This is a genomic window from Nocardioides sp. TF02-7 (genome assembly GCF_022437945.1).
Taxonomy (GTDB): Bacteria; Actinomycetota; Actinomycetes; order Propionibacteriales; family Nocardioidaceae; genus Nocardioides.
This window is the reverse complement of the sequence record NZ_CP092535.1, coordinates 4,504,920-4,561,069: the sequence shown is the minus strand read 5'-3', so window position 1 is coordinate 4,561,069 and position 56,150 is coordinate 4,504,920. Positions and strand designations below refer to the sequence as shown.

The 56,150-nt window shown below is 74.2% G+C and carries 50 protein-coding genes and 17 pseudogenes (1 of these 67 only partly in view); 38 read left to right on the top strand and 29 right to left on the bottom strand.

Annotation, left to right across the window (positions count from 1 at the left end; genetic code table 11):
- The 3 genes and pseudogenes from MF408_RS23715 to MF408_RS23705 form a co-directional block, all read left to right on the top strand.
- Positions 1-1,111, top strand: the 3' portion of a protein-coding gene (locus MF408_RS23715) for a 5'-nucleotidase C-terminal domain-containing protein (protein ID WP_240249633.1). 1,004 nt of this gene lie to the left of the window's left edge; the window shows 1,111 of its 2,115 coding nt (coding positions 1,005-2,115); its start codon lies beyond the left edge, outside the window; the stop codon is at positions 1,109-1,111.
- A gap of 99 nt (positions 1,112-1,210) precedes the next feature.
- Positions 1,211-1,678, top strand: a pseudogene (locus MF408_RS23710) (CinA family protein); the annotation flags it as partial.
- Positions 1,679-1,810: 132 nt separating this feature from the next.
- Positions 1,811-2,116 (top strand): helix-turn-helix transcriptional regulator, encoded by a 306-nt coding sequence (locus MF408_RS23705; protein WP_240252151.1) that lies wholly within the window; start codon positions 1,811-1,813, stop codon positions 2,114-2,116.
- A gap of 32 nt (positions 2,117-2,148) precedes the next feature.
- Here the strand turns inward: MF408_RS23705 and MF408_RS26280 are convergent, their stop codons facing one another.
- From MF408_RS26280 to MF408_RS27500, 3 genes and pseudogenes are all read right to left on the bottom strand, one after another.
- Positions 2,149-2,433, bottom strand: coding sequence for a M48 family metalloprotease (locus MF408_RS26280; protein WP_345893808.1), 285 nt, complete (start codon positions 2,431-2,433; stop codon positions 2,149-2,151).
- Between the two features lie 164 nt (positions 2,434-2,597).
- Positions 2,598-2,750: pseudogene (locus MF408_RS26275) on the bottom strand (M48 family metalloprotease); the annotation flags it as partial.
- Between the two features lie 329 nt (positions 2,751-3,079).
- Positions 3,080-4,696, bottom strand: coding sequence for a DNA-formamidopyrimidine glycosylase family protein (locus MF408_RS27500; protein ID WP_345893807.1), 1,617 nt, complete (start codon positions 4,694-4,696; stop codon positions 3,080-3,082).
- On the opposite strand from MF408_RS27500, the gene MF408_RS27495 reads away from it, so the two are divergent.
- The gene (locus MF408_RS27495; protein ID WP_345893806.1) at positions 4,662-5,162 is read left to right on the top strand and encodes a hypothetical protein; all 501 of its coding nucleotides are present in this window, start codon (positions 4,662-4,664) and stop codon (positions 5,160-5,162) included. The two genes, MF408_RS27500 and MF408_RS27495, sit on opposite strands and share 35 nt — an antisense overlap.
- A 583-nt stretch (positions 5,163-5,745) precedes the next feature.
- Here the strand turns inward: MF408_RS27495 and MF408_RS27490 are convergent.
- From MF408_RS27490 to MF408_RS27480, 3 genes and pseudogenes are all read right to left on the bottom strand, one after another.
- Positions 5,746-7,443, bottom strand: a complete 1,698-nt coding sequence (locus tag MF408_RS27490) for a helicase-related protein (RefSeq protein WP_345893805.1) — start codon at positions 7,441-7,443, stop codon at positions 5,746-5,748.
- Between the two features lie 430 nt (positions 7,444-7,873).
- Positions 7,874-8,149: pseudogene (locus MF408_RS27485) on the bottom strand (DEAD/DEAH box helicase); the annotation flags it as partial.
- Between the two features lie 49 nt (positions 8,150-8,198).
- Positions 8,199-8,315, bottom strand: a pseudogene (locus MF408_RS27480) (hypothetical protein); the annotation flags it as partial.
- A gap of 200 nt (positions 8,316-8,515) precedes the next feature.
- Between MF408_RS27480 and MF408_RS23685 the strand changes: the two are divergent.
- Positions 8,516-8,962: a VOC family protein gene (locus MF408_RS23685; RefSeq protein ID WP_240249631.1), complete on the top strand. Its 447-nt coding sequence runs from the start codon at positions 8,516-8,518 to the stop codon at positions 8,960-8,962.
- A 134-nt stretch (positions 8,963-9,096) separates the two neighbouring features.
- On the opposite strand, the gene MF408_RS23680 is transcribed toward MF408_RS23685, so the two are convergent.
- The 4 genes and pseudogenes from MF408_RS23680 to MF408_RS23665 form a co-directional block, all read right to left on the bottom strand.
- The gene (locus MF408_RS23680; protein WP_240249630.1) at positions 9,097-9,822 is read right to left on the bottom strand and encodes a TfoX/Sxy family protein; all 726 of its coding nucleotides are present in this window, start codon (positions 9,820-9,822) and stop codon (positions 9,097-9,099) included.
- A gap of 29 nt (positions 9,823-9,851) precedes the next feature.
- A pseudogene (locus MF408_RS23675) lies at positions 9,852-9,977 on the bottom strand (maleylpyruvate isomerase N-terminal domain-containing protein); the annotation flags it as partial.
- 68 nt (positions 9,978-10,045) lie between these two features.
- A complete protein-coding gene (locus MF408_RS23670; RefSeq protein WP_240249629.1) occupies positions 10,046-10,558 on the bottom strand; it encodes an SRPBCC domain-containing protein in 513 nt (170 codons plus the stop codon).
- Complete coding sequence (locus MF408_RS23665) at positions 10,555-10,923, bottom strand: metalloregulator ArsR/SmtB family transcription factor (RefSeq protein ID WP_240249628.1); 369 nt, start codon at positions 10,921-10,923, stop codon at positions 10,555-10,557. Before MF408_RS23665 ends, MF408_RS23670 begins: the two co-directional genes overlap by 4 nt.
- A gap of 66 nt (positions 10,924-10,989) precedes the next feature.
- Between MF408_RS23665 and MF408_RS23660 the strand changes: the two genes are divergently transcribed.
- Both MF408_RS23660 and MF408_RS23655 read left to right on the top strand, forming a co-directional pair.
- On the top strand, positions 10,990-11,493 hold the full coding sequence (locus MF408_RS23660) for a hypothetical protein (RefSeq protein WP_240249627.1): 504 nt from the start codon (positions 10,990-10,992) through the stop codon (positions 11,491-11,493).
- Between the two features lie 287 nt (positions 11,494-11,780).
- Positions 11,781-12,278 carry a lanthionine synthetase LanC family protein gene (locus tag MF408_RS23655; protein WP_240249626.1) on the top strand — a complete coding sequence of 166 codons (498 nt, stop codon included), beginning with the start codon at positions 11,781-11,783 and terminating at the stop codon, positions 12,276-12,278.
- A 199-nt stretch (positions 12,279-12,477) separates the two neighbouring features.
- Here the strand turns inward: MF408_RS23655 and MF408_RS23650 are convergent, their stop codons facing one another.
- From MF408_RS23650 to MF408_RS23640, 3 genes and pseudogenes are all read right to left on the bottom strand, one after another.
- Entirely contained in the window at positions 12,478-13,224 is a 747-nt protein-coding gene (locus tag MF408_RS23650) for an NUDIX domain-containing protein (RefSeq protein ID WP_240249625.1), read from the bottom strand.
- Between the two features lie 24 nt (positions 13,225-13,248).
- Positions 13,249-13,812 (bottom strand): isochorismatase family protein, encoded by a 564-nt coding sequence (locus tag MF408_RS23645; protein ID WP_345893979.1) that lies wholly within the window; start codon positions 13,810-13,812, stop codon positions 13,249-13,251.
- A 43-nt stretch (positions 13,813-13,855) separates the two neighbouring features.
- Positions 13,856-15,116, bottom strand: a pseudogene (locus tag MF408_RS23640) (nicotinate phosphoribosyltransferase); the annotation flags it as partial.
- 104 nt (positions 15,117-15,220) lie between these two features.
- Here MF408_RS23640 and MF408_RS23635 point away from each other — a divergent pair.
- From MF408_RS23635 to MF408_RS23610, 6 genes are all read left to right on the top strand, one after another.
- Positions 15,221-16,645 carry an N-6 DNA methylase gene (locus MF408_RS23635; protein WP_240249624.1) on the top strand — a complete coding sequence of 475 codons (1,425 nt, stop codon included), beginning with the start codon at positions 15,221-15,223 and terminating at the stop codon, positions 16,643-16,645.
- Positions 16,646-17,382: 737 nt separating this feature from the next.
- Positions 17,383-17,760 carry a VOC family protein gene (locus tag MF408_RS23630; protein WP_240249623.1) on the top strand — a complete coding sequence of 126 codons (378 nt, stop codon included), beginning with the start codon at positions 17,383-17,385 and terminating at the stop codon, positions 17,758-17,760.
- Between the two features lie 246 nt (positions 17,761-18,006).
- Positions 18,007-18,924, top strand: coding sequence for an ABC transporter ATP-binding protein (locus MF408_RS23625; RefSeq protein ID WP_240252150.1), 918 nt, complete (start codon positions 18,007-18,009; stop codon positions 18,922-18,924).
- Between the two features lie 306 nt (positions 18,925-19,230).
- The gene (locus MF408_RS23620) at positions 19,231-19,755 is read left to right on the top strand and encodes an ABC transporter permease (RefSeq protein ID WP_240249622.1); all 525 of its coding nucleotides are present in this window, start codon (positions 19,231-19,233) and stop codon (positions 19,753-19,755) included.
- A gap of 234 nt (positions 19,756-19,989) precedes the next feature.
- On the top strand, positions 19,990-20,559 hold the full coding sequence (locus MF408_RS23615; protein ID WP_240249621.1) for an ABC transporter permease: 570 nt from the start codon (positions 19,990-19,992) through the stop codon (positions 20,557-20,559).
- A gap of 10 nt (positions 20,560-20,569) precedes the next feature.
- Positions 20,570-21,133, top strand: coding sequence for a DM13 domain-containing protein (locus MF408_RS23610; protein WP_240249620.1), 564 nt, complete (start codon positions 20,570-20,572; stop codon positions 21,131-21,133).
- A gap of 4 nt (positions 21,134-21,137) precedes the next feature.
- On the opposite strand, the gene MF408_RS26270 is transcribed toward MF408_RS23610, so the two are convergent.
- Together MF408_RS26270 and MF408_RS23605 are read right to left on the bottom strand one after the other, a co-directional pair.
- Positions 21,138-21,299, bottom strand: a complete 162-nt coding sequence (locus MF408_RS26270; protein ID WP_275693529.1) for an HAD hydrolase family protein — start codon at positions 21,297-21,299, stop codon at positions 21,138-21,140.
- A gap of 109 nt (positions 21,300-21,408) precedes the next feature.
- Positions 21,409-21,930: pseudogene (locus MF408_RS23605) on the bottom strand (HAD hydrolase family protein); the annotation flags it as partial.
- Between the two features lie 59 nt (positions 21,931-21,989).
- Here MF408_RS23605 and hutH point away from each other — a divergent pair.
- A pseudogene (hutH, locus tag MF408_RS23600) lies at positions 21,990-23,538 on the top strand (histidine ammonia-lyase).
- Between the two features lie 10 nt (positions 23,539-23,548).
- Here the strand turns inward: hutH and MF408_RS26265 are convergent.
- Positions 23,549-23,731, bottom strand: coding sequence for an MMPL family transporter (locus MF408_RS26265; RefSeq protein WP_275693528.1), 183 nt, complete (start codon positions 23,729-23,731; stop codon positions 23,549-23,551).
- Positions 23,732-23,822: 91 nt separating this feature from the next.
- Positions 23,823-25,649: pseudogene (locus tag MF408_RS23595) on the bottom strand (MMPL family transporter); the annotation flags it as partial.
- 154 nt (positions 25,650-25,803) lie between these two features.
- Between MF408_RS23595 and MF408_RS23590 the strand changes: the two are divergent.
- The 19 genes and pseudogenes from MF408_RS23590 (at position 25,804) to MF408_RS23520 (ending at position 38,777) form a co-directional block, all read left to right on the top strand.
- Positions 25,804-26,124 carry a helix-turn-helix transcriptional regulator gene (locus tag MF408_RS23590; RefSeq protein ID WP_240249619.1) on the top strand — a complete coding sequence of 107 codons (321 nt, stop codon included), beginning with the start codon at positions 25,804-25,806 and terminating at the stop codon, positions 26,122-26,124.
- A 64-nt stretch (positions 26,125-26,188) separates the two neighbouring features.
- Positions 26,189-26,824, top strand: a complete 636-nt coding sequence (locus MF408_RS23585; RefSeq protein WP_240249618.1) for a permease prefix domain 1-containing protein — start codon at positions 26,189-26,191, stop codon at positions 26,822-26,824.
- Positions 26,743-27,108, top strand: a pseudogene (locus MF408_RS26260) (hypothetical protein); the annotation flags it as partial. The gene MF408_RS23585 and the pseudogene MF408_RS26260, both read left to right, overlap by 82 nt.
- Before the next feature lie 16 nt (positions 27,109-27,124).
- Positions 27,125-27,853: pseudogene (locus MF408_RS26255) on the top strand (urocanate hydratase); the annotation flags it as partial.
- Positions 27,771-28,097 (top strand): annotated as a pseudogene (locus tag MF408_RS26250) (hypothetical protein); the annotation flags it as partial. The pseudogenes MF408_RS26255 and MF408_RS26250, both read left to right, overlap by 83 nt.
- A gap of 67 nt (positions 28,098-28,164) precedes the next feature.
- Positions 28,165-28,515 (top strand): hypothetical protein, encoded by a 351-nt coding sequence (locus tag MF408_RS26245; protein WP_275693284.1) that lies wholly within the window; start codon positions 28,165-28,167, stop codon positions 28,513-28,515.
- A 207-nt stretch (positions 28,516-28,722) separates the two neighbouring features.
- Positions 28,723-29,553, top strand: a pseudogene (locus MF408_RS23575) (allantoate amidohydrolase); the annotation flags it as partial.
- A gap of 127 nt (positions 29,554-29,680) precedes the next feature.
- Positions 29,681-30,082 (top strand): annotated as a pseudogene (locus MF408_RS26240) (amidohydrolase family protein); the annotation flags it as partial.
- A gap of 145 nt (positions 30,083-30,227) precedes the next feature.
- A complete protein-coding gene (locus MF408_RS26235) occupies positions 30,228-30,968 on the top strand; it encodes an amidohydrolase family protein (RefSeq protein ID WP_275693283.1) in 741 nt (246 codons plus the stop codon).
- Positions 30,965-32,126: pseudogene (gene hutI, locus MF408_RS23565) on the top strand (imidazolonepropionase). The gene MF408_RS26235 and the pseudogene hutI overlap by 4 nt, the downstream one beginning before the upstream one ends.
- 85 nt (positions 32,127-32,211) lie before the next feature.
- Positions 32,212-32,766: a DinB family protein gene (locus tag MF408_RS23560; protein WP_240249617.1), complete on the top strand. Its 555-nt coding sequence runs from the start codon at positions 32,212-32,214 to the stop codon at positions 32,764-32,766.
- Positions 32,767-32,773: 7 nt separating this feature from the next.
- Positions 32,774-32,968, top strand: coding sequence for a DUF3046 domain-containing protein (locus MF408_RS23555; protein WP_240249616.1), 195 nt, complete (start codon positions 32,774-32,776; stop codon positions 32,966-32,968).
- Positions 32,965-34,260, top strand: coding sequence for an MFS transporter (locus tag MF408_RS23550; RefSeq protein ID WP_240249615.1), 1,296 nt, complete (start codon positions 32,965-32,967; stop codon positions 34,258-34,260). The genes MF408_RS23555 and MF408_RS23550 overlap by 4 nt, the downstream gene beginning before the upstream one ends.
- Positions 34,261-34,430: 170 nt before the next feature.
- Complete coding sequence (gene recA, locus MF408_RS23545; protein ID WP_240249614.1) at positions 34,431-35,474, top strand: recombinase RecA; 1,044 nt, start codon at positions 34,431-34,433, stop codon at positions 35,472-35,474.
- Positions 35,475-35,827: 353 nt separating this feature from the next.
- Positions 35,828-36,217 (top strand): RecX family transcriptional regulator, encoded by a 390-nt coding sequence (locus MF408_RS23540; RefSeq protein ID WP_240249613.1) that lies wholly within the window; start codon positions 35,828-35,830, stop codon positions 36,215-36,217.
- 15 nt (positions 36,218-36,232) lie between these two features.
- A complete protein-coding gene (locus MF408_RS23535) occupies positions 36,233-36,739 on the top strand; it encodes a phosphoribosyltransferase family protein (RefSeq protein WP_240249612.1) in 507 nt (168 codons plus the stop codon).
- A 44-nt stretch (positions 36,740-36,783) separates the two neighbouring features.
- Positions 36,784-37,626: a polyphosphate kinase 2 family protein gene (locus MF408_RS23530; protein ID WP_240249611.1), complete on the top strand. Its 843-nt coding sequence runs from the start codon at positions 36,784-36,786 to the stop codon at positions 37,624-37,626.
- Positions 37,627-37,752: 126 nt separating this feature from the next.
- Positions 37,753-38,391, top strand: coding sequence for a hypothetical protein (locus tag MF408_RS23525; RefSeq protein ID WP_240249610.1), 639 nt, complete (start codon positions 37,753-37,755; stop codon positions 38,389-38,391).
- Positions 38,388-38,777: a DUF3037 domain-containing protein gene (locus MF408_RS23520; protein ID WP_240249609.1), complete on the top strand. Its 390-nt coding sequence runs from the start codon at positions 38,388-38,390 to the stop codon at positions 38,775-38,777. Before MF408_RS23525 ends, MF408_RS23520 begins: the two co-directional genes overlap by 4 nt.
- Positions 38,778-38,820: 43 nt before the next feature.
- On the opposite strand, the gene MF408_RS23515 is transcribed toward MF408_RS23520, so the two are convergent.
- Genes MF408_RS23515 through MF408_RS23500 form a run of 4 tightly spaced genes read right to left on the bottom strand, consistent with a single transcriptional unit; the run spans position 38,821 to position 42,285 of the window.
- Complete coding sequence (locus MF408_RS23515) at positions 38,821-39,564, bottom strand: sirohydrochlorin chelatase (protein WP_240249608.1); 744 nt, start codon at positions 39,562-39,564, stop codon at positions 38,821-38,823.
- A 55-nt stretch (positions 39,565-39,619) separates the two neighbouring features.
- Positions 39,620-40,363 (bottom strand): phosphoadenylyl-sulfate reductase, encoded by a 744-nt coding sequence (locus tag MF408_RS23510; protein WP_240249607.1) that lies wholly within the window; start codon positions 40,361-40,363, stop codon positions 39,620-39,622.
- The gene (locus tag MF408_RS23505; protein WP_240249606.1) at positions 40,360-40,524 is read right to left on the bottom strand and encodes a hypothetical protein; all 165 of its coding nucleotides are present in this window, start codon (positions 40,522-40,524) and stop codon (positions 40,360-40,362) included. The genes MF408_RS23510 and MF408_RS23505 overlap by 4 nt, the downstream gene beginning before the upstream one ends.
- Before the next feature lie 6 nt (positions 40,525-40,530).
- The gene (locus tag MF408_RS23500; protein ID WP_240249605.1) at positions 40,531-42,285 is read right to left on the bottom strand and encodes a nitrite/sulfite reductase; all 1,755 of its coding nucleotides are present in this window, start codon (positions 42,283-42,285) and stop codon (positions 40,531-40,533) included.
- Positions 42,286-42,647: 362 nt separating this feature from the next.
- On the opposite strand from MF408_RS23500, the pseudogene MF408_RS23495 reads away from it, so the two are divergent.
- Positions 42,648-44,098: pseudogene (locus tag MF408_RS23495) on the top strand (glycine hydroxymethyltransferase).
- Positions 44,099-44,101: 3 nt separating this feature from the next.
- Here MF408_RS23495 and MF408_RS23490 read toward each other — a convergent pair.
- The 3 genes from MF408_RS23490 to MF408_RS23475 form a co-directional block, all read right to left on the bottom strand.
- A complete protein-coding gene (locus tag MF408_RS23490; RefSeq protein ID WP_240249604.1) occupies positions 44,102-44,767 on the bottom strand; it encodes a methyltransferase domain-containing protein in 666 nt (221 codons plus the stop codon).
- 43 nt (positions 44,768-44,810) lie between these two features.
- Complete coding sequence (locus tag MF408_RS23485; protein WP_240249603.1) at positions 44,811-45,554, bottom strand: class I SAM-dependent methyltransferase; 744 nt, start codon at positions 45,552-45,554, stop codon at positions 44,811-44,813.
- Positions 45,555-45,771: 217 nt separating this feature from the next.
- On the bottom strand, positions 45,772-47,916 hold the full coding sequence (locus MF408_RS23475) for an acyl-CoA dehydrogenase family protein (protein ID WP_345893804.1): 2,145 nt from the start codon (positions 47,914-47,916) through the stop codon (positions 45,772-45,774).
- An 18-nt stretch (positions 47,917-47,934) separates the two neighbouring features.
- On the opposite strand from MF408_RS23475, the gene MF408_RS23470 reads away from it, so the two are divergent.
- The 3 genes and pseudogenes from MF408_RS23470 (at position 47,935) to MF408_RS23460 (ending at position 50,070) form a co-directional block, all read left to right on the top strand.
- A complete protein-coding gene (locus tag MF408_RS23470) occupies positions 47,935-48,906 on the top strand; it encodes a YihY/virulence factor BrkB family protein (protein WP_240249601.1) in 972 nt (323 codons plus the stop codon).
- 176 nt (positions 48,907-49,082) lie between these two features.
- Positions 49,083-49,628 (top strand): annotated as a pseudogene (locus tag MF408_RS23465) (potassium channel family protein); the annotation flags it as partial.
- Positions 49,629-49,704: 76 nt separating this feature from the next.
- Positions 49,705-50,070, top strand: coding sequence for a hypothetical protein (locus MF408_RS23460; RefSeq protein WP_240252200.1), 366 nt, complete (start codon positions 49,705-49,707; stop codon positions 50,068-50,070).
- A 6-nt stretch (positions 50,071-50,076) separates the two neighbouring features.
- Here MF408_RS23460 and MF408_RS23455 read toward each other — a convergent pair whose 3' ends face one another.
- From MF408_RS23455 to MF408_RS23440, 4 genes are read right to left on the bottom strand one after another with little or no spacing between them, the layout of a single operon-like run.
- Positions 50,077-50,673, bottom strand: a complete 597-nt coding sequence (locus tag MF408_RS23455; RefSeq protein WP_240249600.1) for a TetR/AcrR family transcriptional regulator — start codon at positions 50,671-50,673, stop codon at positions 50,077-50,079.
- A 37-nt stretch (positions 50,674-50,710) separates the two neighbouring features.
- Positions 50,711-51,589 (bottom strand): neutral/alkaline non-lysosomal ceramidase N-terminal domain-containing protein, encoded by an 879-nt coding sequence (locus MF408_RS26230; protein ID WP_275693527.1) that lies wholly within the window; start codon positions 51,587-51,589, stop codon positions 50,711-50,713.
- Complete coding sequence (locus MF408_RS23445; protein WP_240249599.1) at positions 51,544-52,848, bottom strand: neutral/alkaline non-lysosomal ceramidase N-terminal domain-containing protein; 1,305 nt, start codon at positions 52,846-52,848, stop codon at positions 51,544-51,546. Before MF408_RS23445 ends, MF408_RS26230 begins: the two co-directional genes overlap by 46 nt.
- A 54-nt stretch (positions 52,849-52,902) precedes the next feature.
- Entirely contained in the window at positions 52,903-54,447 is a 1,545-nt protein-coding gene (locus MF408_RS23440) for a sulfatase (protein ID WP_240249598.1), read from the bottom strand.
- A gap of 192 nt (positions 54,448-54,639) precedes the next feature.
- Here MF408_RS23440 and MF408_RS23435 point away from each other — a divergent pair, with 192 nt between their 5' ends.
- Complete coding sequence (locus MF408_RS23435; RefSeq protein ID WP_240249597.1) at positions 54,640-55,272, top strand: GyrI-like domain-containing protein; 633 nt, start codon at positions 54,640-54,642, stop codon at positions 55,270-55,272.
- A gap of 9 nt (positions 55,273-55,281) precedes the next feature.
- Here MF408_RS23435 and MF408_RS23430 read toward each other — a convergent pair whose 3' ends face one another.
- On the bottom strand, positions 55,282-55,746 hold the full coding sequence (locus MF408_RS23430; protein WP_240249596.1) for a hypothetical protein: 465 nt from the start codon (positions 55,744-55,746) through the stop codon (positions 55,282-55,284).
- Between the last annotated feature and the right edge of the window lie 404 nt (positions 55,747-56,150).

The window sequence follows — 56,150 nt, the reverse complement described above, 5'->3', positions numbered from 1 at the left end:
CGACGGGGTGCCGATCGACCCGGGCACGACGTACTCGGTGACCGTGAACTCGTTCCTCTCCACCGGTGGCGACAACTTCCACGAGCTCGCCAACGGCGCCGGGACGCGTGACACCGGCAAGATCGACCTGGCGGCGATGGTCGACTACCTGGAGGAGTTCGCGAACCCTGCCGAGGGTGAGGCGCTCGAGGTCGACTACTCCCAGCGAGGCGTCGAGGTGGAGTTCCCCGCCGGCGCGCCGGCGACGTACGCCGCCGGCGACGTGGTGGAGCTCGACGTGGCGTCGCTGGCCATGTCCGGGCGGATCAACCCGACCGACCCGGTCTACGACGTCCAGGACGACACGATCGAGGTGCAGCTCGACGGTGAGGTGCTCGGCACCGCGCCGGTCGACAACACCATCGGCACCGACAAGTACGACCGCTACGGCACGGCCGAGGTGAGCGTCACCCTCCCGGAGGACACCCCCACCGGAGAGGTGGAGCTGCTGCTCGTGGGCGCCGAGACCGGCACCGAGGTGCGGGTCCCGATCACGGTGGCCGGCGACCAGGTCGTCGACAACACGGTCCGACCCACGATCCGGGGCAAGGCGCAGGTCGGCAAGACGCTGACCGGCACCCCCGGTGAGTGGACGCCGGAGGCCGAGGACGTGGCCTTCCAGTGGCTGGCCGACGGTACGCCGATCGCGGGCGCCACCGGGACGAGGCTGAAGCTGGGCGCCGGCCACGTCGGCAAGCGGATCAGCCTCCGGGTCACCGCCTCCGCCGACGGCTACGGCGACGGGGTGGCGACGTCCGCCGCGACCCGCAAGGTCGCCAAGGGCACCGTGAAGATGACCGCGAAGGTGACGCCCAAGAAGGTCAAGGTCAAGAAGACCCGGGCCTGGGTGACCGTCACGGTGACCAACCCCGACGGCATCAAGGCAGGCGGCAAGGTGACCGTCAACGCCACGGGCGTCAAGAAGGTCACCAAGTCGGTCGTGAACGGCAGGGTCAGGCTCCGCCTCCCGGCGTTCGGCACCACGGGCAAGAAGGTCCTGACCATCCGCTACTCCGGCACCGGCGCGCTCGAGGGCGCGACGGTGAAGCGGACGATCCGGGTGCGGCGGTGAGCGGGGCGGCCCGCTGACCAGCACCACCTGAGCGACACGGAGGTCCCCCGCCCGGCCACGGCCGGGTCCGGGGGACCTCCGTGCCTCTACGATCGTGGGATGAGCCGCGACACCACCGAGGAGCCCCAGCAGTGGGAGCCGCTCCTCCACCGCCTCGTCGACGCCGACCACACCGTCGCGACGGCCGAGTCGCTCACCGGCGGGCGGCTGGCCGCCCGCCTCACCGACGTCCCGGGGTCGTCGGGAGCGTTCGTCGGCGGCGTCGTCACCTACGCGACGGAGGCGAAGGTGCGCGTCCTGGAGGTGCCGCAGGAGATCGTCGACGAGCACGGGGTCGTCTCCGGCGAGTGCGCGGAGTCGATGGCGAACGGCGTCCGGGACCTGCTCGGCACGACGTACGGCATCTCGACCACCGGGGTCGCCGGTCCCGACACCCAGGAGGGCAAGCCGGTGGGGACGGTCTACGTCGCCGTGGCGGCGCCGAACGGGACCAAGGTCGTGCCGCTCGAGCTCGACGGCGACCGGGACCGGATCCAGGAGCGCACCATCGACGCGGCGCTGTCGGCGCTGGCGGTCATGATGGGAGGAGTCCGACGCCGCACCGGCCGGGCGGGGAGCGGAAGATCCGACCCTCGGGTAGCGTTGGGACACACGAACGGGTCCACGGCCCGCCTCCGCACGACGAGAAGGGAGAACGAGATGGCGCTGTTCCGCCGGCTGCTCGGCGACGTGCTCCGCGAGCGCCGCTCGGAGCTCGGTCTCACGCTGCGTGAGGTGTCGGGCACCGCCCGGGTCAGCCTCGGCTACATCTCCGAGATCGAGCGCGGGCAGAAGGAGGCCTCCTCCGAGCTGCTCGCGTCCCTGTGCGACGCCCTCGACGTGCCGCTCTCCCGGGTGCTGCGTGACGTCGCCGACGCCGTCGCCGTCGAGGAGGGCGCCGTGCCGCAGCCCACGCCCATCGCCCCGCGGCCGCAGCGCGACGAGGTCGTGGCCTCGGCCGCCTGAGCAGAAGCGGCCCCGGCGGCCGCGCCCGGCGGTCAGTGCCGGCTGCGGCCCGCCATCGCCTCGAGCCGGGCGATCCGGTCGGCCATCGGCGGGTGGGTGGAGAACAGGCGCGACACGTCCTGTGCGCGGAACGGGTTGGCGATCATCAGGTGGCTCGCGTTCTGCAGCTGCGGGGTCGGCGGCAGCGGCGCCCGGCGGGTGCCGAGCTCCAGCTTGTGCAGCGCCGAGGCGAGGGCGAGCGGGTCGCCGGTGAGCCGGGCGCCGTCCTCGTCGGCGTCGTACTCCCGGGTCCTGCTGATCGCGAGCTGGATGACCATCGCTCCGAACGGGGCCAGCAGCGCCGTGGCGAGCATCGCCAGGGGTTGGGCCGCTCCTCGTCGCCGCCGAAGAGCGAGCTGAACGCGAGGAACTGGCCGATCGAGCTGATCACCCCTGCGATCGCGGCGGCGACCGACGAGGTGAGGACGTCGCGGTTGTAGACGTGCATCAGCTCGTGGCCGAGCACACCGCGCAGCTCGCGCTCGTCGAGCAGGCCGAGGATGCCCTCGGTGACGGCGACCGCGGCGTGCTCCGGGTCGCGGCCGGTCGCGAACGCGTTGGGCGCCTGGGTCGGCGAGACGTAGATCCGCGGCATCGGCTGGCCGGCGCGCTGCGACAGCTCACGCACGATCCGGTGCAGCGCGGGCGCCTGCGCCTCGGAGACCGGGTAGGCGCGCATCGCCCGGATCGCGAGCTTGTCGGAGTTCCAGTAGCCGTAGGCGGTGGTCGCCAGGCCGATCAGTGCGAAGACCCAGATGAAGAGGGAGTTGCTGGTGGCCGCCGCGATCATGCCGCCGACGGCCAGCAGCAGGCCGAAGATGGCGGCGAACAGGCCGGCGGTCTTCAGTCCGTTGTGATGGCGGTGACGGTTCATGTCCGGAAAAACGCCGGCGGCCCGGCGCGGTGTTCCCGCCGCCGGGCGCCTCACAGCGACTTCTCAGGCGGCGGCTGGCAGGAGGGGCACCAGTACGTCGTCCGCTCCCGCGCCCGGTCGCCCACCGGGCCCGCCTGCACGACCGTCGCACAGCGGCGGCACGGCAACCGGTGGCGCCGGTAGACCCACAACGGCTCGCGGCGGTCGCCGGTCATCACCGGGCGGCCGTTGGCGACCCCGATCCGCAGCATCTGGCCCGCCCGGCGCAGCAGCCGCGACGGGTCGCGCACCTCGCCGACCGGGGTGAGCGGGTGGACGCCGTGGGCGAAGCAGGCCTCGGAGAGGTAGATGGTCCCGATCCCGGCGACGACCGTCTGGTCGAGCAGCGCCTCGCCGAGCGGGCGGGCGGGGTCGGCGAGCAACCGGCGCAGCGCCTCCTCCTCGTCCCAGCCGTCGGCGAGCAGGTCGGGGCCGAGGTGACCGACGACGGAGCCCTCGTCGGCGGTCGGCAGCAGCTCGACGATCGCGAGGGAGAACCCGACCGCCTCGGTCGACTCGGTGCGCAGCACGACCCGTGCGTCGCGGGCCGGCAGCGACCAGCGGGCGCCCGCCGCGTGCACCCGCCAGCGGCCCTCCATCTTGAGGTGGGTGTGGAGCGTCAACCTGCGGCCGTCGTGGTCGAACCGGGTGAGCAGGTGCTTCCCGTGGGTGCCGGTGCCGAGGACGGTGGCCCCGGCGAGGTCGACGGTCGCGAGCGAGGGCCAGCGGAAGTCGGTGGCCGTCAGCCGCCGGCCCTTCAGCGCCCGGTCGAGCCGTCGGGCGGTGAGCTTGACCGCGTCTCCCTCGGGCACCGCTAGCCCCGGATCCGCAGCCCGCGGGGGGTGGCGACGAAACCGGCGGCGTCGAGCGCGTCGCGGAGCGCGCTCGGGCCCGCTCCGAGCAGCGGCGCCCCGTCGGCGCGCTCCACCGTAAGCCGGCCGAGGGTGCCGCGCCGGACGGCGGTCGAGAGGGCCTCGGCAGCGGGTCGCAGCTGCTCGACGTCGTCGCTCCAGGTGAGCAGGGTGCGGCCGCCACGCTCGACGTAGAGCACCAGGGGCACCGTCGACGAGGACGACCAGCGCGCCGGCCTTGCGGCCCGGGCGGTGGCCGCCGTCGTCGACGGCGGTCGGCCAGGGGAGCGCGGCGCCGTAGGGGTTGGCCGGGTCGGTGGCGGCGAGGGCGACCGCCACGGGCTTGTCGTGGTCGGAGGTGCGGCCGAAGGTGCGCAACCGGTCGACCGCGCCGGCGGTGCCGAACTGGGCGGCTCCGAGGCCCTCGACGAAGTAGCCGCGGCGGCACCGCCCGGACTCCTCGAACGCGGAGAGGACCCGGTAGACCGCGGCGAAGCCCCCGGGGACCCGCTCGCTGACGACCGCGCCGCGGGTGACGACCCCGTGCCGGTCGAGCAGCCGCTCGGCGGTGGCGTGGGCGCGGCGCGTGGGGTCGGCGTCGATCGCCGGCAGCAGGGCCCACCGCCCGGCGGTCTCGGGTGGGCCGGAGCGGGCGACCCGGCCCGGCCGGGCTGCGGCGCGCCGCCCGCGGTGGGCGGCCCGGCCGGTGCTGGTCAGCGTGCGCAGCGGGGTGAGGGTGTCGTTGCTGACCCGGCCCGACCAGACGAGGCTCCACAACGCCGCACTGAGCCGCGCGTCGTCGAGGGGAGCCGACCGCGTTGCTGAGCTGGCGGAAGAACCAGGCGCCGCCCGGCGCGAGCGCGGTCAGCACCTGACGCTGCAGCTCGTCGTCGACCTCGCCCTGCGGCTCCGGGAGGGTGAGCGACGCCTGGTCGGCGAGGTGGAGGGAGACCCACCCGTCGCTTCCCGGCAGTGTGCCGTGGCCGGCCCAGAGCACCTCGCCGGTGGCGGTGAGCTCGTCGAGGTAGGCGGGCTCGTAGTCGCGGACCCGCGACGCCAGCACCAGCGGCTCGAGGGCGGAGGCCGGCACCGGGGCGCCGGCCAGCTGCTCGACGGCGCGCAGCACCCCGTCGATGCCGCGCAGCCCCTTGGCCGCCGGCGAGACCGCCTGCCAGGCAGCGGAGAAGCGGGCGAGGGCGACCGGCTCGACCGGCTCGATCTCGTGGCGGAGCTTGGCGAGTGAACGGCGCCGCAGCCGCCGGAGCACCTCCGCGTCGCACCACTCGTCGGCGCCGGGGACGCCGGCGCTCCCGGTGGGGCGGAACTCGCCGGTGAGCACCCGCCCCTGGGCCTCCAGCCGCTGCAGCGTGTGGCGGACGACGGCCGCGCCGAGCCCGAGGCGGGTCGCCACCTCGGAGACGGTGAACGGGCCGTGGGTGCGGGCGTAGCGGGCGACCAGGTCGGCGAGCGGGTCGTCGACCGGCTCGGTGAACACCGCCGGCGTGCCGGGCGGCACCGGCACCCCGAGCCCGTCGCGGAGCCGGGCCACGTCCTCGACCACCGCCCACGCCGGGCCGTAGGGCATCCGCACCTCGACCGCGCGGCGGGAGGCGACCAGGTCGGCCAGCCAGTCGGCCACGGGGGAGTCCGGCAGTGTGCGCGCGACCAGCTCGTCGAAGGTCGACGGCCCGAGCAGCCGGAGCAGGTCGACGACGCCCTCGGCGTCGCGGGCGCGACGGTCGGGTGCGAGCCGCTGGAGCTCGGCCTCGACCTCGGCGAGCACGTCGGGGTCGAGCAGCTCGCGGAGCTCGGCGCGGCCGAGCAGCTCAGGCGAGCAGGCCCTGGTCGAGCGTCAGGGCCGCTGCGCGTCGCTCCGCGATGGGGGAGTCGCCCTCGTAGACGAACTGCGCGACATAGCCGAACAGCAGCGTGCGGGCGTACGGCGACGGCGCCGGGGTCTCGACCTCGGTCACGGTGACCTCGCGCCGGTCGGTGCGCTGGAGCAGCCGGGTGAGGCCCGGCAGGTCGTAGACGTCGTTGAGCACCTCGCGCACCGTCTCGAGCACGATCGGGAACGACGGGTAGCGGGCCGCGACCTCGAGCAGCTGCGCCGCCCGCTGCCGCTGCTGCCACAGCGGGGACCGGCGGCCCGGGTCGCGCCTCGGGAGCAGCAGCGCCCGCGCCGCGCACTCGCGGAACCGGCTGGCGAACAGGGCGGACCCGCCGACCTCGCGGGTGACGATCTCCTCGACCTCGTCGGGCTCGAACACCACGACGTCGGCGGTCGGAGGCTCGGCGTCGGTGTCGGGGATCCGGATCACGATGCCGTCGTCGGAGGCCATCGCCTGCCCGTCGACGCCGTAGCGCTCACGCAGGCGGGCGTTGATCGCCAACGCCCACGGCGCGTGGACGGCGGTGCCGTAGGGCGAGTGCAGCACCAACCGCCAGTCGCCCAGCTCGTCGCGGAACCGCTCCACCAGCAGCGTCGTGTCGCTCGGGAGCGCCCGGGTCGCGTCGACCTGCTCGCGGAGGTAGCCGACCAGGTTGGCCGCGGCGTACTCGTCGAGGCCCTCGCTCCGGGCCCGGTCGCGCGCCTCCTGCTCGGGGAGCGCGGCGAGCTCGCGGGTGAACGCGCCGATCGCCTCGCCCAGCTCGGCGGGGCGGCCGAGCGTGTCGCCCTTCCAGAAGGGCAACCGCCCGGGCACGCCGGGCGCCGGAGAGACCAGGACCCGGTCGTGGGTGATGTCCTCGATCCGCCAGCTGGTCGCGCCGAGGGCGAACACGTCGCCGACCCGGCTCTCGTAGACCATCTCCTCGTCGAGCTCGCCGACCCGCCGGCCGGGACCCTCGCCGCCGACGAGGAACACGCCGTAGAGCCCCCGGTCGGGGATCGTGCCGCCGCTGGTCACCGCGAGCCGCTGGGCACCGGGCCGGCCCGCGACCCGGCCGGTCACCCGGTCCCAGGTGATCCGCGGCCGGAGCTCGGCGAACTCGTCGCTGGGGTAGCGGCCGGCCAGCAGGTCGAGCACGGCGTCGAAGGCGGAGCGGGGCAGCTGGGCGTACGACGCGCACCGGCGCACGACGTCGAACAGCTCGTCGACGTCCCACTCGTCGAGCGCGGTCGCGGCCACCACCTGCTGGGCGAGCACGTCGAGCGGGTTGGCCGGCACCCGCAGCGCCTCGATGCCGCCGGTGCGCATCCGGGCGACCGACACCGCTGCCGGGGCGAGGTCGCCCCGGTGCTGGGGGAAGAAGACGCCCTTGGAGGTCTCGCCGACCTGGTGGCCCGCGCGGCCCACCCGCTGCAGCGCGCTCGCCACACTCGGAGGGGAGGCGATCTGGAGCACCTGGTCGACCGCGCCCATGTCGATGCCGAGCTCGAGGCTGCTCGTCGCCACCACGGCCGGGAGCCGCCCGGCCTTGAGGTCGTCCTCGATCTGCGCGCGCTGCTCCTTGGACACCGAGCCGTGGTGGGCCTTGGCGAGGAGCGCCGAGGCCCCGGCCGACGCCCCGGACTGGGCCATCACCTCCGCCGGCGGCTCGACCCCGTCGGCGGCGGTGCCGGTCGCGATCTCGTTGAGCCGGGCCGTCAGCCGCTCCGCGGTGCGGCGGGGAGTTGGCGAAGACGATGGTCGAGGTGTGCTCGCGGATCAGCTCCGCCACCCGCTGCTCGACGTGGGGCCAGATGCTGCCGCGCCGGCGGGCGACGGACTCGCCGAGGTCGTCGTAGGCCTCCACCTCGGGCTGGGCGTCGAACGCGGGGTCGCCCGCCCCCGGCTCGGTCATGTCCTCGACCGGGACGACGACCCGCAGGTCCCAGCTCTTGTGCGCCGGAGGCGCCACGATCTCGACCGGGGCGCGGCCGCCGAGGAAGCGGGCGACCTCCTCGGTCGGACGCACGGTCGCCGAGAGCCCGATCCGTTGCGCCGGCTCGGGCAGCAGGGCGTCGAGGCGCTCGAGGGTGAGCGCCAGGTGGGCGCCGCGCTTGGTGCCGGCGACGGCGTGCACCTCGTCGACGATCACGGTCTGCACGCCCTGCAGCGACTCCCGCGCCCGGCTCGTGAGCATGAGGAACAGCGACTCGGGCGTGGTGATGAGGATGTCGGGCGGCCGGGTGGTGAGCGTGCGCCGCTCGTTGGCCGGGGGTGTCGCCGGAGCGGATGCCGACCCGCACCTCCGGAAGCGCGGCGCCCGGGCCGAGGCGCTCCGCGGTCTGCCGGATCCCGGCAAGCGGCGCCCGCAGGTTGCGCTCGACGTCGACGGCCAGCGCCTTGAGCGGCGACACGTAGAGGACCCGGGTGCGCTTCGTGCGGTCGTCGGGGACCGGCGTGGTGAGCAACCGGTCGATCGAGGCGAGGAACGCGCTCAACGTCTTGCCGGAGCCGGTGGGCGCCACCACCAAGGTGTGCCGACCGCCGGAGATGGACGCCCACGCCCCGGCCTGCGCCGGCGTCGGCTCGGCGAACGCCGCCCGGAACCACGCCCGGGTGGGCTCGCTGAACCGGCTCAGCGCCTCGGCAGGGGAGGCGTCGTCGCGGGCTGGAGGCACCCGACCAGTGTTGCGCACGGCACCGACAGGGCCTCAGGCTGGAACCCATGGCCGACCGCCCCGACCACTCCGTCCACGCCGACCGCCCCCGCCTGCTGCACACCGTGATCGACACCGCCGACTGCCGCGGGCTCGCGGAGTTCTACCGCGAGCTGCTCGGGCTGCGGTACCGCCCGGGCGACGAGCCGGGGGCGTCCGGCGGGTCGGGGGCCGATGACCCCGACTGGCTGGTGCTGGTCGAGGACGACGGCACCCGGCGCCTGGCGTTCCAGCGGGTCGAGCGGCTGGAGCCCACGACCTGGCCCGACCCGGACGTGCCGATGCAGATGCACCTCGACCTGACCGTGCCCGATCGGGCGTCGCTCGAGCGGCAGCGGGAGCGGGCGGAGTCGCTGGGCGCGGCGCTGCGGCTCGACCGCACCGACGACGAGGAGGAGCCGCTCTACGTGTTCACCGACCCCGCGGGACACCCGTTCTGCATCTTCGTGGCGTAGGGCGTGGGGGCCGTCGTCACGGCCGCCGCAGATTCATCACGGTATGTCGACGGACCTGCGCTTCCCACGGCGTACCCACCGTGGAAGGCGTCGGCTCGGCTGCATACCGTGATGAACCTGCGCCGCCCGCGCCCTCACTTCGGCGGCAACGACCCGGCGTACGCCGCTCCGCGCCGCACCCAGTCGGCGAGGTCGTCGCCGGCGAGGTGCTCGCCGTCGACCCGCAGCCAGCCGCGCAGCGCCCGGCCGCGCATCTCCATCGGGTGGGCGGGCGTGGACGCCAGCAGCTCGACGCCCTCGGCCGGGTCGACGCGCACCATGATGCCGCCCCCGCCGCTCACCGCGACCGCCATGTTGCCGCCGACGAGGAATGCGAGCCCGCCGAACATCCGCTTCTCGGTCACCTCCGCCCCACCGCCGAGGAGCTCGCGGATCCGGTCGGCGAGGGCCGTGTCGTACGCCATGACGGGAGCGTAGGCCGCGCCACCGACACCAGGAGCGTTGAGACTCAGCCCGGCGGCTGCCACGCCGGGTCGCGGCCGATGAAGCCGACCAGCCGGTCCCTGCCAGCCGGCGTCGGCGGGCACCGGGACGGCGGGTCCGTACTGACCGCTGCCGCGCAGCACCTCCTCCATGTCGACCATGGCCTCGTAGAGCTCGCGGCAGCGGTCCTCGTCGAGGCGCTCGTCCTGCCCGGTGGCGCGGGCGAGGTCCCAGGTGTGCATGAACACGTCGGCGGTGTAGAACTGCGACACCGCCCGGGGAGCGGCATCGCCGGCACGTGCGGGTGGGCGAAGGTCCTTCCCGCCGACTCCGGGTCGTCGAGGATCTGCTGCACGGCGGCTGCGTGGTGCTCCCACGCGGCGACCGGGTCGTCGTTCACGGACGGTCCGTCCGGCAGCGCGACCTCGGCGCCGGAGGCGAGGAAGGGTGGCAGCCACTCCACCAGGTGTCGTACGACGTCGCGCGCCGTCCACTCCGCGACCGGCGACGGCGCGTCCCAGGCGCCGGGCACGACGCCCCGCACCCGCTCGCCGAACGCGCCGGCGACGACCCGGTGCTCGTCCGCGGGATCGGTCGGGATCACTCCTGCCCCGCCAGTGCGGCCAGCAGCTCGTCGAGGGCGGCATAGCCCTCGTCGACGCCGACCTCCATGCCGCTGGCCATCATCCCGGCCTGCGCCTCCATCGACTCCACCACGGAGAGGATCTCCAGCCGGGTGCGGCCGTCGCCGAGGTCGTGGAGCTCGAGGGTCTCGAGGGCGACCGCCTCGGGCATCTCCTCGAACCCGAAGGTCTGCACGATCTTGCGGTTCTCCTCGACCCGGTGGAAGGAGCCGTAGAAGTGGGCGACCTCCTCGCCGTCGCGGAGTGCGGTGTAGCGGTACTCGCCACCGGTGCGCACGTCCCACCGCTCGATGTCCATGTCGATCGAGCGCGGCCCCATCCACTGCCGCACCAGCTCGGGGTCCGCGTGGGCGCGGTAGACGAGCTCGGGCGGCGCGTCGAACTCCCGCACCATCCGGACCACCGGGATGTCGGGGTCCGCCTCGATCAGGGTCTGCCGGGTGCCGTCCCCGGCCTGCGTCGTGGTCATCCTGCCTGCTCCTTCGTTCCGGGTTCCTGCTGTTCCTCGCCCTGCATGCGGTCGAGGAGCGCGTCCAGCCGTTGGTAGCGCTCCTCCGCCTGGCGGCGGTAGCGCTCGATCCACTTCGTCATCAGGTCGAACACCTCCGCCTCCAGGTGGACCGGCCGGCGCTGGGCGTCGCGGCTGCGGCGCACCAGCCCGGCGTCCTCGAGCACCTTGAGGTGCTTCGAGACCGCCTGCAGCGAGACGTCGTACGGCGCGGCGAGCTCGCCGACCGTCGCGTCGCCCGCCGCGAGCCGGGCGACGATGTCGCGCCGGGTCGGGTCGGCGAGCGCCGCGAACACCCGCGAGAGCCGCGCCTGTTCCTCAACCATGTGGTTGATCAAACGTCGTCGCACGCGTCTTGTCAACCCCCTGGTTGAACATGACAGACTCCCGGGGTGCGGTACGGCGAAGCGGGGGAGCGCGGGTGGGCCTGGGTCCTCGGCCACGTGCGGTGGGACGACGGCCCGTGGATCCCCGAGGCGCTGGACGACGTCGAGCCGCGGTCCGGCTACCGGGACGGCGTCCACAGCGGTGCCGGCGGCCTCGCCCTGGTCCTCGGGGAGATCGCCCGGACCCGCCCGTGGACCGCCGATGAGCAGGTCCTCGCCGAGGGGCTCGTCGACCGCCTGCACGGCACGGTCGCCACGACCGTCGACGCGTCGATGTTCGACGGGCTCCCCCGGCCACCTCGCCGCCCTGACCGCGCTTGGCGCCGACGGCCGGGACCGGGTCGTCGCCCGGCTGCTCGACCTCGCCGAGGCCGACGGGTGGCCGACGTCGGTGGTCGGCGCACCTCGCTACGGCCCGGGGGTGCGGGTCAACGACCTGACGCTCGGCACCGCCGGTGTGCTGCTCGCCGGCGTCGAGGCCGTGCGACAGGACCTCCCGCACGCCCGTGAGCTGGCCGACCACGCGGCGGCGGTGCTGCTCGCGGAGGCGGAGGAGCAGCCGACGGGGACGCGGTGGCGGTTCGTGCCCCGTCGGCACCGGGTGGACGGAGCGGAGCCGACCGAGATGCCCAACCTGTCCCACGGCGTGGCCGGCGTCGCCGCCGCCCTCGCGACCGCCGGCACCGTGCTGCGCCGGCCGGACCTCGTGACGGCGGCGCGGGCGGGCGCCGAGCACCTGCTCACCCCTCGCGGAGAGCGACGCGGCGGGGACCAGGTTCCCGCGGTACGTCCCGCCGTTGCCGGACGACCACCCCGACGCCGAGCCCACGAGCTTCGGCTGGTGCCACGGCGCCGCCGGGACGTCGTTGCTCTTCGCCGCGCTCGACCGCGCCGGCCTCGAGGAGGTGGGCGGCCGGACGCCCGCGGAGTGGCACGACGACTGCCTCCGGAGCGTCCGCACCTCCGGCCTGCCCGCGCGGGTCCGCCCCGGGTTCTGGGACAACGACGGCCGCTGCTGCGGCACCGCCGGCGTCGGCGGCGTGCTGCTCACTACCGTCGACACGGACTGGGCGGTGCGGCTGGGAGACGCGCTCCTCGAGCGGGCGGTCGAGGACGGTGCCGGACTCTGCTGGCGGTTCGCCGCGGCCGACGCCGGCCCGGAGGGACTGCCACCGGGGATCGGCTGGATGCAGGGCGCAGCGGGCATCGCGGCGTACCTGCTGCGGCTCGACGCCGTGCTCGCGGGCGCCCGCCCGACGGAACCCACCCTCGACTGGTGGTGGGCGGTGTCGTGACCCGGGGCGTCATGCCGCAGCGGGTTCGGGGTACCGCGCCGGCATGGCCGACGAACGAGAACGACCCACGGTGAACCAGCCGCTCCACGGTCCGCGCCGGTCGCCGAAGTCGCTGCTGATCGTGCTGGCGATCCTCGTGGCGGTGGCCGCGGTGATGGCGCTGATCGTCTGGCTGCGCTACAACACCTGACGAGCGCGCTCAGGTCTGCGCGCGCACCATCGGCGGCGAGATCACCTGCGCCGGACCGCGCCGGTAGAGCAGCGCCGGCCGGCCGCCGCCCTCCGACGCCGTCCCGCGGCTGTCGGTGGGCACCACGAACCCCTCGGTGCCGAGCACCTTGCGGCGGAAGTTGCCGAGGTCCGGCGGCGTGCCCCAGACCGCGGTGTAGACGCGCCGCAGCTCGGGGAGCGTGAACGGCTCGGCGACGAACTCGGTGGCCAGCGTCGTGTACTCCAGCTTCGCGCGCACCCGCTCGCGTGCGTCGAGCAGGATCCGGTGGTGGTCGAAGGCGAGCTCGGGGGCCTCGGCCGCGGCGTCCTCGGCCGGCTCGAGGAGGTCGTCGACCACCCACCAGCGTGCGTCGGCGGCGTCGGTGCCCGCGGTCGGGTCGGGCAGGTCGGGCGCCAGCGCGACGTGGGCGATCGACACCACCCGCATCCGCGGGTCGCGGTCGGGCGCGGAGTAGGTGCGCAGCTGCTCCAGGTAGCCGGAGAACTGCGCCGACGTCTGCGAGAGGCCGGTCTCCTCGTGCAGCTCGCGCCACGCGGCCTGCTCGGCGTCCTCATCGGGCCCGACGAACCCGCCCGGCAGCGCCCAGTGCCCGCGGAACGGCTCCTCCCCGCGCTCCACGAGCAGCACGCTGAGGGCGCCGTCGCGGATCGTGAAGATCGCCAGGTCGACGGCGACCGCGAACGGGGGGTACGACGACCCGTTGCCGCCCGTCATACCTGCACGCCCGCCTCGGTCATCTCACGCACCGCGGCCGTGCTCGACTCCGGGGGCGACACCGGCGTGCATCCCGTCGAGGAGGCGCACCGCGAACCCCTCCCGTCGCGCGTCGAGCGCCGTCGCCCGCACGCAGTAGTCGGTCGCGATCCCGGCCAGGTCGATCTCGGTGACGCCGGCGGCGCGGAGCACGTCGGCGAGCGTCGCGCCGTCGTCGGTGACTCCCTCGAACGCCGAGTACGCCGGCTCGCCCATGCCCTTGCGGACGTGGTGGGTGACCGCGTCGGTCACGAACCCCGGCGCGTAGTCCGAGCCGCCCTCCGTCGCGACGCAGTGCACCGGCCAGGTGGTGACGAAGTCCGGCTCCTCGCCGGGCTCGTGGAAGTGGCCGCCGTTGGTGCCGTGCGGGTCGTGCCAGTCGCGCGAGGCCGCGATGACGGCGTACTCGGCGGCGTGCCCGGCCAGGTGCTCGCTGATCCGGGCGGCGACGTCGTTGCCGCCGGCGACGCCGAGCGACCCGCCCTCGACGAAGTCGTTCTGCACGTCGACGATGAGCAGGGCCCTCGTGGGGGCGGGTGCGGTGGTCATGCTGCTCTCCCTCCTGGTGGTGGGTGACGGTGAGGTACGACGGGCCCGCGGCGACCGAGCGGGCCTCCGGCGGCAGCGACGCGACCGCCGCTGCCGTGAACGCGCGGACGTCCGCGATCGAGGGCGCGTGCACGGTCGCGCCGCCGCGCACCACCGGCACCTGCGCACGCTGCGCGCCCACGGGCTCGGGGTCGCCGGCGACGGTGAACGTCTCGCGGACGAGCACGCCGGCGTCGTCGTACCGGCGCCAGGCCGTCTTGTGGCCGCCGACCGACACCTTGTCCTTCGACTTCTTCGAGACCGGCCGGAGCGTGGTGTCGTCCGGCGAGTCGGCCACGGCGACCAGCTTGTAGACCATGCTCGCGGTCGGGTGGCCCGACCCGGTCGCCACCCGCGTGCCGACGCCGTAGCCGTCGATCGGGGCGTCGGCGAGGGCGGCGATGACGAACTCGTCCAGGTCGCTGGTGGCCACGATGCCGGTCCGCGTGGCGCCCAGGGCGTCGAGCAGCTCGCGGGCCTTGGCCGCCTCCTCGGCGAGGTCGCCGGAGTCGATGCGCACCGCGCCGAGCTCGGGACCGGCGACCCGCACCGCGGTGCGGATGCCCTCGGCGGTGTCGTAGGTGTCGACCAGGAGCGTGGTGCCGACCCCCTGCGCGGCGACCTGGCTGCGGAACGCCGCCTCCTCGCTCTCGTGGGCGAGGGTGAACGCGTGGGCCGCGGTGCCGACCGTCGGCACGCCGTGGAGCCGGCCGGCCGCGAGGTTGCTGGTCGACGCGAACCCCGCCAGGTAGGCGGCCCGGGCGACCGCGACGGCCGCCTGCTCGTGGGTGCGGCGACTGCCCATCTCGATCAGCGGGCGGCCCTGCGCGGCGGTCACCATCCGGGCGGCGGCGCTGGCGATCGCCGTGTCGTGGTTGAGGACGCTGAGGACCAGCGTCTCCAGCAGGACGCACTCGCCGAGCGTGCCGGAGACCGTCAGCACCGGGCTGCCGGGGAAGTAGAGGTCGCCCTCGCGGTAGGCGTCGATGTCGCCGCGGAACCGGAAGCCCTCGAGGTAGGCGGCGGTCTCCTCGCCGACGACCTCGTGCTCCACGAGCCAGGCCACCTCGTCGGCGTCGAACGTGAACGCCTCGACGAGGGGGGAGGAGGCGGCCGAGCCCGCCGAGGACGCCGTACCGGCGGCCCTCCGGGAGCCGGCGGGCGAACACCTCGAACACCGCCCGGTTGTCGACGGAGCCGTCGCGCACCCAGGAGTCGAGCATCGTCAGCTCGTAGCGGTCGGTCAGCAGCCCGGTGCGGTCCATGCCGGCTCCTCACGTTGTAGTCATGATGACTATAACAGGGTCGGTGATGCGCCTGGCGTCGGCGGCACGCCACCGAGCGCGGTTCCTCCCTCTACTCTGCCCTCGTGGGCGAGCGGCAACGGGTCGAGGCGCTCGCCGTCGCCTACGAGCAGCGGCTGGCGGAGCAGCGCGAGGGCCGCCGCGAGCGGGGCGCGTTCTACACCCCGCCCGACCTGGTCTCCTGGGTGCTCGACCGGGCGCTGGGTCCCGGCGTCGCCCGGGTGCTGGACCCTGCCTGCGGCACCGGGCACTTCCTCGTGGCCGCGGCCCGGCGGCTCGGCGCCCGGTCGGTCCACGGGTCCGACCTCGACCCGGAGGCGGTCGCGATCGCCCGGGCGCGGCTGCTCGCCGAGGACCCGACGCTGACGCCTGACGAGGTGGCGCAGCAGGTGCGGGTCGCCGACGGGCTCACCGCGTGGGACGGCGAGCAGTTCGACGCGGTCGTGGGGAACCCGCCGTTCCTGGGCCAGCTGCGACGGCGTACCGCCGGCCGGTCGGACGCGCGGCCGGCCGCCTACACCGACACCAGTGCCGTCTTCCTGCAGCGGGCGCTCGAGCTGGTGCGCCCCGGCGGCACCGTCGCGCTGGTGCAGCCGCTGTCGGTGCTCGCCGCCCGCGACGCGGGTCCGGTACGCCGGGCGGTCGCGGAGCGCGGCGCGGTGACCGACCTGTGGTGCTCGCCCCGGCCCGTGTTCGCCGGCACCTCGGTGCTCACCTGCGTGCCGGTGGTGCGGGTCGGCGACCCCGGCGCCACCGACCCGGACGGGTGGGGCCGGCTCGCGGCGCCGTCGTACGGGATCCCGCCGGTGAGGCTGCGCACCGGCGACGGCGCGGTCGGCGACCTCGCCGTGTGCACCGCCGACTTCCGCGACCAGTACTACGGCCTGGTGCCGCACGTCCGCGACGGCGGGCTCGACGGCTCCGGTGCACCGCTGGTGACCAGCGGGCTGATCGAGCCGGCGGGCTGCGAGTGGGGGAGACGCCCCACCCGCTTCGCGAGACGGCGTCTCGACGAGCCCGTCGTCGACCTGGCCGGCCTGCGCGCCGGGCCGCTCGCGTCGTGGGCCGACGCCCGGCTGGTGCCCAAGCTCCTCGTCGCGGGCCAGGGCCGGGTGGTCGAGGCGGTGGTCGACGAGCGCGGCGCCTGGCTGCCGTCGGTGCCCGTCGTCAGCGTCGTGCCCTCCGACCCGGCCGACCTCTGGCGGCTGCTCGCCGTCCTGCTCGCACCCCCGCTCGTCGCCGACGCGGCGGCCCGCTACCTCGGCGCCGGCCTGACCCCGGGCTCGGTCAAGCTCAGCGCCCGTCAGCTCGCCGCCCTGCCGCTGCCCGCGGACCCGGACGCCTGGGCCGAGGGCGCCCTGCTCGCCGAACGCGCCCAGCGCGACCGCGACCCCTCCGCCCTCGCCGCGACGGCGCGCGTGATGACGCGTGCCTACGGCGGCGACGAGGAGGTGACGGCGTGGTGGCTGGAGCGGGCGGGGGTGGAGTGACAGGGGTGCTCGGACACCATCGTCACTTCCGACTAGGGATGTAGTCCGGTTGTGCCCCCGGGCCGCGGTCGATCGACCTTGTTTGGTCGAACCGCGACGCCAGCCCCTCCCGGACGCTTAGGTTCACCCACGAACCGTGCGCTGGTCGGCTGATCAGCGCCACCACCGGCCGCTCGGGCCGTCGGAACACCCAGGGGGAACCAACATGAAGAGAACACTTGTCGCGTTGGCGCTGGCGGCCGGGCTGCTGACGCCGATCGCCGCGCTGCCGACGCCGTCGGCGCACGCCGTTCCGGGGGTGCGTCACCAAGGGCGAGTTCCGGCAGGTCACCTCCGGCCGCACGCTGCTGTGGGTCGAAGCGCGCTTCGACACGCACGGGCGGCTCGAGCACCAGGGAGGCGGCTACAAGACCAAGAGCTACCGGCCCTGCTGGGGGCCGGACACGGGCCGCTACCAGGTCACCTACCGCCACTATCGCCAGGCCTGGCGGCTGGACTGGAAGTCCTACAGCCGCATGTACGACAGCTACTGACCGCCGAGCCGACGTCGCGGCGACCGGCCGACGTACCGAAGTGCGTCGCCGGGCGGTGCCTGAGCGTGGCCCGCGAGGCCGATCGGCGGGTTTGGTACGTCCGTAGGCACCGAGGCTCCACCGTTCACCACCGGGTGGACGTGTCGAACCGCGGCCGGGCGACGGCAGCGATGAGTCGACGCCCGGCCGGCGGTCGGACCCTGCATGAGCGTCAGCGAGTTCCTCTCCGACGGCGTCGAGCTCTTCGCCACGGTCTGCGTGCGCGACCATGCGACCGCGTGCCCGTGGTGGGAGCAGCTGCTCGGTCGCCACTCGACGTTCGATGCCACGCCGACGGAGTCGGTATGGGAGATCGCGCCCCACCGCTGGCTCGTCGTCGAGCAGCGGCCCGACCGGGCGGGGCACGCTGCGGTGACCGTGTTCGTCGCCGACCTCGACGAGCGGGTCCGCGCGATCTCAGGTCGCGGGATCGAGCCCGACGAGCGGGAGACCTACGGCGACGGGGTCCGCAAGGTGATCTACCGCGACCCTGACGGCAACGAGATCGGCTTCGGCGGCCCGCCGCTCGGTGCGGCCGGCTGATCCCGCCGAGCATCCGGAGCCGCGGACGTCATGCGTGCCGTGGGCGATCGCCCTCGGAACGTATGACGTCCCCGGCCGCCCGCGCCTCCCGGCCGCCCGCGCTTTCCGGCCGACCGCGCTGCCCACCCGCCCTCGATATCCGCGCGACCGCTGTCGGGGTCGCTCCCTAGGATCGGGTCCGTGAGCGAGACGGCGTCGGAGGATCAGGCGAGGAGCGGCGTGGAGGCGCAACCGGGGGCTGGGTCGATGATCCGGGCGCGCGGGCTGCGCAAGACGTTCGACAGCGGCTTCGAGGCGGTGCGGGGGATCGACCTCGACGTGCGGCGCGGCGAGGCGTTCGGGTTCCTCGGGCCCAACGGCGCCGGGAAGTCGTCGACGATGCGGATGATCGCCGCCGTGTCGCCGGTGACCGACGGTGAGCTGCGGATCCTGGGCATGGACCCGGCTGCCGACGGGCCGGCGATCCGGGGCCGGCTCGGGGTGTGCCCGCAGGAGGACAACCTCGACACCGAGCTCAACGTCTTCGACAACCTCTACATCTACGGCCGCTACTTCGGCCTGCCCCGGCAGGTGGTGCGCGAGCGGGCGGCCGAGCTGCTCGAGTTCGCCAAGCTGACCGACAAGGCGAAGGCCAAGGTCGACGAGCTCTCCGGCGGCATGAAGCGGCGGCTCACGATCGCGCGGTCGCTGGTCAACCGGCCCGACCTGCTGCTGCTCGACGAGCCGACGACCGGGCTCGACCCGCAGGCGCGGCACCTGCTGTGGGACCAGCTGTTCCGGCTCAAGCAGGCCGGCGTCACGCTCGTCCTCACCACCCACTACATGGACGAGGCCGAGCAGCTCTGCGACCGGCTGGTCGTCATGGACAAGGGGGTGGTCGTAGCCGAAGGAGCACCGCTCGACCTGATCCGCGCCCACTCCACGCGCGAGGTCGCCGAGCTCCGGTTCGGGGTCGGCGAGCACGAGGCGCACGCCGCGAAGGTGGCCGACCTCGGCGAGCGGGTCGAGGTGCTGCCCGACCGGCTGCTCGTCTACGCCGAGGACGGCGAGGAGGTCGTGACCCGCACCCACGAGCGCGGCCTCCAGCCGCTCGCCACCCTGGTGCGGCGCTCGACCCTGGAGGACGTGTTCCTCCGGCTCACCGGACGGACGCTGGTCGACTGATGAGCGCCGGCACCATCAGTCCCGACCGCGCCGCGCCGGCCGGCGACCTGCCGTTCCTCGAGGGCGTACGCCGCCAGATCGACTACTGGGCGACGCTCTGGGCCCGCACCTGGCGCGGCGTGATCGCATCCTCGTTCCTGTCACCGTTCCTCTACGTGCTCGCGATGGGCGTGCTCCTCGGCGACTTCGTCGAGGCCGACGCCGAGACGCTCGAAGGCGCGTCGTCCTACCTCGCGTTCGTGGTGCCCGGCCTGATCGCCGCCCACGCGATGCAGACCGCCGTGTCGGAGACGACGTACCCCCGTCATGGGCATGATCAAGTGGCAGCGCATCTACGAGTCGATGCTCGCCACGCCGCTCCAGCCGCGGCACGTCGTCGGCGCCCACCTCGCCTCGGTGGTGCTGCACCTCGTGGCGGCGTGCGGTGTCTACACGCTCGTGATGGTGCCGTTCGGGGTCTTCGAGGCCTGGTGGAGCCCGTTCCTGGCGTTCGGCGCCCAGGTGCTCTGCGGCACGGCGTTCGCGACGCTGGTCTACGCGTTCAGCACGCGGGTGCGGTCGGAGCAGGCGTTCGGCGTCCTGTTCCGGCTGGGCGTGTTCCCGCTGTTCCTGTTCTCCGGCGCGTTCTTCCCCGTCACCAACCTCGGCGACGTGGGGGCGTGGCTGGCGCGGCTGACGCCGCTGTGGCACGGCGTCAACCTTTCCCGCATGCTCGCCCTCGACAACGTCACCTGGTGGGTGGCCGGCGTCAACGTCGCCGTGCTGGCGGCGCTCGCCGTGCTCGGCTGGCGGTGGTCGGTCTCGGGCCTGGCGAAGCGGATGATCACGTGAGCGCCACGTTCGCCGACGACGCCGAGGTGCGGCCGCTCGGCCCGGTCGCCTCGCTGCGGCTGCTCGTGCTGCGCAACTACATCACCTACCGCAGCGCGTGGAAGCTGTTCGTCTCCGGCTTCCTGGAGCCGGTGTTCTACCTGCTCTCCATCGGCATCGGCGTCGGCGCCCTCGTCGACGGGTTCGAGGCCGGCGGTCGGGAGGTGTCGTACGCCGCGTTCGTCGCCCCCCGGGATGCTCGCCGTGTCGGCGTTCAACGGTGCGCTCATGGACTCGACGTTCAACGTGTTCTTCAAGCTGAAGTACACCAAGCTCTACGACCAGATCCTCGCCACGCCGCTGACGACCGGCGACGTCGCCCGCGGCGAGATCGCGTGGGGGCAGCTGCGCGGGTCGACGTACGCCGCGGCGTTCCTGCTGGTCATGCTGGCGATGGGCCTCATCGAGTCGTGGTGGGCGCTGCTCGCGCTGCCGGCGGTGCTGCTGATCGGGTTCGCGTTCAGCGCGGTCTGCATGGCGGCGACGACGTGGATGCGCAACTTCCAGGACTTCGACAAGATCACGCTCGTCCAGCTGCCGATGTTCCTGTTCTCCGCGACGTTCTTCCCGGTCGAGACCTACTCCGGCCCCGTGCGGTGGGTCATCGAGTGCACGCCGCTCTACCGCGGCGTCGTGCTGTGTCGCGAGCTCACCCTCGGCACCGTGTCGTCCGCCTCGCTGGTCTCCGTGGTCTACCTGCTGCTGATGGGCGTGCTGGGCATGCTGGTGGTGCGCCGGCGGCTCGACCGGCTGCTGCTGACGTGAGGGAGGCGTGATGGGTCGCAGGCGCGCGGTGCTGGTGTCCGTCGGCGGCGTGCTGCTCGTGGCGCTCGTCGCCGGGTTGCTGCTCTTCCAGCCCTGGCTGCTGCTCGTCGACGACGAGGTCGACGAGGCCGACGACGGCGGCGCTGTGGTCGCCACGGCCTCCGCCGGCATCTCCGACACCGCGGTGCCGGACGGCGACGGCACGGCGCCGGTGCGCCTCGAGCTCGCCCGCGGCCGGTTCATCGACGCCGAGCACGGCACGTCCGGGACCGCGGTCGTCTACCGCCGCGACGACGGCACCCGCTACCTGCGGCTGGAGGACCTCGACACCTCCAACGGGCCGGACCTGCACGTGTGGATCAGCGACCGGCCCAGCGGCGGCGACTGCGAGGGCTGCTTCGACTCCTGGGGCATCTACGACGACGGCGACCACGTCGCGCTCGGCGAGCTGAAGGGCAACCAGGGCAGCCAGAGCTACGAGATCCCCGACGGCGCCGACCTCGCCGGCATGCGGTCGGTCGTCATCTGGTGCGACCGGTTCAACGTCGCCTTCGGCACCGCACCGATCGCCTAGCCCGTCAGGTCTCCCGCTCGTCGAGCAGCCGCTCCACCACCCGGGCGACGCCGTCCTCGTCGACGGGTGGCGCCACGTGGTCGGCGGCGGCCAGCACGCTCTCGTGCGCTCCGGCGACGGCGTACGACGTGCCGGCCCAGGCGAGCATCGGGATGTCGTTGGGCATGTCGCCGAACGCGACGACGTCCTCGGCGTCGACGCCGAGCCGCTCTGCAGAGGCCGACCAGGGCGCTCGCCTTCGTGACGTCCGAGGCGCTGATCTCGACGAGCCCGCTCACCGACCAGGTCGCGGTGGCGGCGCCGCCGACGGCGGCGAGGGTGCGGTCCCGCAGCTCGTCGGGGTCGAGGCCCTGGTGGCGGACGAGCAGCTTGAGCGCCGGCACGTCCCAGATCTCGCCGAGCTCGCCGACCGGCGACCCGGCCGGCACGCCGTAGGGCTCGACGTAGGTGGGGTCGCGGCGGATCCCGTCGAGGCACTCGATGGCGAACGACGCGCCCGGCAGCGCCTCGCGGATCGCCGCCACCACCTCGAGGCCCGCGGCCGGCTCGATGCCGCTGACGGCCAGCGGCCTGCGCTCGTGGACGTCGTAGACGACCGCCCCGTTGGAGACGACGGCGAGCCCGTGCCGCCCCACGTGCGGCCAGAACCCGTCCATCCACCGCAGCGGGCGCGCCGTCACGAACACCAGCGGGATGCCGGCCCGGTCGGCCTGCTCCAGCACCGACGCGGTGCGGGGGCTCGGCTCCCGCGCGTCGTAGGGGACCAGCGTCCCGTCCAGGTCGGTCGCGATCAGCACCCGCCGATCCTCCCTCACCGCAGGTCCACGGTGTTGACGGCGGTGTGATGATCGGCCGCATGACGGGCGAGGTGGTGGTCGGGACCGGGCCGGTGGGCCTCGACGAGGTGGTGGCGGTGGCGCGGTACGGCGCCCGGGTGCGGCTGTCGGAGGACGCGCTCGCCGCGGTCGACCGGGCGCGCGGGGTCGTGGACCGGCTCGCCGCGTCGGAGCGGCCGGCGTACGGCGTGTCGACCGGCTTCGGGGCGCTCGCCACCAAGCACATCGCCGAGGACCAGCGGGCGCAGCTGCAGCGGTCGCTGGTGCGGTCGCACGCGGCCGGCTCGGGACCCGAGGTGGAGCGGGAGGTGGTGCGCGCCCTCATGCTGCTGCGGCTGTCGACGATGGCGACCGGCCACACCGGCGTCCGTCGTGGCACGGCGCTCCTGCTGGCCGAGCTGCTCGACCGCGGCATCACGCCGGTGGTGCACGAGCACGGCTCGCTCGGCTGCTCCGGCGACCTCGCCCCGCTGGCGCACTGCGCGCTCGCCCTCATCGGCGAGGGCGAGGTGCGCGACGCCGACGGCACCCTGCTCCCGGCGGCCGAGGCGCTGGCGGCAGCCGGCATGACGCCGGTCGAGCTGGGGCCCAAGGAGGGGCTGGCGCTCATCAACGGCACCGACGGCATGCTCGGCATGCTGGTGCTCGCGGTCGCCGATCTCCGGCTGCTGCTGCGCACCGCCGACGTCGCGGCCGCGATGTCGGTCGAGGCCCAGCTCGGCACCGACCGGGTCTTCGCCGCCGACCTGATGGCGCTGCGGCCGCACCCGGGGCAGGCGGCGTCGGCGGAGAACCTGACCCGGCTGCTCGACGGCTCCGCCGTGGTCGCCAGCCACCGTGGCCCCGACTGCAACCGCGTGCAGGACGCCTACTCGCTGCGCTGCTCGCCGCAGGTCCACGGCGCCGCGCGCGACACCGTCGACCACGCGGCCACGGTCGCGCTTCGCGAGCTGAGGGCGGCGATCGACAACCCGGTCGTCCTCCCGGGCGACGGCCGGCTCGAGAGCAACGGCAACTTCCACGGCGCGCCGGTCGGCTACGTCCTCGACTTCCTCGCCATCGCCGCCGCCGACGTCGCGAGCATCAGCGAGCGCCGCACCGACCGCTTCCTCGACGTGGCGCGCAACCACGGCCTGCCGGCGTTCCTCGCCGACGACCCGGGCGTGGACAGCGGGCACATGATCGCGCAGTACACGCAGGCCGCGATCGTCTCGGAGCTGAAGCGGCTGGCGGTGCCGGCCAGCGTCGACTCGATCCCGTCGAGCGCGATGCAGGAGGACCACGTCTCGATGGGCTGGTCGGCGGCCCGCAAGCTGCGGCGGTCGGTCGACGGCCTGACACGCGTGCTGGCCGTCGAGCTGCTCACCGCGGCCCGGGCGCTCGACCTGCGCGCGCCGCTGGCGCCGGCGGCGGGCACCGGCGCCGTGGTCCGGCTGCTCCGCGGCGCGGGCGTGCCGGGTCCGGGGGCCCGACCGCCACCTCGCCCCGGAGATCGAGGCGGCGGTCGGCCTCGTCCGCGACGGCGCCGTCGTCGCCGCGGCCGAGGAGGCGGCCGGGCCGCTGGGCTGACCGGGCCAGGTCACCGCTGCGGCTGCTGCACCCGCTGCCGCTGCTGTCCCTGCGATCCCTCGATCGCGAGCCGCGGCAGCACCCGGTCGAGGCCGCGCGGCAGCCACCAGGCGCGGCGTCCGAGCAGCCGCATCACCGCGGGCACGACCAGGCAGCGGATGACCACCGCGTCGAGCAGCACGGCCACGGCCATACCGAGCCCCATCTGCTGCAGCATCCGGTCGGGGGGAGAGGACGAACGCTCCGAAGACCACGACCATGATCGCCGCGGCGGCGGTGATCACGCCGCCCGTGTGCGCCAGTCCCTCGCGCACGGCCGTGGCCGGGTCGCCGGTGCGCTGCCACTCCTCGTGCATCCGCGACAGCAGGAACACCTCGTAGTCCATCGACAGGCCGAAGACGATGGCGAAGATCATCACCGGCAGGAAGGCCTCGATCGGTCCTGGCTCCACGCCGAGCAGCCCGTCCTGGAACACCAGCTTCATGGCGCCCAGCGCGGCGCCGATCGACAGCAGGTTGAGCACGGCTGCCTTCACGGCGATCGCCGCGGAGCGGAAGACCAGGACCAGCAGCAGCGCCGAGACGCCGACGACCACCCCGACGAAGAGGGGGAAGCGCTCCGCGATCGCCTCCGCGAAGTCCACGTTCGCTGCGGTCGGACCTCCGACGAGGTGGCCCTCGCCCAGCCGGTCGCGCACGTCCCGGACGAGGTCGGACGTCGCCTCGTCCTGTGGCCCGGTCTGCGGCACCACCTGCCAGGGCACGAACCCCTCGCCGGCGTCGTACGGCGGCACGACGCGGGCCACGCCGGGCAGCTCGCGCACCGCGTCGGCCGCGGCCTCCGCCTGCTCGAGGCTGCCCTCGGTGACCACGAACAGCGGACCGTTTGCGCCGGGTCCCCACTTCTCGCTCACCAGGTCGTAGGCCTGCCGGGTCGTGGTGCTCTCGTGGTCGTTGCCGGCGTCGTTGAACCCGAGGGTGAGGCCGAGGGCGGGGAGGGCCAGGGCACCGGTGGCCAGCAGGCCGACCACCAGGGCCGGCCACGGGCGGCGCTGCACGACGCCGGCCCACGACCGCCACCGGTCGCCGTGCTCGCGCCGGGACCTGCCGGCGCGCTTGCGGACCGAGCGCTCGATGCGTCCGCCCAGGACCGTCAGCAGGGCGGGCAGCAGCGTGAGCGACGCGAGCATGGTCGTCGCGACCGTCAGGACCACGCCGAGCACGACGCCCTGCAGGGCGCTGACCCGCAGCACGTAGAGGCCGAGCAGCGCGATGATCACCGAGGCGCCGGCGAACAGCACCGACCGGCCGGCGCTGTCGACCGCGAGGCGGGTGGCGGTGGCGCGGTCGGCGCCGCCCACCAGCTCGGAGCGGAACCGGGAGAACACGAGCAGCGCGTAGTCGATCCCGACGCCGAGCCCGACCAGCACCAGGATCGGCGCGGTGTAGTCCGGCACCGTGGTCAGGTGGGAGAGCAGCACGACCAGTCCGAACGTCGTGCCCACCGCGAACAGCGCGGTGACCAGCGGCAGGCTCGCCGCCAGCAGCGAGCCGAACATGAAGACCAGGATCACGAGCGCCGCCAGCATGCCGGCGCCCTCGGCGCCGCCGGCGGCCTCGCTCTCCTGCACCTCGCGGATCCCGTCGCCCGACACCTCGACCCGGAGGTCGTCGGTGGCGTGGTCGAGCGCGGTGTCGAGCATCGCCCGGTGGTCCTCGGTGGGCACGTCGCCGGTCTCGACGTCGAGGGTGACGACCACCAGGGCGGCCGTGCCGTCGTCGGAGACCGTGCCCTCGGCCGCGTCGGGTGCGGCGACCGACGCGACGTGGTCCAGCTGCTCGAGGTCGGCGACCAGCGCCTCCACCGCGGCCGGGTCGGCGTCCCAGCCCCGCTCGTCGTGCAGCACCACCGTCACCGTCCCGCTGCCGCCGGCACCGTGCTCGTCGAGCAGGTCGACGAGCTCCTGCGACTGGGTGCCCGGCAGCGAGAAGTCGTTGCGGTAGTCGTCGCCGACCGCCGTGGAGGCCACCGTGACGCCGACGAGAGCGACCAGCCACAGCGCGAGCGCGGTCCAGCGGTGGCGCTGGGAGAAGGCGGCCAGTCGCTGCATCCGGCTCGGGGCGGCGCCCGACCCGGGCGACGAGGCGGGGGGACGGCGGACTGGCGGGAGGGCGGGAGGAAGGCGTGGTCACGGCGGGCTCCGTAGGCAGGGCGGCTACATGTAGACAAGCAACATATAGCGCACCTTGGTGTAGGCTGTCTACATGAGAGCCGACGCGCTGCGCGGGCACCTGGACTCGCTGGTCCTCGCGGTGGTGGAGCACGAGCCGCTCCACGGCTACGCGATCATCGAGGCGCTGCAGGTCCGCAGCGGCGGAGAGCTCGAGCTGCCCACCGGCACCGTCTACCCCGCCCTCCGCAGGCTCGAGGCCGCCGGCTACCTCACCAGCGACTGGGACGAGGTGGGCGGCCGTCGCCGCCGGACCTACGCGCTCTCGCGCGCCGGCAGGAAGGCGCTGGCGCAGCACCGCGCCGAGTGGCGGACGTTCTCGTCGGTCATCGGCGGTGTTCTCGGCGAGGCCTGACCGGTGCCGATCTCAGGGGACATCCCGGATGCCGACCGCGGCGCCGGCGCGCATGATGGGGGGCGTGTCGCCCACCGGTACCTACCTCGCCGACCTCGACGCCGCACTGGCCGGTCCCCGGCGTGCCCGCCGCGACCTCGTCGCCGAGGCCGCGGGCCACCTCGACGACGCCGTCGCGGCCTACGAGCGCGCCGGTTGGGACGCCGAGCAGGCCGAGCGGCGTGCGGTTGCCGACTTCGGGCCGCTGGACGTGGTGGTGCCCGCCTTCCAGACCACGCTCGCGGTGGCCGCCGCGCGTCGTACGGCGTGGCTGCTCCTCGTGGCGCTGGGGGTGCAGCCGTTCCTGTGGGACGGCCCGGTCAGCGTCGCCGGCACCGACGGTCGCGCGCCGGACGGCGTGCTCTACCCGGTGCTCGACGTCGCGGTCGAGGTGGTCGGCGGGGCGATGATCCTCGCCACCGTCGCGCTCCTCGCCGCCGCCACGATCGGCAACCGGTGGCACCGCGCCGGCCGTGGTGTCGCCCGGGCGACGTCGCTGGTCACGATCGTCGCAGCGGTGACGATGAGCGCGACCGGCCTGGCCATGTCGGTCCTCGCCCAGGGGCTGCACCCGGCCTACTGGGCGACGGTCACCGGCTTCCTGTTCGCGCCGATGGCCGTCGCGGCCTGGTCGGGGAGGCGCACGCTCGCGACCTGCTGAGCGTCGGTGCTGGCCGCGCCGCCTCCGGGTTCGTATCGTCGGCGCATGACCCGACCCCCGTCCGCGCACCCCGCGGCACCGAGCTGACCGCCCGGTCGTGGCAGACCGAGGCGCCGCTGCGGATGCTGATGAACAACCTCGACCCCGAGGTGGCCGAGCGACCCGAGGACCTGGTGGTCTACGGCGGCACGGGGCGGGCCGCGCGCTCCTGGGAGGCCTACGACGCGATCGTGCGGACGCTGCGCGACCTGCGCGAGGACGAGACGCTGCTGGTGCAGTCGGGCAAGCCGGTCGGGGGTGATGCGCACCCACGAGTGGGCGCCGCGGGTGCTGATCGCCAACTCCAACCTGGTCGGCGACTGGGCGACCTGGGAGGAGTTCCGCCGGCTCGAGGAGCTCGGGCTCACGATGTACGGCCAGATGACCGCCGGCTCGTGGATCTACATCGGCACCCAGGGCATCCTCCAGGGCACGTTCGAGACCTTCGCCGCGGTCGCGGAGAAGCGCTTCGGCGGCACCCTCGCCGGCACGCTGACCGTCACCGCGGGGCTCGGCGGCATGGGTGGGGCACAGCCGCTCGCGGTCACCATGAACGGCGGGACGGCGATCTGCGTCGAGTGCGACCCGGCCCGGATCGACCGTCGCATCGAGCACCGCTACCTCGACGTGCGCGCCGACGACCTCGACGACGCCGTACGCCGGGCGCTGGCCGCCAAGGAGCAGCGGCAGCCGCTGTCGATCGGCCTGCTCGGCAACGCGGCCGAGGTGCTGCCCGAGCTGCTCGCGCGCGGCGTGCCGGTCGACGTCGTCACCGACCAGACCTCCGCGCACGACCCGCTCGCCTACCTCCCGCTCGGGGTGCCGTTCGAGGAGTGGGAGGAGCAGCGCACCGCCGACCCGGCCGGTTTCACCAAGCGGGCGCAGGAGTCGATGGCGGCGCACGTCCGTGCGATGGTCGGCTTCCTCGACGCCGGTGCGGGAGGTCTTCGACTACGGCAACTCGATCCGCGACGAGGCCCGCAAGGGCGGGTTCGACCGGGCCTTCGCCTTCCCCGGCTTCGTCCCGGCCTACATCCGGCCGCTGTTCTGCGAGGGCAAGGGCCCGTTCCGGTGGGCCGCGCTGAGCGGGGACCCCGCCGACATCGCCGCGACCGACCGTGCGGTCCTCGACCTGTTCCCCGACGACGAGCACCTGCGCCGGTGGATCACGCTGGCGGGGGAGCGGGTGCACTTCCAGGGCCTCCCGGCGCGGATCTGCTGGCTGGGCTACGGCGAGCGCCACCGGGCCGGGCTCCGGTTCAACGAGATGGTCGCCTCCGGCGAGCTGGAGTGCGCCGGTCGTGATCGGACGCGACCACCTCGACTGCGGGTCGGTCGCCTCGCCCTACCGCGAGACCGAGGGCATGCTCGACGGGTCCGACGCGATCGCCGACTGGCCGCTGCTCAACGCGCTCGTCAACACCGCCTCCGGTGCCACCTGGGTGTCGATCCACCACGGCGGGGGAGTCGGGATGGGGCGGTCGATCCACGCCGGCCAGGTCGTCGTCGCCGACGGCACCGAGCTGGCCGCGCAGAAGATCGAGCGGGTGCTCACCAACGACCCGGGCACGGGCGTGGTCCGCCACGTCGACGCCGGCTACGAGCGCGCCGAGGAGGTCGCGGCCGAGCGCGGCGTCCGCGTCCCGCGATGACCTTCGACGAGATGTGGCGCGAGCTCGCGCCGATCGGGCGCTCGGCGCGGTCGGGCGGCTACGACCGCCGGCCCTGGGACGCCGCGGAGCTCGAGCTGCGGTCGTGGTTCCGCGAGCAGGCGGCCGCCCGCGGGCTGACGGTCGAGGAGGACCCGTTCGGCAACCTGGTGGCGTGGTGGGGACGCCCCGGGGACCTCCGGCCCCGCGGTGCTGACCGGCAGCCACCTCGACAGCGTCCCCGACGGCGGGGCGTACGACGGCCCGCTCGGCGTGGTCTCGGCGTTCGCCGCCGTCGACCTGCTGCGCGAGCAGGGCGCCCCGCTGCGGCGTCCCCTCGGCGTGGCGGCGTTCGTGGAGGAGGAGGGCTCCCGCTTCGGCCGGGCCTGCCTCGGCTCCCGGCTCGCCACCGGCGCCACCACGTGGGCCGAGGCCCGCGAGCTGCGGGACTCCGACGGCGTGCGGCTCGGCGAGCTGGTCGAGGGCGGCGACCCGGCGCCGTGGCTGGCGCGGGTGGGGCGCTACGTCGAGCTCCACGTCGAGCAGGGGCGCGGGCTCGTCGACCTCGGCCGGCCGGTCGCGGTGGCGAGCGGCATCTGGCCCCACGGACGCTGGCGCTACGACGTCACCGGGCGGGCCGACCACGCGGGGACGACGCGGATGGAGGACCGGGCCGACCCGATGCTGACCTACGCGATGACGGCGCTCGCGGCCAACAAGCAGGCCCGGCTGGCCGGTCAGCGCGCCACGTTCGGCCGGGTGGCCGTGCACCCCAACGGCACCAACGCCGTCCCGTCGCGGGTCACCGGGTGGCTCGACGCGCGGGCGGAGACCGACGAGGCGCTCGACGCGCTCGTCGCGGCGATCGGCACCCAGGCCGCGCAGCGGGCCGAGCGCGACGGCACCACGCTGAGCGTCACGGCGGAGTCGGTGACGGGCGCGGTGGCGTTCGACCCGGAACTGCGCGACGCGGTCGGCCACGGGCTGCCGGTGCTGGCGACCCAGGCGGGTCACGACGCCGGCGTCCTGCAGGCCGCCGGCATCCCGTCGGCGATGCTCTTCGTCCGCAACCCGACCGGCGTCTCTCACGCCCCCAGGAGCACGCCGAGCCCGACGACTGCCACGCCGGTGTCACCGCCCTCGCCGCCGCGCTCGCGGAGGCCTGCCGGTGACGGCGTACGTCCTCGAGCGCGCGTGGGTCGACGGCCTCGTCCGCGACCACGTGCTGGTCGAGGTCGGCGAGGGCCGGTTCACCGTGGTCGAGCCCGACCGGCCGGACGCGGCCGCGACCCGCCTGCCCGGGCTGACCCTGCCGGGGTTCGCCAACGCCCACAGCCACGCCTTCCACCGCGCGCTGCGCGGTCGCTCCCAGCGCGAGCGCGGGACGTTCTGGACGTGGCGGGAGCGAATGTACGACGTCGCGGGCCGGCTCGACCCCGACGGTTACCACCGGCTGGCGCGCGCGGTCTACCGCGAGCTGGTGGCCGCCGGGTACACGAGCGTCGGGGAGTTCCACTACCTGCACCACCAGCCCGACGGCACGCCCTACGACGACCCCAACGCGATGAGCCACGCCCTGGTCGAGGCGGCGCGGGAGGCGGGGATCCGGCTCGCGCTGCTCGACACCTGCTACCTCGCCGGCGGGTTCGGGGGAGCCGCTCGGCCCTGCGCAGCGCCGGTTCGGCGACGCCGACGCCGAGGCGTGGGCCGACCGGGTGGCGGGCATCGACCACGACCTCGTCGGCGCCGCGGTGCACTCGGTGCGCGCCGTCCCGGCCGATCAGCTGGGGGTCGTCGCCGCCGCGGCGACCGGACGGCCGCTGCACGTGCACGTCTCGGAGCAGGTGGCCGAGAACGAGGGCTGCCGGGCGGCGTACGGGACGACACCCACGGCGCTGCTCGCCGATCACGGGGTGCTCGGCCCTACGACGACCGCGGTGCATGCCACCCACCTGACCGACGCCGACGTCGCGCTGCTCGCCGGCTCGGGGACGACCGTGGCGCTGTGCCCGACGACCGAGCGCGACCTCGGCGACGGCGTGGGGCCGAGCCGGCGGCTCGCGGACGCCGGCGTGCCGCTGGTGGTGGGCAGCGACAGCCACGCCGTCGTCGACCCGTTCGAGGAGCTGCGCACGCTGGAGCTCGACCAGCGCGCCGCGCACCAGCGGCGCGGGGTGTTCGCCGCCGCGGAGCTGCTCGCCGCCGGTCTCGACCACCGCTGCCTCGGCGTCGCCGACGCCGGCCGGATCGCTGTGGGCTGCCGGGCCGACCTGGTCACGGTCGACGCCGCCGGCCCGCGCACGGCGGGCACCGGCGCCGACGAGCACACCGCCGTGTTCGCGGCGGCGGCCGCCGACGTGCGGACGGTGGTCGTCGAGGGCCGGGTGGTGTTCGACGGCGACCACGGCGCCGTCGGCCGTGAGCTCGCCGCCGTCGTGGAGGAGGTGTGGCGGTGAGCCTGCTGGTCACCAACATCGCGGAGCTGGTCACCAACGACCCCGGCGCCACGGACCTGCTCGGGCTCCGCGCCGACGCGGCGCTGGTCGTGGAGGACGGCCGCGTCGCCTGGGTGGGCGCCGCGGCCGGGGCGCCCGCGGCCGACCAGGTCGTCGACGCGCAGGGGCGCGCCGTGCTCCCTGGCTTCGTCGACAGCCACAGCCACCTGGTCTTCGCCGGTGACCGGGCGGCGGAGTTCCGGGCGCGGATGGCGGGCGAGCCCTACGCCGCCGGAGGCATCCGCTCCACGGTCGCCGCGACCCGCGCCGCGAGCGACGAGCAGCTCGCCGCCGGCGTGGCGCGGCTCGCGGCCGAGATGCGGCGGCAGGGCACGACCACCTTCGAGACCAAGTCCGGCTACGGGCTCACCGTGGCCGACGAGGAGCGCTCGCTGCGCGTGGCGCGGCGCTTCACCGACGAGACGACGTACCTCGGTGCGCACGTGGTGCCCGAGGAGCACGCCGACGACCCCGCCGGCTACGTCGACCTGGTCACCGGACCGATGCTCGCCGCCGCGGCGCCGCACGCGCGGTGGGTCGACGCGTTCTGCGAGCGCGGGGCCTTCGACGCCGACCAGGCCCGTGCCGTGCTCGCCGCGGGCGCGGCGGCCGGCCTGCGGGGTCGGCTGCACGCCAACCAGCTGGGCCCCGGTCCGGGCGTCCGGCTCGCCGCCGAGCTCGGCCTGACCGCGGTCGACCACTGCACCTTCCTCGACGACGGCGACGTCGACGCCCTGCGCACCAGCGGCACGGTGGCGACGCTGCTGCCGGGGGTGGAGTTCTCGACCCGGCAGCCCCTACCCGGACGCGCGCCGGCTGCTCGACGCCGGCGTCCGGGTCGCGTTGGCCTCCGACTGCAACCCGGGCTCGTCGTTCACCAGCTCGATGCCGTTCTGCATCGCCGTCGCGGTGCGGGAGATGGGCATGACCCCGGCCGAGGCGGTGCACGCCGCGACGGCCGGGGGAGCGGCCGCCCTGGCGCGGACCGACGTCGGGCGCCTTGTGCCGGGGTCCCGCGCCGACCTGGTGCTGCTCGACGCCCCGAGCCACGTGCACCTCGCCTACCGTCCCGGCGTGCCGCTGGTGGCCCGGGTCTGGACCGGGGGCGCCGAGGCGTGAGCGACGCGCCGGGGTGGCAGCAGGTCGACGCTCGCTGGCAGCCGGCGGCGTCGCGGCCGCTGGCCCGGCTTGCCAGGATGGGACCATGAGCAGCCCGTCCATCGAGCCCGACACCAAGGACTGGACCTGGGTCCTCGACCGGCCGTGCCCCGACTGCGGCTACGACGCGAGCACGGTCGAGCCCGCCCGGCTCGGCACGCTGGTCCGCGACAACGCCGAGCGCTGGCAGCAGGTGCTCGCCTCGCCGGACGCGACCAGCCGGCCGCAGCCGACGGTGTGGTCGCCCACCGAGTACGCCGCACACGTCCGCGACGTGCACCGGGTCTTCGCCGGCCGGATCACCCTGATGCTGGGCGAGGACGGGCCCCGGTTCCCCAACTGGGACCAGGACGAGACCGCCGTCGCCGAGCGCTACGACCTGCTGCTGCCCGACCGGGTCGGCGCGGAGCTGCTCGAGGAGGCCGAGCGCGTGGCGTCGTCGTACGACGGCGTGACCGGGGACGCCTGGGAGCGGCACGGCCTGCGCAGCGACGGCAGCCGGTTCACCGTCGCGTCCCTCGGCCGCTACCACCTGCACGACGTCGTCCACCACCTCTGGGACGTGCGCTGGGTGCACGGCGCCGAGCGTGGCGGGGCATGATCCTCCTGTGAGGCACACCGAGTTCTGGGCGCGGCTCGACCACCACCTCGGGCGGTCCTACTCGCGCACCTGGGCCGAGCAGGTCGTCATCGGCGACCTCGACCACCGCACGGCCAAGGAGGCGCTCGACGCCGGCGTGCCGCCCAAGCAGGTGTGGGAGGCGGTCTGGCGCACGCTCGAGCTGCCGGCGAGCGAGCGGTGACGACCCCGGCGCCGGCGTCGGTCGACACGGCCGCGCTGCAGCGCCGCACCGTGCGGGTGCTCGTCCTGACCCAGGCGGTCGGTGCGCTCGGCATCACCATCGGCATCGCGACCGCCTCGCTCCTCGCCCGCGACCTGTCCGGCTCCGAGGCGCTGTCGGGGCTCGCCCAGACCGCCCAGGTGCTCGGAGCCGCGGTCATCTCCTTCCTCCTCGCCTCGCTGATGGCGCGGCGCGGGCGCCGCACCGGCCTGGTGACCGGCTACCTCCTCGGCGCCTCGGGCGGCGGGCTGGCGGTCCTCGCCGGGGTGGTCGGGTCGATGGCGCTGCTGCTCCTCGGCGCGGTGCTGCTGGGCGCCGCGACCTCCGCCAACAGCGCCGCCCGGTTCGCGGCCACCGACCTCGCCGACGACCGGACCCGGGGCCGGGCGCTGTCGCTGGTGGTCTGGGCCACCACGATCGGCGCGGTGCTCGGGCCCAACCTGACCGGGCCGGCCGGGGCGCTCGCCGAGGCGGCCCACATCCCGGAGCTGACCGGGCCGTTCGCGATCGGCGCGCTCGGGATGCTCGCGGCGGCCCTCGTCGTGGGCCTGCTGCTGCGCCCGGACCCGCTGCTCGTGGCCCGGGAACGCGCCGGCGCAGGGGCTGCCGGTCCCGCGCTGCACGGCTCCTCGGCCGCCCGGGCCTGGCAGGCGGTGCGCGAGCGGCCGGTGCTCGGTGCCGCCATCACCGGCCTGGCCCTGGCGCACGCCACCATGATCAGCGTCATGGTGATGACGCCGCTGCACATGGAGCACGGCGGTGCCGAGCTGGACGTGATCGGACTGGTGATCAGCGGCCACGTGCTCGGCATGTTCGCGTTCTCGCCGCTGGTCGGGCTGCTCGCAGACCGGGTCGGCCGCCCGCCGGTCCTCGCCGCCGGCGGCGTGGTGCTGGCGCTGTCGCTCGTCCTGTGCTCCTCCTCCCCGGAGGGGATGTCGTGGCAGGTCTCGGCGGGGCTCTTCCTCCTCGGCGCCGGCTGGTCGCTCGCGATGGTGTCGTCCTCGACGCTGGTCGCCGAGCACGCCCCGCTCGAGGCGCGCACCGACGTCCAGGGCTCCTCCGACCTGGTCATGGGCCTCACCGCCGCGGCCGCCGGTGCGCTCGCCGGGCTGGTCGTCGACCTCGCCGGCTACCCGGCGCTCGCCCTGGCCAGCCTGGCGCTCGCGCTCGGGGTGGTCGCGGCCGCCGTACGCGCCGGAGCGGCACGCGACACGCCGGGAGCGGTGGTCGACCGTCGAACAGGTGTTCGGTAGCGTCGGTCCCACGACGGGAGGCGGCCGACCGACCCACCGACCGTCCACAGGTACGACGCACCGGCAGGTGTGTCCCCAGGACCCGCCCGGCTGACCAGGCCGTGTCGGACCCTCGCCGTAGCGTCGCCGACGTACCTGGCCCGACCAACCAGACGAAGGACGTGAGGCACATGGCGGACGACCGCCTCAAGGCGCTCGACACGGCGCTGCTCAGCATCGAGAAGCAGTACGGCAAGGGCTCGGTCATGCGCCTCGGCGACGACTCGCGCGCCCCGCTCGAGGTGATCCCGACCGGCTCGATCGCGCTCGACGTGGCGCTCGGCATCGGCGGCCTCCCGCGCGGCCGGGTGGTCGAGGTCTACGGCCCGGAGTCGAGCGGAAAGACGACGGTGGCGCTGCACGCCGTCGCCAACGCCCAGCGCGGCGGCGGCATCGTGGCGTTCATCGACGCCGAGCACGCGCTCGACCCCGAGTACGCCAAGGCCCTCGGCGTCGACACCGACGCCCTGCTGGTCTCCCAGCCCGACTCCGGTGAGCAGGCGCTCGAGATCGCCGACATGCTGATCCGTTCGGGCGCGCTCGACCTGATCGTCATCGACTCCGTCGCCGCGCTCGTGCCGCGGGCCGAGATCGAGGGCGAGATGGGCGACAGCCACGTCGGCCTCCAGGCCCGGCTGATGAGCCAGGCGCTGCGCAAGATGACCGGTGCCCTCAACAACTCCGGCACCACCGCGATCTTCATCAACCAGCTGCGCGAGAAGATCGGTGTGATGTTCGGCAGTCCCGAGACGACGACCGGTGGCCGGGCGCTGAAGTTCTACTCCTCGGTGCGCCTCGACGTCCGCCGGATCGAGACCCTCAAGGACGGCTCCGACATGGTCGGCAACCGCACCCGGGTCAAGGTCGTGAAGAACAAGGTGGCCCCGCCGTTCAAGCAGGCCGAGTTCGACATCATGTACGGCCGCGGCATCAGCCGCGAGGGCGGCCTGATCGACGTCGGCGTCGAGGCGGGTCTGATCCGCAAGGCCGGAGCGTGGTACACCTACGACGGCGACCAGCTCGGCCAGGGCAAGGAGAACGCCCGCCAGTTCCTCGTCGACAACCCCGACCTCGCCAACGAGCTCGAGAAGAAGATCCTCGAGAAGCTCGGCGTCGGGCCCACCGTCGAAGGCGAGGACCTGTCCGACGAGCCGATCGGCGTCGACAGCTTTTGATGGCGCGAGCGCGTCGCTCCTTCGTCGCGCCGCGCTGCCGCGCGCGCGGTCGAGGTGACCGCAGCGTGAGGTCGTCGGGCGGCCAGACGGTCGGCACGCGGAGAAGCTCCCACCTCCGCTCCGGTCGCTCGTCCCTCGCTCCCTCCGCTGCAGTGGTCGCGTTCTCCGCGATGGCCGACGACAACGCCGAGCTGACATGAGAGCCGAACCGGCCGACGACGACCGCGACCTCGGTCCCGAGGCCGACCCGGAGTCGGTGGCTCGCAAGATCCTGCTCGACCAGCTGACCGGGCAGGCCCGCAGCCGGCACGAGCTGGCCGAGCGGCTGGCCCGCCGCGACGTCCCCCGACGACGTGGCTGGCCGGCTGCTCGACCGGTTCGAGGAGGTGGGGCTGGTCGACGACGCCGCGTTCGCGCGCTCGTGGGTCGACAGCCGGCAGCGCACCCGCGGCCTCGCCCGGCGGGCCCTCGCCCAGGAGCTGCGGCGCAAGGGCGTCGACGACGACACCGCCCGGGCGGCGCTCGACGAGGTCGACCCGGCCGCCGAGGAGGAGGCCGCTCGCCGACTGGTCCGCAAGAAGTTGCGCGGGCTGCCGAACGTCGACGAGACGGCGGCCGCCCGCCGGCTGGCCGGGATGCTCGCCCGCAAGGGGTACCCCGCGGGGCTGGCGTTCGCCGTCGTGCGCGACGAGCTCGCCGCCGCCGGCCGCGAGCTCGACGTGGGTGCCGATCCGGTCGACTGACGTCACAATGGCCCGGTGACCACCGACCCGGCCGCCGCCCGCGAGATCCTCACCTACGAGCTGTTCGGCACCGCGGTGCGCGACCTGGCGCAGCAGGTGGTCGACGACGGCTACGAGCCCGACATGGTGCTCGCGATCGCGCGCGGCGGGCTCGGCCTCGCGATGGGCCTCGGCTATGCGCTCGACGTCAAGAACCTCAGCGCGGTCAACGTCGAGTTCTACACCGGCGTCGACGAGCGGCTCGAGGTGCCGATCATGCTGCCGCCCACCCCGGCCGCGGTCGACCTCACCGGGATGCGGGTCCTGATCGCCGACGACGTCGCCGACACCGGCAAGACCCTCGAGATCGTGCGCGACTTCGTCGCCGGCCACGTCGCCGAGGCCCGCAGCGCCGTGATCTACGAGAAGCCGCGGACCGTCGTGCATGCCGACTACGTCTGGCGCCGCACCGAGCAGTGGATCGACTTCCCGTGGTCGTCCACGCCCCCGCTCGTCGACCGACGAGGCGGCAAGGCCCACTGACCCGGCTCCGCCGGCAGGAGCACGCCCCCCACTAGCCTTCGGCCATGACACCCGACCTGCTCCGCGTCCCACCCGGCGCGGTCGACCTCGGGGCGCTCCCGACGGACGCCACCCCCGGCTTCGACGGATCCAAGGAGGAGGGCAAGGCCGCGCTGCACGCGATGGCCGACGAGCTGGCCGACCTCCAGGAACGCCTGTTCGCCGAGGGGCAGCACGGCGGCCGCCGCAGCGTGCTGCTGGTCCTGCAGGGCATGGACACCTCCGGGAAGGGAGGCACGCTGCGCTCGACCGTCGGGCTGGTCGACCCGCAGGGCGTGCGGATCACCTCGTTCAAGGCACCGACCCCCGAGGAGCTCGAGCACGACTTCCTGTGGCGGATCGAGCGGGCCCTTCCCGAGCCGGGCTACATCGGCGTCTTCGACCGCTCCCACTACGAGGACGTGCTGATCGCCCGGGTGCGGCAGCTGGCCCCGCCACAGGAGATCGAGCGACGCTACGTGGCGATCAACGAGCTCGAGGCCCGCCTGGTCGAGGAGGGCACCACGATCGTGAAGTGCATGCTGCACCTGTCCGCCGAGGAGCAGCGGCGGCGGCTGCTGGCTCGGCTGGAGAAGCCCGAGAAGCACTGGAAGTTCAGCCCCGTCGACATCGACGAGCGCTCCCGCTGGGCGGAGTACCAGGAGGCCTACGAGGTCGCGATCGAGCGCACCGGCACCGCCGTCGCTCCATGGCACGTCGTCCCGGCCGACCGGAAGTGGTACCGCAACCTCGCGATCGGGCGGCTGCTGCTCGAGGAGCTGCGGGGGATGGGGCTGCGGTGGCCCGCGGCGGACTTCGACGTGGAGGAGCAGAAGCGCCGGCTGACCGAGGAGGACCCGCTCTCGTGAGCCTTCCCACCGTCACCGTCACCCGCTACGTGACGCCGTTGCGGGAGGGCGGCAGCCTCCCGGGCATCGTCGAGGGCGACGACCTCGGCACCTACGTCTGCAAGTTCCGCGGCGCGGGGACAGGGCGTGCGGGTGCTGGTCGCCGAGGTGGTCGTCGCCGGGCTCGCCCGCCGGCTCGGCCTCCGCACCCCCGACCTGGTCGTGCTCGACCTCGACCCCGAGATCGCGCGCTACGAGGCCGACGAGGAGGTGCAGGACCTGCTCAACGCCAGCGCCGGGCTCAACCTCGGCGTCGACTTCCTGCCCGGTGCCTTCGGGTTCGACGGCGAGGGCGCCGTCGACCCGGAGGAGGCCGCCCGCGTGATCTGGCTCGACGCCTTCACCGCCAACGTCGACCGCAGCTGGCGCAACCCCCAACCTGCTGTGGTGGCAGGGCGACCTGTGGCTGATCGACCACGGCGCCTCGCTCTACTTCCACCACAGCTGGGCGGGCGGCGTGGGCGACCCCGCCCGGTTCGCCGCCCAGCCGTGGGACGGCACCGACCACGTGCTCGGCTCAGCCGTCGGCAAGGTCGCCGACGTCGACGCCGACCTCCGCGGCCGGCTGGCCGGCGGCGTGCTGGAGGAGGTCGTCGCCGAGGTCCCGGACACCTGGCTGGAGGCGGTGCCCGGCGCCGACGACGCGGACGCGCTGCGGGCGGCGTACGTCGCCTTCCTGACCGCCCGGCTCGGCACCCGCGGCTGGCTCCCGGGGGAGCGGCGTGAGCGGGCAGCACGACCACAGCTACCAGTACGTCGCGCTGCGCTGCGTGCCGCGGGTCGACCGCGAGGAGTTCGTCAACGTCGGCGTGGTGCTCTACTGCCAGGCGATCGACTACCTCGCCGTCAGCTGGCACTGCGACCGCGACCGGCTGCACGCGCTCGACCCGTCGCTCGACGTGGACCGGGTGTGCGCGGCCCTCGAGTTCGTGGAGGGCGTCTGCGCCGGCGACGAGCGCGGCGGGGCGATCGCCGGCAAGCCGCTGTCGCAGCGGTTCGGCTTCCTCAAGGCACCGCGCAGCACCGTCGTGCAGCCGGGGCCGGTGCACGGCGGCGTGACCGCCGACCCCGCCGCCGAGCTCGGCCGGCTGCGGACCCGGCTGGTCGACTAGGGCGCGGGCCGGCTCCGGGAGCCGGCCCGGTCCCAAACCGGTCTCAGACCGGGACCAGCTCCACGGCGCCGACGGCGTACCGCGCCAGGACGGTGCGGGCGATCTCGGCGTGGGCGCCCAGCGGCTCCGACACCGCCACCGCACCGGCTTCGAGCGCCAGCTCGGTGGCCCGGTCGAGCAGGGTGCCGGGCGCGAGGAAGAGCGACGCGACCGCGATGTGGCGCCGGCCCTCGGCGCGGAACGCCCGGACGGCCTCGCCGGTGGCCGGCGGGGCGGAGGCGGCGTACGCGGCCGTCACCGGGAGCCGGTGGTGGGCGCCCCACACGCGGGCGAGGCGGGCGACCGCCTGGTTGGCCAACGGGTCGGAGGAGCCGGCGGCGGCCAGCACGAGAGCGTCGAGCTCGCGCACCCGCGCCGCCTTCAGCGCCGCGCGCATCCGCTCGTCGAGGACCTCGAGGAAGCGCGGCTCGAGCCCGAGCACCTTGGTGCCGCGGATCTTGAGACCGGGGTGGCGCGTCGTCGCCTCGGCGATCGCGCGGGGCACGTCGACCTTCGCGTGATAGGCCTCGCTGAGCAGCAGCGGCACGACGACGACCTCGTCGTGGCCGGCGCGGACCAGCTTGTCGACGACGGTCTGGAACCCCGGCTTGGACAGCTCGAGGAACGCCTTCTCGACCCGGAGGTCGGGGCGCAGCGCCTTGACCTCGTCGACCAGGGCGGTCACCGTGGCGGCGGAGCGAGGGTCCCGGCTCCCGTGAGCCAGGGCCACCAGTGCAGGAGCGGCCATCAGGATCGGCCTCCTCTCTCGTGGTGCGGGGAAGCGAACAGGGTGGGGGCGGCGGTCATGAGTGGATGCCGCACTCGGTCTTGTTGGTGCCGGCCCAGCGCCCGCTGCGCGGGTCGTCGCCGGGGGCCACGCGCCGCGTGCACGGCCAGCAGCCGATCGACGGGTAGCCGTCGTACACCAACGGGTTCACCAGCACGCCGTTGTCCTGGATGTACTTCTCGACCTGCTCGTCGGTCCAGCGGGCGAGCGGGGAGACCTTGACCTTGCCCTTCTTGGCGTCCCAGCCGATGACCGGGGCGATCACCCGATTGTGGGTCTCGGCCCGGCGCAGGCCGGTGGCCCACGCGTCGTAGCCGGCGAGCGCCTCCTGCAGCGGCTGCACCTTGCGCAGCTTGCAGCACAGGTCGGGGTCGGTCTTGTAGAGGTCCTTGCCGTACGTCGCGTCCTGCTCCGCCACGCTCTGCACCGGCGTGACGGTCAGTAGGTCGACGTCCATCGTGTGCCGCACGGCGTCGGCCGTGCCGAGGGTCTCGGCGAAGTGGTAGCCGGTGTCGAGGAACACCACCTCGATGCCCGGCACCACCTTCGACGCCAGGTGCGAGAGCACGGCGTCGGCCATCGAGGAGGTGACGCAGAACCGCTCGCCGAACGTGGCGGCGGCCCACTCGATGATCACCTCCGCCGGCGCCAGCTCCAGCTCGGCTCCCCAGTGGGAGACGATCTCGCGGAGCTCCTCCGGGGAGCGGCCCTCGGTGCGGGTGCCGCGGGCTTCGCGCGCCCGGGCGGTGGCCGCGCTCACCGGACGACCCCCTCGGGTCGGAGCAGCCCGAGCAGCCGCAGCGAGAACGCCCGCTGGCACGCGCGGCACTCCCAGGCGCCGTGGGCGGGCTGGTCGCCGGCGACCTCGTGCGGCCACAGGTCCTCGTCCCCGCAGTAGGGGGCAGTGGAAGGGGGCCGCACGCTCGCTCATGCGAGGGCTCCTTCGAGCTGACGCTGGTCGAGCCGCTCCCGGGCCTCGCCGCGGAGGAGCTCCTCGTCCGCCCGGGCCACCCAGTCGGCGAAGCTCTCGTCGTCCTTGCGGTCGGCGAGGTAGGCGGTGACGACGTCGGTGACGTAGTCGTCGAGCGCGGCGCTGGTGACCTTGTGGGCCCGCAGCTTCCGGCCGAAGTTGGCGTTGAGCCCGGTGGCGCCGCCCAGGTGCACCTGGAAGCCCTCGACCTGCCGGCCCTCGTGGGTCACGAGCTGGCCCTTGAGGCCGATGTCGGCTACCTGGGTGCGGGCGCAGGCGTTGGGGCACCCGTTGACGTTGATGGTGATCCCCCCGGGCACGAGGGCGTCGAGGTCGGGGAACCGGCGCTCGAGCTCGGCGACCAGGTCGGCGGCGCGCTGCTTGGTGTCGACGATCGCCAGCTTGCAGAACTCGATGCCGGTGCACGCCATCGCGTTGCGCCGCCAGCCGGAGGGGCGCGCGGACAGCCCGATCTCGTCGAGGTCCGCGAGCAGCGGCTCCACCGCGTCGCCGTCGACGCCGATCAGCACGATCTTCTGGTACGGCGTCAGCCGGGCGCCGGTCACGCCGTGCTGGTCGAGCAGGTCGGCGAGCCGCACCAGCAGCGAGCCGGACACCCGGCCCACCGTGGGGGCGATGCCGACGTAGAAGCGGCCGTCCTTCTGCGGGTGCACGCCGATGTGGTCGCGGTGGCCGACCGGCGACGGCGGCGACGGGTTCGAGACCAGCGGACGGCCGAGGTACTCGTTCTCCAGCACCTCGCGGAACTTCTCGATGCCCCAGTCGGCGACGAGGAACTTCAGCCGCGCCCGGGAGCGGAGGCGGCGGTAGCCGTAGTCGCGGAAGATCGACGCGACGCCCGACCAGGCGTCGGCGACCTCGTCGAGCGGGATCCAGACACCCATCTTCTGCGCGAGCATCGGGTTCGTGGCGAGACCGCCGCCGACCCACAGGTCGAAGCCCGGGCCGTGCTCGGGGTGGACGGTGCCGACGAACGACACGTCGTTGGTCTCCGGGGAGACGTCGTGGCTGGGGTGCCCGGTGAGCGCGGTCTTGAACTTCCGCGGCAGGTTGGAGAAGGCCTTGTCGCCGATGAACCGGCGCTCGATCTCCGCGAGCGCGGCCGACCCGTCGATGATCTCGTCGGCGGCGACGCCGGCGACGGGGGAGCCGAGGAACGGTCGCGGCGAGTCGCCGCACGCCTCGGTCGAGTGCAGCCCGACGGCGTCGAGGCGCTCCCAGATCGCGGGGACGTTCTCGACCTCGATCCAGTGGTACTGGATGTTCTGCCGGTCGGTGACGTCGGCGGTGTCGCGCGCGAAGTCGACGCCGATCTGCCCGAGGGCACGGACCGCGTCGGGGGAGAGCAGCTTGCCGTCGGTGCGCACGCGGAGCATGAAGTAGCGGTCGTCGAGCTCCTCCTCCTCCAGCGCACCGGTGCGGCCGCCGTCGATGCCGGGACGGCGCTGCGTGTAGAGCCCCATCCACCGGAACCGGCCGCGCAGGTCGGCGGGGTCGATCGAGTCGAAGCCGCGCTTGGAGTAGATGTGGAGGATGCGGTCCCGGACGTTGAGCGGGTCGTCGTTCTTCTTCGACTCCTCGTTCTTGTTCAGGGGCTCGCGGTAGCCGAACGCCCACTGGCCCTCGGCACGGCGGGGGCGGGGGACGTCGGTGAAGCGGGGCGCAGGCGAGTCGAAGCGCAGGTCAGCCATGGCAGAACGGGGTCCTTCGCTGATGGGCGCGCGAGAGGCGCGCGGTCGGGGTGGCCGGGTCGGATCAGCGAGGCCGACACATCATGCTGCGGGTGCGCCCGAGGTCCACGTGGCGACGAACCACGAGGAAGGCGTGGGTTGCAGCGGTGACCATGTCAATCAGTCTCAGTCCCCGGACGTCCTGACCACAAATGGCAATCTCATGATGTGGACCGACGTCTCGGGATGTGGACGGATCGCCGAGGTCGCCCCCGGTGGCCGGGCGGCGCTGCGACCGAGGTCACACCGCGCCACGACGCCGGTGCGCGGACGGTTTCCAGGCGCACGGTGCCGGCAACCTGCCTCACCCCTACGCTGTTCCCATGAGCGACGCCGTTCCCAGCAGCCTGGTCAGCAGCACCTACCAGCAGGCGCTGGAGGTGATCGCCTCCGTCGAGCCGCGGGTCGCCGACGCCACCCGCAAGGAGCTGGCCGACCAGCGGTCGTCGCTCAAGCTGATCGCGAGCGAGAACTACGCCTCGCCGGCCGTCCTGCTGACGATGGGCACCTGGTTCAGCGACAAGTACGCCGAGGGCACGGTCGGCCACCGGTTCTACGCCGGCTGCCAGAACGTCGACACCGTCGAGGCGCTCGCCGCCGAGCACGCCCGCGAGCTGTTCGGGGCGCCGTACGCCTATGCGCAGCCGCACTCGGGGATCGACGCCAACCTGGTGGCGTTCTGGTCGATCCTCGCCCACCGGGTCGAGGCTCCGGCGCTGGAGCGGCTCGGGGCCAAGAACGTCAACGAGCTCACCGAGGCCGACTGGGGAGAGCCTGCGCCACGAGCTGGGCAACCAGCGACTGCTCGGCATGAGCCTCGACGCCGGCGGCCACCTCACCCACGGCTTCCGGCCCAACATCAGCGGCAAGATGTTCCACCAGCAGCAGTACGGCACCGACCCGGAGACCGGGCTGCTCGACTACGACGCGGTGCGCGCCAAGGCGCGGGAGTTCAAGCCGCTGGTGATCGTCGCCGGCTACTCCGCCTACCCGCGCCGGGTGAACTTCGCCAAGATGCGCGAGATCGCCGACGAGGTCGGCGCGACCCTGATGGTCGACATGGCGCACTTCGCCGGCCTGGTCGCCGGGAAGGTGTTCACCGGCGACGAGGACCCGGTGCCGTTCGCCCACGTCACGACCACGACGACCCACAAGTCGCTGCGGGGGGCCGCGCGGTGGCCTGGTGCTCGCCCAGGAGGAGTACGCCCCCGAGGTCGACCGCGGCTGCCCGATGGTGCTCGGCGGGCCGCTGTCGCACGTGATGGCGGCGAAGGCGGTCGCACTCGCGGAGGCGCGGCGCCCGGAGTTCCAGGGTTACGCGCAGGACGTGGCCAACAACGCGAAGGCCCTGGCCGAGGGCTTCCTCAGCCGCGGCGCCACGCTCGTGACCGGCGGCACCGACAACCACCTGGTGCTGCTCGACGTCACGTCCTTCGGCCTCACCGGCCGCCAGGCGGAGTCCGCGCTCCTCGACGCCGGCGTCGTCACCAACCGCAACTCGGTGCCCGCCGACCCCAACGGCGCCTGGTACACCTCCGGCATCCGGCTCGGCACGCCGGCGCTCACCACCCGCGGCTTCGGGAAGGACGAGTTCGACCGGGTGGCCGAGCTGATCGTCCACGTCCTGCAGAACACCCAGCCCGGCACCACCAAGGCCGGCGCGCCGTCGAAGGCGTCGTACGTCCTCGGCGACGGGGTCGCCGACAAGGTGCGGGACGCCTCGGCCGAGCTGCTCGACAAGCACCCGCTCTACCCGGGCCTCGAGCTGGTCTGAGGATCAGGCCGGCCGGCCGGTCGTGCAGACCAGCAGGTGGTACGGCGCGGCGCCGGCGGTCGGTCGGCTCCCGGTCACCTGGCGCTGCTCGACCGTGAGCCCGGACCGCTCGAGCCGAGCGACGACCTCGGCGACCGGACGGACCGTGAAGCCGTGGCGGGCGACGGGCTGCGCCGCGAGCCACGCCGGGTCGGCGACGCCGAGCACGCCACGGCCGGTCGGCGCCAGCACCCGCGCCAGCTCGTCGAAGGCGGGGCCCAGGTCGTCGACGAAGTAGATCGTGTTGAGGCTGATCCAGCCGTCGAGCAGCCCGCTCGCCAGGGGCAACGACTGCATCGCTGCCTCGTGCAGCTGGAGCCGGGCGACCGCCAGCTCCTCGTGGTGGTTGCGCGCGGCACGGGTCAACATGTCCGCCGACGGCTCGACCCCGTGGACCACACCGTCGGGAACGGCCTTCAGCAGAAGGTCGAGCCCGTAGCCGCCGCCGAACCCGATGTCGGCGACCGTCTCCCGGCCCCCCAGGTCGAGCGCGTCCACCGCCGCCGTGATCGTCGGCCGGTTGCCCTTGTTGAGCATCCGCGCGACGACCGCCCCGAGCCGTCCCGACGGCCCGCCGAGCTGACGGGCGAGCGTGCGGACGACGAAGGCGGGAGGCTGGAGGCGCGGCACCCGGGCAGTCTTGCAGGTCGGTCGCGGGGGAGGGAGGCCTCGCTCAGGCTTGCTTGCGCCAGACCGAGACGTGGCTGGTGCTCTCACCGGTGAACGGAGTGCGCCGCCAGTCGGCCCAGCGCGCCTCGCGCTCCAGGCCGGCGATCCGCGCCATCAGGTCCAGCTCGGCGGGCCAGGCGTAGCGGAACCGGCCGGAGCTGCGGCGGTAGGAGCCGTCCGGCTCACGGTGGAAGTGGTGCGACGTCAGCAGCTGCTCGGCGACGTCGTAGGTGTCGAACCCGACGTGCTCGGGGGAGAGGTCGAACGGCACCGCCTGCTGGGCCGGTGGCAGCCGGCGCAGGTCGGGCACGCCCAGCTCGACGAGGAAGCGTCCGCCGGGGGCGAGGTGCTCGGCCGCGTTGCGGAAGCACGCGACCTGCTCGTCCTGGGTGAGCAGGTTGGAGATGGTGTTGTAGACGAGGTAGACGAGGGTGAAGGTGCCGACGCCGTCGACCACGGTCGTGGCCATGTCGCCGATCACCACCGGCAGGTCCGCCTCGTCGACCTTGGCGCGCAGCACCGCGGCCATCGGCTCCGACAGCTCGATGCCGGTCACCGGCACGCCGCGCTCGTGCAGAGGCACCGCCACCCGGCCAGTGCCGATCGCCAGCTCCAGAGCCGGGCCGCTGCCGGCCAGCTCGACGAGCAGGTCGACCACGGGCCCGAGCACCTCCGGCCCGGCGTTGGCTGCCTCCTCGGCGTCGTACCGACTCGCCGTCTCCTCGTCCCACACCTCGCTGCTGGTCACTCGCCCCACCCTGCAGACGCCGCGGGCGTTGAGTCGAACGGATTTCCAGGCCGCGCGGGGACGTCATGCGGGGCGAGGGCGATCGCCCACGATCCGTATGACGTCCCCGGCTCGCGCTGCCTCGGCAGCATCCGGCGCGGGTCCGGGCATCACGCGGAGTGCGGCAGGACCTCGTCCATCGGAGCGGGCACGACGGCGGTGTCGGTGCCGACGTGGATCAGCTCGAGTGCGACGCCGGCCGCGACAGCGGCTTCGTAGAGGGTGCGGCAGAGGGTGCGGTCGCCGTCGGTGAGGGTGGCTCTCCGCCGGGGCGGGCGAGCAGCACCGCGGCGCTGCCGGACGCGCCGGAAGGGTCGGTGTCGCCGGCCGCCTGGGCGAGGAGCCGCACGACCTCCGCGGCCTCGTCTGCGGCGATGGTGGCGGGGATGCCGTCGATCTCCACCACCCCGGGCCGCGGGCGGCGGTCGGGGTCGACGAGCAGCAGGTAGAGCCGGCGGGTGTGCCACCCCAGCGGCTGGAGGATGGTGCGCCACATCGTGGTGACGTCGGCGTCGGTGCGGAGGACGGGCCGGTGCGGGCCGTCGTCCCGAGAGATGTCGGTCATGCCGTCATCCTGCGCCGCTCGGTCCGGCCGCCGCGACCCCCGACCAGCGTCCTGTGGATAACCCGAAGAGGCCCGCCTGGTCAGGCCGTCGGGGTGGTCCGTTCGACGATCGCGCGGAGGTCGCCGCCGGCCAGCGCGCCGTAGACGCCGTCGTACGCCGCGCCGAGGCGCGAGGCGCAGAAGACGTCGGTCACCTCGACCGGCGCGTGCCGGACGAGCAACGCGCCCCTGCAGGCACAGCGCCATCCGCGACGCGAGGCGCCGGGCGTTGACCTCGGCGAGCGCCGGGTCGCCGACGACCTCCCCGAGCAGCGCGAGCGTGTCGTCGACGGCCCGGTCGAGCCGGGTGTCGCCGCCACGGGCCCGGCCGACCTCCGTGATCCAGGCGTCGAGCACCTCCGGCTCCCGCCCGAGGGCCCGGAGCACGTCGAGCGCGTTGACGTTGCCGGAGCCCTCCCAGACCGAGTTCAGCGGCGCCTCGCGGTAGATCAGCGGCATGCCGGACTCCTCGACGTAGCCGTTGCCGCCGAGGCACTCCAGCGCCTCCGCCGCGAGGTACGGCGTCCGCTTGCACACCCAGAACTTCGCCAGCGGCAGCGCGATCCGCCGCAACGCCGCCTCCGCCGGGTCGTGCCGGGCGTCGACGGCGGCGGCGAGCCGGATGGCCAGCGCGGTGGCGGCCTCGGACTCGACGGCGAGGTCGGCGACGACGTTCTGCATCAGCGGCTTGTCGGCCAGCAGCGAGCCGAACGCGGAGCGGTGGGCGACGTGCCACGACGCCTCGGCGACGGCGTGCCGCATCAGCGCCGCCGAGCCGAGCACGCAGTCGAGCCGGGTCGCGGCGACCATCTCGATGATGGTCCGCACGCCGCGGCCCTCGTCGCCGAGCCGGTGGGCGACGGTGCCGTCGAGCTCGAGCTCGGAGGAGGCGTTGGACCGGTTGCCGAGCTTGTCCTTGAGCCGCACCACGTCGAGCGGGTTGCGGCTGCCGTCGGGCAGCACCCGGGGCACGACGAAGCAGGTCACGCCGCCCGGGGCCTGCGCGAGCACGAGGAAGACGTCGTTCATCGGGGCGCTCGTGAACCACTTGTGGCCGTGCAGCGTGTACGCACCGTCGCCGGCCGGCCGCGCCTCGGTGATGTTGGCGCGCACGTCGGAGCCGCCCTGCTTCTCCGTCATCCCCATCCCGGCCAGCGCGCCGCGCTTCTCCGCGACCGGCCGCAGCCCCGGGTCGTAGGTGGTCGACGCGAGCAGCGGCGTCCACTCCCTTCGCGAGCGCGTCGTCGGCCCGGGCGCCGGCACGGCGGCGTACGTCATCGACACCGGGCAGCCGTGACCGGGCTCGGTCTGCGACCAGGCCATGAACCCCGCCGCCCGGCGCACGTGCGCGTGCGGGTCGCCGGCGTCCTGCCGCTCCCACGGCGTCGCCGCCAGCCCGTGCCCGATCGCGCGCTCCATCAGCCAGTGCCAGGAGGGGTGGAAGGCGACCTCGTCGACCCGGTTGCCGTAGCGGTCGTACGGCGTCAGCCGCGGCGGGTTCTCGTTGGCGAGCCGTCCGTGCTCGCGGGCCTCCGCGGTGCCGGCCTCGCGGCCGAGCGGCCCGAGCGAGTCGAGCACCTCGGGGGAGCCGTGCCGCAGCACGGCGTCGCTCAGCGCGCGGTCGGTGGCGACCACGTCGTGGCCTGCGAGCGGCGGCGCCTGGTTGAGGGTCCGCCGCAGCTGCCGACGGCCGCCGGGTGCCGGGTTCGGGGCGCTCATGTCGCTACCGTAACCGGCATGAGTGCCGAGGCTGCGGGGGTGGAGGGAAGTCCCCCGCCGCAGCCGCGGCACCGGCGGGTGGGGCACCTGCTGTGGCGCCTGGTCGTGACCACCGTCGGCTCCTGCCTGCGGCACCGGGTGACCGGCCTGGCGGCCGAGGGGGCGTTCTTCGCGGTGCTCTCGGTGCCGCCGCTGATCTTCGCCCTGATCGGCGCGATCGGCTACGTCGCCGACGCCTACTCGGCGGCGCAGGTCGAGGAGATCCGTGACGCCGTCGTCGACCTGACGTCGCGCTTCCTCACCGACCGCGCGGTCAACGAGGTGATCCGTCCGACGCTCAACCAGGTGCTCCGGCCGGGCCGGTTCGACGTGATCTCGATCGGGTTCGTGCTGTCGCTGTGGTCGGGGTCGCGGGCGCTCAACGTGTTCGTCGACACCATCACGATCATGCACGGGCTCGGCGGCCACCGCGGGATCGTGAAGACCCGGGCGCTGTCGTTCGTGCTCTACATCCTCGCCCTCGTCACGGGCGTGGTCTCGATCCCGCTGGTTGTCGCCGGGCCGACGCTGGTGCGCGGCTGGCTGCCCGAGCGGCTCGACTTCCTGATGTCGTTCTACTGGCCGGCCGTGGTGCTGATCTGCATCTGCTTCCTGGCGACGCTCTACCACGTGTCGGTGCCGGTGCGGACCAACTGGAGCTTCAACCTGCCCGGCGCCACGTTCTCCCTCCTCGCCTGGATCCTCGGCTCCTACGCGCTGCGCTGGTTCCTGACGGTGACCGCGGCCGACTCCCGCTCGATCTTCGGGCCGCTGGCGGCCCCGATCGCGGTGCTCCTGTGGCTCTACCTCGTGGCGCTCGCGGTGCTGATCGGCGCGGCGGTCAACGCCGCGTTCGACACCGTCTTCCCGCAGGCGTCGACCACCCGCGCCCGTCGCGAGCTGGTGTCGCGGCTGCGGGACCGGGTCGTGCTGGCGCGCGACCGACGGTGAGGTCCGTCGCCGGGTGGGGCGGCTGCACTAGATTCGCCGCGTGAACGACGCACCGGCCGCCGACGACTCCGTCGTCCTCGCGCACGGCCGGGTCGCGCTGCCCGACCGGGTCCGGTCGCCGTGGTGGGGAGCTGGGGCGGCGGATCCTCGCCGCGCTGGGCATCCTCGTCGGCACGGTGCTGCTCGTCTACCTCGACCGCGACGGCTACCGCGACGCCGGCGACGCCACCGCCGCCGACCCGACCGGCACCATCACGCTGATCGACGCGATCTACTACACGACCGTCACCCTGAGCACGACCGGGTACGGCGACATCGCGCCCGTCAGCGACACCGCCCGGCTGATCAACGCGTTCGTCATCACGCCCGCCCGGATCGGCTTCCTGGTGCTGCTGATCGGCACCACTCTGGAGGTGCTCGCGCAGCGCGGCCGCGAGCTGTTCCGGATCGCCCGCTGGAGGAGACACATGGGACACCACGTCGTGGTCATCGGCTACGGCACCAAGGGCCGCAGCGCCGTCGACACGCTCGTCAACAACGGGCTGCTCCGCGACCACGTCGTCGTGGTCGACCCGAGCCCCGAGGCACTCGCCGAGGCGCACGCCGACCAGCTCGCGGTGATCACCGGCGACGCCACCCGGCGGGAGGTGCTGCGGCGCGCCGGGGTCGCCAACGCCGACCAGGTCATCGTCACCACCGACCGCGACGACACCAACGTGCTCGCCACCCTGACGGTGCGCCAGCTCAATCCCGACGCGTTCATCGTCGCCGCGGTCCGGGGAGCAGGAGAACGCGCCGTTGATCCGGCAGTCGGGCGCCGACTCGGTGATCATCTCCGCCGACGCCGTCGGGCGGTTGCTCGGCCTGTCCTCGATGTCGCCGACGCTCGGCCGGGTGATGGAGGACCTGCTGACCTTCGGCGACGGGCTCGAGGTGGCCGAGCGCGAGCTGCTGGTCTCCGAGGTCGGCATGCCGCCGCAGTCGCTGCCCGACCAGGTGATCGCCGTCGTGCGCGACGAGAAGGTCTACCGCTACTTCGACCCGGTCGTGGCGCTCCTCGCCCGCGGCGACCGGCTGGTCGTCGTACGGCCGGCGAAGGAGCTGCCGTGGGCGCCCCGGCCGGGCACCCACAACGAGGACCTGGCCGTCGACGAGGAGGGCTGACCCGGGTCAGCCCTCGGTGCCCGGCTCCACCAGCATCGTCGCGAGGTGCTGGGCGAGGTGGTCGAGCACCTGCCGGGCGCTCGCGTCGTCGCGCCGCACCAGCCAGTCGAGGGTCAGCCCGTCGACCAGGGTGGTGAGGTAGCGGCCGACCACCTCGACCGGCACGGCCGTCCGCGCGCCGATCGACCGGAGCAGCACGACGAACGCGTGCGCGTAGCGCTCGTACTGCTGCCGCGCGACGTCGTCGTACCCGGGCGTGCGCAGGCAGTACTGGGTGAGCTCGTAGGTGAGCAGGTGCTGCTCGGGGTGGGTGGTCACGTGGTCCCAGTAGGCCTCGAGGCCGTCGCGGATCATCTCCCGTGGTGGTGCGCCGGGGCGGAACGACCCCTCGGCGAGGTCGACCGTGGTGCCGATCAGGCTCCTGATCACCGCGTCGAGGAGCTCCTGCTTGGAGTCGAAGCAGTAGTGGAAGACGCTGAGCGAGGTCTGGGCCTCGGCGACGATCGCGCGAGTGGTCGCCTTCCCGACGCCCTCGCGGGTCATCACCGCGACGGCCGCGTCGACGAGCTGTTGCCGGCGCTCGGCCAGCGGCATCCGGGTCATCGCTCCTCCTCGCTCGCGTCCGCGTCGCCGACCGGCCCTAGCGGGTCACGCGGAAGACCGGGCTGGTGCCACGCACCGGCGTCAGTGCGCCGCCCGCGGCCCGGGCGTCCCCGCGGTAGCGGACCCGGTACGTGCCCGGAGCGGCCTGCCGCGGGACGGCCCAGGTGATGGTGATCGCCGAGCCGCCGCGGAGGCGGGCCCACCGCAGCCTCGTCGACCAGTCACCGTCGTCGGCGACCCGCCGCCAGCGACCGTCGACGCGACGCTCCACGGTGAGGTACGTCGATCCGTGCCGCAGGTCGTTGTTGGGATAGGCACCGGCGAACACGACCCGCACCACCCCGCCGGGGCGGTACGACGCCCGCGGCGGGGTCAGCACGTCGCCGAACGCCGCACCACGGGGCGGCGTCTCCGGGCCGGTCGGCGAGCCGTCGGCGATCGGCGTCGGCTGCGTCGCCTTCGCCCCGAGCGGCAGCTGCCGGCCCTGCTTCATCGCCCGGGCCAGCCGGACGCTGACCTGGGTGATCGCCGGCAGCTGGTAGCGCCCGAAGATGGTCGAGGCGCCCTCGTACTCCTTGGCGTCGTACTCCTCCGGGGTGGTCAGGTAGTGCGCGTAGTGGTTGGCGTAGCCCTGGACGAGCACGTCGCGCAGCGGCACGCCCAGCTCCCGGGCGACCGCCCGCCGCAGCCGGAGGCCGGCGACGACGGTGACCTCGGCGGGCACGCCGATCAGGTGCAGCTGGCCGATCCGCAGCAGCTGCAGCGGCACGACGGACTGGACGAGGCCCAGGTCGCCGACGGGGAGCAGGACCTCCTTGGGGGCCTGGCACTCCCGCAGGGCCGGGCTGGCCGTGTAGAGCGCCTCGCTGATCAGGCCGAAGAGCGGGTTGCCGCCACCCGACCCCTCGTTGAAGATCGGGGAGCCCGCCGCCGCCGTCCTCCGTGCTGCCGGCGGCGAACGCGGCGCCGAGGGCGGGGGAGCAGGTGCGGTGCGGCTTCCCATCGGGGGTGTGGCGGCCGCTGACGCGGACGTCGCCGAGGTCGACGTGGACCAGGCGCGCGTCCACGCCGCCGCGCACCGGACGCCGCCGGTCCGCCCGGGTGCGGGCCGCCGTCAGCTGCCGCGAGCCGATGATCCGGGTGTTGGCGAACTCGTTGCGCGTCGGGCCGTCGGTGGGCCGCAGGTTGAGGTTGGGGGGACATGTCGCCGGCGTTGGTCTGGGCGAACGACGCGACGAACGCGGGGTCGGTGTCGGTGAGGTGGTCGACCCCGGCGAGCTCCTCCCAGCGGTGCTGCGCGTAGCCCTTGTTGTCCGGGCTGATCAGGTGGTTGCCCGTCGACATGCTCGTCGCGTGGACCGCGAACCAGTTGATCGCGCCCACCGCGCGCCCGCGCCGGTGCACGCGGAGCGTGGTGCTCAGGGTGTCGGTCGCACGGGGGAAGAACCGGCGGTCGCGCGCCGGGTTGCGGTCGAACGCCGCGCGCGAGCGGTTGACGCTCGCGTTGCGCAGGTGGGTGCGGGCGAGGGTCAGCCGCGCCGGCGCCAGGTCGCGGTGGGCACGGACGATCGACTGCGTCACGCCGCGGACGATGGCGTCGTAGGTCTTCTCGTGGAAGAAGCCGGAGAACAGGTTGTACATGTTGTGGTGGGAGTAGCCGCCGACCCCCGCGTGCGTGTGGGTCGCGGTCAGCATGACGTTGCGCTCGCCGTAGCGGCTGCCGAGCCGGTGCCGCACCCGGTCGAGGACGTCGTCGCGCAGCCCCTGGAAGAACATCCCGATGTCGGCGACCACGTGCACCACCCGCCGGCCGGTGCGGCGGTCGACCACCACGAACGCCCGGGAGCGCTGCCGCATGTGGAGGCCCTCGGTCACCTGGGTGGTGTCGGCGTACCCCATCATCCCGGTCTCCGCCGGCTCCCCGGTGATGTCGGCGATCCCGCGGCCGACGAGGTACGGCGCCTGGGCCGGCCGGGCCGACCGGGTGTGGCTCGGTGCCGGGGCTGCCACCGCCTCCGCCGTTCGCGCCGCGGGCGCGAGCTCCGCGGCGGAGCCGGCTCGGGCGGGGGAGCCGGGCAGGAGCAGCGTCGGCGTCGCCACGACGAGAGCGGCCGTGAGCGCGGCACAGCCGGCGCGGAACCGGCGGACCGGGCGCTGCCGGGAGGGCGAGGGCAAGGAGGCCTCCTCTGCGGGTCGGGTAAAGAGTTCAACGACGCCGCGGCGGCGCGGTTAGCCGCCGGGCGCGTCCCACCCGCAGGTGCCGCTCAGTCGCGCCGGGGCGCCGGCAGCCGCCCGAAGACCCGGTTGCAGTCGCGCACGCCGGAGCAGCTCGACAGCGCGCCGGTGCGGCGCTGCAGCTCGCGGCGGACCACGGCGTAGGCAGGGTCGCGGAACCGGTTGCGCAGCTCGAAGGGGGTCGCGCTCGCGGTCGAACAGCACGCCGGTGCTCGGGTCGCCGGCGTGGACGGCGTAGGTGTAGCGACGGGTCACCACGCCGCGGTAGGCGAGCCCCGGGGTGCTGTCGCGCTTCTCGTCGCCGGTCAGCACGAGGATGGTGTCCCGCCGGGTGCGTGCCCCGGTCGCCTGCTCCAGCCCGAGGCCGTCGAGCCGGCGGCCGGGTCGGGCGTCGGCCCAGCCGACCATCGACCGCACCAGGTCGAGCAGGGTGACCGGCTCCCGGTGGACCGTGCCCGGGGTGATCCCGGGGCCCCGCACGAGCAGCGGCACCCGCAGCGCCTCCTGGTAGACGCTGTTCTTGCCGACCCGGGAGTGCTCGCCGAGCAGGTAGCCGTTGTCGGAGGTGAACACGACGTAGGTGTCGGAGAGCTCGCCGGCGTCGGCCAGCTGGCGCACGGTGCGGGCGACGGCGTCGTCGACCGACCGCAGCGCCCGGAGCCGGTCGCGGAACAGCGCCGGCACCTCGCGGCGGTCGAACGAGCGGGTGAGCGCCCGCATGTCCGCCGGCAGGTCGGCGACCTGCGTCTCGGCGTACGACGGCTTCCCGGCCGCGTCCGGCCGGGTGGTCCGGTGGATCCCGCGGTACTTCGCTTCCGGCAGCGGCCTCCGGTGCCCGTCGTGCACGGCGATCGTGTCGTGCGGGGCGAGGTGGTTGACGAAGAGGAGGAACGGGTCGTCCGTGTCGCTGAACGCCCGGATCGCCTCGCCGGTCCGGTCGCCGAGGACGTGGGTGATGTAGCGGCCGGTGGTCACGTCGCCGTTCGCGAACCCGAGCGGCGACAGCAGGCCGTAGCCGTAGACCCCCTCGACGGTCGGGTCCCACCGGGTCCAGCCGTCGGGCCGCGGACGGCTGGTCTCCTCGTAGCCGTTGAGGTACTTGCCGGTGTAGAAAGTGCGGTAGCCGGCCGCAGCCAGCCACCGGGCGATCGTGTTGTCCTTCGCCTTCAGCGCCGGGAACCCGCCCCACGGCCCGCGGTTGTGGCGCACGCCGTTGTTGTGGCCGTACTGGCCGGTGACGAGCTCGGCGCGGGCCGGGCAGCACATCGGGTGCGGCGAGATCGCACGGGTGTACGTCGCGCCGGCGCGCCCGAGGAGCCGACGCGTGCGCGGCATAAACGCGAGGTCGCCGTACCGCATGTCGTCGGTGAGGATCAGCACGATGTTGGGCTGGTCGGGCCGGTCGGGGCCGGGGGCCGCCGCTGCTCTCGCGCCGCCGGTGAGCGCGCCGGCAGGCGGGCCGGCGACGGGCGTGCTGGTGGCGGTCAGCAGCAGGACGAGCAGCGCCGCGAGCGGCAGCAGACGGGCCGGACGGCGCACGGGACCTCCCAGGGACGGACTACCTGTCAGACACGTAGACCGCCCCGGAGGTTGCGTCCGGTGCGTGTCGTGCTGACCGGTCCAGCGGGAGCATGGCGGGATCCGCGATCGCGCGGAGGCGGTTTCCACAGCTTCGCGCTGCCCGCTCCGCGCCGCTGGGGCGCTGTCGGGCCGCGCTGCTTCAATGGCGGCGTGGCTGAGGCGGCGGCGAAGACCGACTTCAAGAAGACGCTCGACTCCTACCGGGCGCGGGCGGGGGAGTTCCGCGTGCTGGAGGTCCCGCCGATGCGCTACCTGGCGGTCGACGGGCGCGGCGACCCCAACACGGCGCAGGAGTACGCCGACGCGCTCGCGGCGCTCTACCCGGTGGCCTACCGGCTGAAGTTCGCCAGCAAGCGGGAGCTCGGGCGCGACTACGTCGTGCCGCCGCTCGAGGCGCTGTGGTGGGCCGACGACATGGCGGCGTTCACCTCCGCGCGGGACAAGTCACGGTGGGAGTGGACCGCGATGCTGATGGTCCCCGACTGGGTCGCGGATGACATGGTCGACGCCGCCCTGGCCGCCGTCGCCGCCGGTGACCGGCCGGCACCTCTCGACGAGGTCCGCCTGGAGCTCCTGGACGAGGGCCTGTGCGTCCAGACGCTGCACGTCGGCTCCTACGACGACGAGACCGCGACCCTGGCCGACCTGCACGACCGCTTCATTCCCGAGGCCGGCCTGCGGATGACGGGCCGGCACCACGAGATCTACCTGAGCGACCCGCGACGGGTGGAGCCGTCCCGCCTCCGGACGATCCTGCGGCAGCCGGTTGCGCGGGTCGGCTGAGCCGACGAGCTAGTCGTCGGACTCCTGCCCGGCGTCCTTGGCGACGGCCTCGGCGACGTCGGCCGGCGTGACGTCGACCTTGCTCGGGTCGGCGGCGGCGTCGATGGCCGTCGTCGGCTTGCTCGTGGCCGCCTCCTTGGAGGGCTTCGGCTTGTCGACCGGCGCCGGGTCGAGGCCGAGCTCCTCGGTGACGTTCACCGGCTCCGGCCGCGAGCCGGTGCTGTCGTCCGTCGTGGCGGTGGCCGGCTCCTCGGTGGGCTCCGCGGCGGTGTCCTGCGGGGTGGTGTCCTCCGGGGTGGCGCGCGTCGGGTCGTCGTCCTTGTCGTCCCGGTCGTCTCTGTCGTCCTTGCTCCGCCCGACGGCGGCGGCCGCCCCCTTCGCCAGGCCGACCGCCGACCCGACCGCGGTCACCGGGACCTTCGCGGCTCCGGCGGCCACGTCCTTGATCTTGCCCAGCTGGTTCTTGAGAGCCACGGGTCGTCCCCCTCGCTTCGTCGGGTACTGGTGGACCCTCCGGTACCCGGGCGCGGGCTCACCACGCACACGAGGGGGCGGCGGTGTGTGTGAGACGCGACTCGGTCGACGCGTTTGCGCGGAGGAGGGGAACCGGCCTGCCTCCGCACCGGCGCTGAGTCCTCTGATGCTCAGCGACGACGCATCTCTCGTACGAAGATCCAGATCAGCCACAGTCCCCCGGTGACGAGGGTCAGGATGGCGTCGAGGACGAAGTTGCCGAAGCCGTAGCCATTGCGTGCCACCGGATCCACCTTTCAGGGCCTCGAGCGACAGCATGCCGTAGCGCGCGTGCACGTGCGAGGGTGCGTTTTCGAGAACTCGCGACCATCGACCCCGCCGTCGCCGAGGCCCGACCACGACAC

Coding starts and splice junctions, on each gene's coding strand:
- MF408_RS23705 (WP_240252151.1), top strand. CDS start 1,811: ATGGCGCTGTTCCGCCGGCTGCTCGGCGACGTGCTCCGCGAGCGCCGC.
- MF408_RS26280 (WP_345893808.1), bottom strand. CDS start 2,433: ATGGTCATCCAGCTCGCGATCAGCAGGACCCGGGAGTACGACGCCGAC.
- MF408_RS27490 (WP_345893805.1), bottom strand. CDS start 7,443: ATGGCCCAGTCCGGGGCGTCGGCCGGGGCCTCGGCGCTCCTCGCCAAG.
- MF408_RS23685 (WP_240249631.1), top strand. CDS start 8,516: ATGGCCGACCGCCCCGACCACTCCGTCCACGCCGACCGCCCCCGCCTG.
- MF408_RS23670 (WP_240249629.1), bottom strand. CDS start 10,558: ATGACCACGACGCAGGCCGGGGACGGCACCCGGCAGACCCTGATCGAG.
- MF408_RS23665 (WP_240249628.1), bottom strand. CDS start 10,923: ATGGTTGAGGAACAGGCGCGGCTCTCGCGGGTGTTCGCGGCGCTCGCC.
- MF408_RS23650 (WP_240249625.1), bottom strand. CDS start 13,224: ATGACGGGCGGCAACGGGTCGTCGTACCCCCCGTTCGCGGTCGCCGTC.
- MF408_RS23645 (WP_345893979.1), bottom strand. CDS start 13,812: ATGACCACCGCACCCGCCCCCACGAGGGCCCTGCTCATCGTCGACGTG.
- MF408_RS23630 (WP_240249623.1), top strand. CDS start 17,383: ATGAGCGTCAGCGAGTTCCTCTCCGACGGCGTCGAGCTCTTCGCCACG.
- MF408_RS23625 (WP_240252150.1), top strand. CDS start 18,007: ATGATCCGGGCGCGCGGGCTGCGCAAGACGTTCGACAGCGGCTTCGAG.
- MF408_RS23620 (WP_240249622.1), top strand. CDS start 19,231: ATGGGCATGATCAAGTGGCAGCGCATCTACGAGTCGATGCTCGCCACG.
- MF408_RS23615 (WP_240249621.1), top strand. CDS start 19,990: ATGCTCGCCGTGTCGGCGTTCAACGGTGCGCTCATGGACTCGACGTTC.
- MF408_RS23610 (WP_240249620.1), top strand. CDS start 20,570: ATGGGTCGCAGGCGCGCGGTGCTGGTGTCCGTCGGCGGCGTGCTGCTC.
- MF408_RS26270 (WP_275693529.1), bottom strand. CDS start 21,299: ATGCCCAACGACATCCCGATGCTCGCCTGGGCCGGCACGTCGTACGCC.
- MF408_RS26265 (WP_275693528.1), bottom strand. CDS start 23,731: ATGGCCGTGGCCGTGCTGCTCGACGCGGTGGTCATCCGCTGCCTGGTC.
- MF408_RS23590 (WP_240249619.1), top strand. CDS start 25,804: ATGAGAGCCGACGCGCTGCGCGGGCACCTGGACTCGCTGGTCCTCGCG.
- MF408_RS23560 (WP_240249617.1), top strand. CDS start 32,212: ATGAGCAGCCCGTCCATCGAGCCCGACACCAAGGACTGGACCTGGGTC.
- recA (WP_240249614.1), top strand. CDS start 34,431: ATGGCGGACGACCGCCTCAAGGCGCTCGACACGGCGCTGCTCAGCATC.
- MF408_RS23530 (WP_240249611.1), top strand. CDS start 36,784: ATGACACCCGACCTGCTCCGCGTCCCACCCGGCGCGGTCGACCTCGGG.
- MF408_RS23515 (WP_240249608.1), bottom strand. CDS start 39,564: ATGGCCGCTCCTGCACTGGTGGCCCTGGCTCACGGGAGCCGGGACCCT.
- MF408_RS23500 (WP_240249605.1), bottom strand. CDS start 42,285: ATGGCTGACCTGCGCTTCGACTCGCCTGCGCCCCGCTTCACCGACGTC.
- MF408_RS23475 (WP_345893804.1), bottom strand. CDS start 47,916: ATGAGCGCCCCGAACCCGGCACCCGGCGGCCGTCGGCAGCTGCGGCGG.
- MF408_RS23470 (WP_240249601.1), top strand. CDS start 47,935: ATGAGTGCCGAGGCTGCGGGGGTGGAGGGAAGTCCCCCGCCGCAGCCG.
- MF408_RS23455 (WP_240249600.1), bottom strand. CDS start 50,673: ATGACCCGGATGCCGCTGGCCGAGCGCCGGCAACAGCTCGTCGACGCG.